The organism is Sphingomonas sp. Leaf208, assembly GCF_001421415.1.
Lineage (GTDB): Bacteria > Pseudomonadota > Alphaproteobacteria > Sphingomonadales > Sphingomonadaceae > Sphingomonas.
This window is the reverse complement of record NZ_LMKH01000004.1, coordinates 1-56617: the sequence shown is the minus strand read 5'-3', so window position 1 is coordinate 56617 and position 56617 is coordinate 1. Positions and strand designations below refer to the sequence as shown.

Annotated in this window: 55 protein-coding genes, 3 pseudogenes and 1 other annotated feature (1 of these 59 cut by a window edge); of the genes and pseudogenes, 29 read left to right on the top strand and 29 right to left on the bottom strand. The window is 60.0% G+C overall.

The window, feature by feature from the left end; genetic code table 11:
* Both ASE69_RS04450 and ASE69_RS04445 read left to right on the top strand, forming a co-directional pair.
* Positions 1-201: the 3' portion of a GAF domain-containing protein gene (locus ASE69_RS04450; RefSeq protein WP_056483591.1), read on the top strand. The gene continues 1764 nt to the left of window position 1, outside the view; the window shows 201 of its 1965 coding nt (coding positions 1765-1965); its start codon lies off the left edge, out of view; the stop codon is at positions 199-201.
* Complete coding sequence (locus ASE69_RS04445) at positions 198-611, top strand: response regulator (protein WP_235518094.1); 414 nt, start codon at positions 198-200, stop codon at positions 609-611. The genes ASE69_RS04450 and ASE69_RS04445 overlap by 4 nt, the downstream gene beginning before the upstream one ends.
* Positions 612-841: 230 nt before the next feature.
* Here ASE69_RS04445 and ASE69_RS04440 read toward each other — a convergent pair whose 3' ends face one another.
* The 3 genes from ASE69_RS04440 to ASE69_RS04430 are packed head-to-tail and all read right to left on the bottom strand — an operon-like array spanning position 842 to position 2714.
* Complete coding sequence (locus ASE69_RS04440; protein ID WP_162236833.1) at positions 842-2119, bottom strand: aspartyl protease family protein; 1278 nt, start codon at positions 2117-2119, stop codon at positions 842-844.
* 23 nt (positions 2120-2142) lie between these two features.
* Positions 2143-2334, bottom strand: a complete 192-nt coding sequence (locus tag ASE69_RS04435; RefSeq protein WP_056483585.1) for a helix-turn-helix transcriptional regulator — start codon at positions 2332-2334, stop codon at positions 2143-2145.
* Complete coding sequence (locus tag ASE69_RS04430) at positions 2331-2714, bottom strand: hypothetical protein (protein ID WP_056483583.1); 384 nt, start codon at positions 2712-2714, stop codon at positions 2331-2333. Before ASE69_RS04430 ends, ASE69_RS04435 begins: the two co-directional genes overlap by 4 nt.
* A 270-nt stretch (positions 2715-2984) precedes the next feature.
* On the opposite strand from ASE69_RS04430, the gene ASE69_RS04425 reads away from it, so the two are divergent.
* On the top strand, positions 2985-3404 hold the full coding sequence (locus ASE69_RS04425; RefSeq protein WP_056483615.1) for a GNAT family N-acetyltransferase: 420 nt from the start codon (positions 2985-2987) through the stop codon (positions 3402-3404).
* A 97-nt stretch (positions 3405-3501) separates the two neighbouring features.
* On the opposite strand, the gene ASE69_RS04420 is transcribed toward ASE69_RS04425, so the two are convergent.
* Positions 3502-4239: a pyridoxine 5'-phosphate synthase gene (locus ASE69_RS04420; RefSeq protein WP_056483581.1), complete on the bottom strand. Its 738-nt coding sequence runs from the start codon at positions 4237-4239 to the stop codon at positions 3502-3504.
* A 240-nt stretch (positions 4240-4479) separates the two neighbouring features.
* Between ASE69_RS04420 and ASE69_RS23180 the strand changes: the two genes are divergently transcribed.
* Entirely contained in the window at positions 4480-4836 is a 357-nt protein-coding gene (locus tag ASE69_RS23180; protein WP_082452863.1) for a nuclear transport factor 2 family protein, read from the top strand.
* Positions 4837-4916: 80 nt separating this feature from the next.
* Positions 4917-6017, top strand: a complete 1101-nt coding sequence (locus ASE69_RS04410; protein ID WP_056483577.1) for a serine hydrolase domain-containing protein — start codon at positions 4917-4919, stop codon at positions 6015-6017.
* Between the two features lie 246 nt (positions 6018-6263).
* Here the strand turns inward: ASE69_RS04410 and secF are convergent, their stop codons facing one another.
* Positions 6264-7238: a protein translocase subunit SecF gene (gene secF / locus ASE69_RS04405; RefSeq protein WP_056483575.1), complete on the bottom strand. Its 975-nt coding sequence runs from the start codon at positions 7236-7238 to the stop codon at positions 6264-6266.
* Positions 7239-7252: 14 nt separating this feature from the next.
* Positions 7253-8851 carry a protein translocase subunit SecD gene (secD, locus tag ASE69_RS04400; RefSeq protein WP_056483573.1) on the bottom strand — a complete coding sequence of 533 codons (1599 nt, stop codon included), beginning with the start codon at positions 8849-8851 and terminating at the stop codon, positions 7253-7255.
* Positions 8852-10288: 1437 nt separating this feature from the next.
* On the opposite strand from secD, the gene ASE69_RS04395 reads away from it, so the two are divergent.
* From ASE69_RS04395 to ASE69_RS21775, 3 genes are all read left to right on the top strand, one after another.
* Entirely contained in the window at positions 10289-11719 is a 1431-nt protein-coding gene (locus ASE69_RS04395) for an IS1182 family transposase (protein ID WP_056483571.1), read from the top strand.
* A 486-nt stretch (positions 11720-12205) separates the two neighbouring features.
* The gene (locus ASE69_RS21005; protein ID WP_162236832.1) at positions 12206-12943 is read left to right on the top strand and encodes a Crp/Fnr family transcriptional regulator; all 738 of its coding nucleotides are present in this window, start codon (positions 12206-12208) and stop codon (positions 12941-12943) included.
* A 386-nt stretch (positions 12944-13329) separates the two neighbouring features.
* The gene (locus ASE69_RS21775) at positions 13330-13470 is read left to right on the top strand and encodes a hypothetical protein (protein ID WP_156362132.1); all 141 of its coding nucleotides are present in this window, start codon (positions 13330-13332) and stop codon (positions 13468-13470) included.
* A 207-nt stretch (positions 13471-13677) separates the two neighbouring features.
* On the opposite strand, the gene ASE69_RS04390 is transcribed toward ASE69_RS21775, so the two are convergent.
* The 4 genes from ASE69_RS04390 to ASE69_RS04375 form a co-directional block, all read right to left on the bottom strand.
* Positions 13678-14142, bottom strand: coding sequence for a GAF domain-containing protein (locus tag ASE69_RS04390; RefSeq protein ID WP_056483569.1), 465 nt, complete (start codon positions 14140-14142; stop codon positions 13678-13680).
* Between the two features lie 632 nt (positions 14143-14774).
* Positions 14775-14960 carry a hypothetical protein gene (locus tag ASE69_RS21000; protein WP_082452860.1) on the bottom strand — a complete coding sequence of 62 codons (186 nt, stop codon included), beginning with the start codon at positions 14958-14960 and terminating at the stop codon, positions 14775-14777.
* Positions 14961-15160: 200 nt separating this feature from the next.
* Positions 15161-15352 (bottom strand): hypothetical protein, encoded by a 192-nt coding sequence (locus ASE69_RS04385; RefSeq protein WP_056483565.1) that lies wholly within the window; start codon positions 15350-15352, stop codon positions 15161-15163.
* A gap of 701 nt (positions 15353-16053) precedes the next feature.
* A complete protein-coding gene (locus tag ASE69_RS04375) occupies positions 16054-16278 on the bottom strand; it encodes a hypothetical protein (RefSeq protein WP_056483559.1) in 225 nt (74 codons plus the stop codon).
* Positions 16279-16413: 135 nt separating this feature from the next.
* On the opposite strand from ASE69_RS04375, the gene ASE69_RS04370 reads away from it, so the two are divergent.
* The 5 genes from ASE69_RS04370 (at position 16414) to ASE69_RS04350 (ending at position 19429) form a co-directional block, all read left to right on the top strand.
* Entirely contained in the window at positions 16414-16617 is a 204-nt protein-coding gene (locus tag ASE69_RS04370; RefSeq protein ID WP_056483556.1) for a hypothetical protein, read from the top strand.
* Between the two features lie 3 nt (positions 16618-16620).
* Positions 16621-17097, top strand: coding sequence for a LexA family protein (locus ASE69_RS04365; RefSeq protein ID WP_082452858.1), 477 nt, complete (start codon positions 16621-16623; stop codon positions 17095-17097).
* A complete protein-coding gene (locus tag ASE69_RS04360) occupies positions 17094-18362 on the top strand; it encodes a Y-family DNA polymerase (RefSeq protein WP_056483553.1) in 1269 nt (422 codons plus the stop codon). Before ASE69_RS04365 ends, ASE69_RS04360 begins: the two co-directional genes overlap by 4 nt.
* 106 nt (positions 18363-18468) lie before the next feature.
* On the top strand, positions 18469-18996 hold the full coding sequence (locus ASE69_RS04355; protein ID WP_082452857.1) for a potassium channel family protein: 528 nt from the start codon (positions 18469-18471) through the stop codon (positions 18994-18996).
* A gap of 88 nt (positions 18997-19084) precedes the next feature.
* Positions 19085-19429: a hypothetical protein gene (locus ASE69_RS04350; RefSeq protein ID WP_056483547.1), complete on the top strand. Its 345-nt coding sequence runs from the start codon at positions 19085-19087 to the stop codon at positions 19427-19429.
* A 21-nt stretch (positions 19430-19450) separates the two neighbouring features.
* Here the strand turns inward: ASE69_RS04350 and ASE69_RS04345 are convergent, their stop codons facing one another.
* Entirely contained in the window at positions 19451-20110 is a 660-nt protein-coding gene (locus ASE69_RS04345; protein WP_056483544.1) for an SOS response-associated peptidase family protein, read from the bottom strand.
* 375 nt (positions 20111-20485) lie between these two features.
* Positions 20486-21184: a hypothetical protein gene (locus ASE69_RS04340; RefSeq protein WP_200924115.1), complete on the bottom strand. Its 699-nt coding sequence runs from the start codon at positions 21182-21184 to the stop codon at positions 20486-20488.
* Between the two features lie 577 nt (positions 21185-21761).
* Between ASE69_RS04340 and ASE69_RS04335 the strand changes: the two genes are divergently transcribed.
* Positions 21762-22160 (top strand): hypothetical protein, encoded by a 399-nt coding sequence (locus ASE69_RS04335; protein ID WP_056483538.1) that lies wholly within the window; start codon positions 21762-21764, stop codon positions 22158-22160.
* A gap of 75 nt (positions 22161-22235) precedes the next feature.
* On the opposite strand, the gene ASE69_RS04330 is transcribed toward ASE69_RS04335, so the two are convergent.
* Positions 22236-22550, bottom strand: coding sequence for a PilZ domain-containing protein (locus ASE69_RS04330; protein WP_056483535.1), 315 nt, complete (start codon positions 22548-22550; stop codon positions 22236-22238).
* Between the two features lie 409 nt (positions 22551-22959).
* Positions 22960-23129, bottom strand: a pseudogene (locus tag ASE69_RS21770) (IS3 family transposase); the annotation flags it as partial.
* Positions 23020-23135: a sequence feature (AL1L pseudoknot), on the bottom strand. Its footprint overlaps the pseudogene before it by 110 nt.
* Positions 23136-23504: 369 nt before the next feature.
* Between ASE69_RS21770 and ASE69_RS04325 the strand changes: the two are divergent.
* From ASE69_RS04325 to ASE69_RS04315, 3 genes are all read left to right on the top strand, one after another.
* The gene (locus ASE69_RS04325) at positions 23505-24335 is read left to right on the top strand and encodes a YihY/virulence factor BrkB family protein (protein ID WP_056483532.1); all 831 of its coding nucleotides are present in this window, start codon (positions 23505-23507) and stop codon (positions 24333-24335) included.
* Entirely contained in the window at positions 24332-25345 is a 1014-nt protein-coding gene (locus ASE69_RS04320) for an AI-2E family transporter (RefSeq protein ID WP_056483529.1), read from the top strand. The genes ASE69_RS04325 and ASE69_RS04320 overlap by 4 nt, the downstream gene beginning before the upstream one ends.
* A 90-nt stretch (positions 25346-25435) precedes the next feature.
* On the top strand, positions 25436-25705 hold the full coding sequence (locus ASE69_RS04315) for a hypothetical protein (protein ID WP_056483526.1): 270 nt from the start codon (positions 25436-25438) through the stop codon (positions 25703-25705).
* Positions 25706-25931: 226 nt separating this feature from the next.
* Here the strand turns inward: ASE69_RS04315 and ASE69_RS04310 are convergent, their stop codons facing one another.
* The 4 genes from ASE69_RS04310 to ASE69_RS04295 form a co-directional block, all read right to left on the bottom strand.
* Positions 25932-27281: a sensor histidine kinase gene (locus ASE69_RS04310; RefSeq protein WP_056483522.1), complete on the bottom strand. Its 1350-nt coding sequence runs from the start codon at positions 27279-27281 to the stop codon at positions 25932-25934.
* Positions 27282-27283: 2 nt separating this feature from the next.
* Positions 27284-27967: a response regulator transcription factor gene (locus ASE69_RS04305; RefSeq protein WP_321163564.1), complete on the bottom strand. Its 684-nt coding sequence runs from the start codon at positions 27965-27967 to the stop codon at positions 27284-27286.
* A gap of 59 nt (positions 27968-28026) precedes the next feature.
* Positions 28027-29241, bottom strand: coding sequence for a trypsin-like peptidase domain-containing protein (locus ASE69_RS04300; RefSeq protein WP_056483517.1), 1215 nt, complete (start codon positions 29239-29241; stop codon positions 28027-28029).
* An 87-nt stretch (positions 29242-29328) separates the two neighbouring features.
* Entirely contained in the window at positions 29329-30816 is a 1488-nt protein-coding gene (locus ASE69_RS04295) for a DUF389 domain-containing protein (RefSeq protein ID WP_082452855.1), read from the bottom strand.
* 337 nt (positions 30817-31153) lie between these two features.
* On the opposite strand from ASE69_RS04295, the gene ASE69_RS04290 reads away from it, so the two are divergent.
* Complete coding sequence (locus tag ASE69_RS04290; protein ID WP_082452854.1) at positions 31154-32794, top strand: diguanylate cyclase domain-containing protein; 1641 nt, start codon at positions 31154-31156, stop codon at positions 32792-32794.
* A 162-nt stretch (positions 32795-32956) separates the two neighbouring features.
* On the opposite strand, the gene ASE69_RS04285 is transcribed toward ASE69_RS04290, so the two are convergent.
* Positions 32957-33418 (bottom strand): VOC family protein, encoded by a 462-nt coding sequence (locus ASE69_RS04285; protein WP_082452853.1) that lies wholly within the window; start codon positions 33416-33418, stop codon positions 32957-32959.
* 349 nt (positions 33419-33767) lie between these two features.
* The gene (locus ASE69_RS20990; protein WP_162236831.1) at positions 33768-34430 is read right to left on the bottom strand and encodes a J domain-containing protein; all 663 of its coding nucleotides are present in this window, start codon (positions 34428-34430) and stop codon (positions 33768-33770) included.
* A 566-nt stretch (positions 34431-34996) separates the two neighbouring features.
* Here ASE69_RS20990 and ASE69_RS04280 point away from each other — a divergent pair.
* Genes ASE69_RS04280 through ASE69_RS04260 form a run of 5 tightly spaced genes read left to right on the top strand, consistent with a single transcriptional unit; the run spans position 34997 to position 39630 of the window.
* Positions 34997-36247 carry an MFS transporter gene (locus ASE69_RS04280; RefSeq protein WP_056483508.1) on the top strand — a complete coding sequence of 417 codons (1251 nt, stop codon included), beginning with the start codon at positions 34997-34999 and terminating at the stop codon, positions 36245-36247.
* Positions 36244-37371, top strand: a complete 1128-nt coding sequence (locus ASE69_RS04275) for a metallophosphoesterase family protein (RefSeq protein ID WP_235518091.1) — start codon at positions 36244-36246, stop codon at positions 37369-37371. The genes ASE69_RS04280 and ASE69_RS04275 overlap by 4 nt, the downstream gene beginning before the upstream one ends.
* Positions 37368-38618, top strand: coding sequence for an arsenic transporter (locus tag ASE69_RS04270; protein ID WP_056483502.1), 1251 nt, complete (start codon positions 37368-37370; stop codon positions 38616-38618). The genes ASE69_RS04275 and ASE69_RS04270 overlap by 4 nt, the downstream gene beginning before the upstream one ends.
* Positions 38615-39022, top strand: a complete 408-nt coding sequence (locus ASE69_RS04265) for a hypothetical protein (RefSeq protein WP_235518089.1) — start codon at positions 38615-38617, stop codon at positions 39020-39022. Before ASE69_RS04270 ends, ASE69_RS04265 begins: the two co-directional genes overlap by 4 nt.
* Positions 39019-39630, top strand: coding sequence for a DedA family protein (locus ASE69_RS04260; protein ID WP_056483499.1), 612 nt, complete (start codon positions 39019-39021; stop codon positions 39628-39630). Before ASE69_RS04265 ends, ASE69_RS04260 begins: the two co-directional genes overlap by 4 nt.
* 339 nt (positions 39631-39969) lie before the next feature.
* On the opposite strand, the gene ASE69_RS04255 is transcribed toward ASE69_RS04260, so the two are convergent.
* Positions 39970-40992: an IS110 family transposase gene (locus tag ASE69_RS04255; protein WP_056483496.1), complete on the bottom strand. Its 1023-nt coding sequence runs from the start codon at positions 40990-40992 to the stop codon at positions 39970-39972.
* Positions 40993-41477: 485 nt separating this feature from the next.
* Here ASE69_RS04255 and ASE69_RS04250 point away from each other — a divergent pair, with 485 nt between their 5' ends.
* Entirely contained in the window at positions 41478-44117 is a 2640-nt protein-coding gene (locus ASE69_RS04250) for a TonB-dependent receptor (RefSeq protein ID WP_082452851.1), read from the top strand.
* 22 nt (positions 44118-44139) lie between these two features.
* The gene (locus ASE69_RS04245) at positions 44140-45732 is read left to right on the top strand and encodes an alkaline phosphatase D family protein (protein WP_056483489.1); all 1593 of its coding nucleotides are present in this window, start codon (positions 44140-44142) and stop codon (positions 45730-45732) included.
* Positions 45733-45828: 96 nt separating this feature from the next.
* On the opposite strand, the gene ASE69_RS22510 is transcribed toward ASE69_RS04245, so the two are convergent.
* The gene (locus ASE69_RS22510) at positions 45829-46386 is read right to left on the bottom strand and encodes a zinc-binding dehydrogenase (RefSeq protein WP_200924114.1); all 558 of its coding nucleotides are present in this window, start codon (positions 46384-46386) and stop codon (positions 45829-45831) included.
* Positions 46362-46865 (bottom strand): alcohol dehydrogenase catalytic domain-containing protein, encoded by a 504-nt coding sequence (locus ASE69_RS22505; protein WP_200924113.1) that lies wholly within the window; start codon positions 46863-46865, stop codon positions 46362-46364. The genes ASE69_RS22510 and ASE69_RS22505 overlap by 25 nt, the downstream gene beginning before the upstream one ends.
* Before the next feature lie 97 nt (positions 46866-46962).
* Between ASE69_RS22505 and ASE69_RS04235 the strand changes: the two genes are divergently transcribed.
* Positions 46963-47853, top strand: coding sequence for a LysR family transcriptional regulator (locus ASE69_RS04235; protein WP_056483486.1), 891 nt, complete (start codon positions 46963-46965; stop codon positions 47851-47853).
* Between the two features lie 370 nt (positions 47854-48223).
* Here the strand turns inward: ASE69_RS04235 and ASE69_RS04230 are convergent, their stop codons facing one another.
* The 5 genes from ASE69_RS04230 to ASE69_RS04210 all read right to left on the bottom strand — a co-directional run bounded on the left by ASE69_RS04230 (position 48224) and on the right by ASE69_RS04210 (position 52574).
* The gene (locus tag ASE69_RS04230) at positions 48224-49366 is read right to left on the bottom strand and encodes an alpha/beta fold hydrolase (protein ID WP_082452850.1); all 1143 of its coding nucleotides are present in this window, start codon (positions 49364-49366) and stop codon (positions 48224-48226) included.
* Positions 49367-49560: 194 nt separating this feature from the next.
* Positions 49561-49950, bottom strand: coding sequence for a hypothetical protein (locus ASE69_RS04225; protein ID WP_133021346.1), 390 nt, complete (start codon positions 49948-49950; stop codon positions 49561-49563).
* A gap of 187 nt (positions 49951-50137) precedes the next feature.
* Positions 50138-50695, bottom strand: coding sequence for a hypothetical protein (locus tag ASE69_RS04220; protein WP_156362131.1), 558 nt, complete (start codon positions 50693-50695; stop codon positions 50138-50140).
* Positions 50696-50772: 77 nt separating this feature from the next.
* Positions 50773-51045: a PadR family transcriptional regulator gene (locus ASE69_RS04215; RefSeq protein WP_082452849.1), complete on the bottom strand. Its 273-nt coding sequence runs from the start codon at positions 51043-51045 to the stop codon at positions 50773-50775.
* A gap of 470 nt (positions 51046-51515) precedes the next feature.
* Entirely contained in the window at positions 51516-52574 is a 1059-nt protein-coding gene (locus tag ASE69_RS04210; RefSeq protein ID WP_082452848.1) for an alpha/beta hydrolase, read from the bottom strand.
* 831 nt (positions 52575-53405) lie between these two features.
* Here ASE69_RS04210 and ASE69_RS04205 point away from each other — a divergent pair.
* From ASE69_RS04205 to ASE69_RS23330, 3 genes and pseudogenes are all read left to right on the top strand, one after another.
* Positions 53406-54381, top strand: a pseudogene (locus ASE69_RS04205) (glycoside hydrolase family 43 protein); the annotation flags it as partial.
* A gap of 715 nt (positions 54382-55096) precedes the next feature.
* Positions 55097-55941 (top strand): annotated as a pseudogene (locus tag ASE69_RS23335) (SGNH/GDSL hydrolase family protein); the annotation flags it as partial.
* 14 nt (positions 55942-55955) lie between these two features.
* Positions 55956-56156, top strand: coding sequence for an SGNH/GDSL hydrolase family protein (locus tag ASE69_RS23330; protein WP_056483465.1), 201 nt, complete (start codon positions 55956-55958; stop codon positions 56154-56156).
* Between the two features lie 144 nt (positions 56157-56300).
* Here the strand turns inward: ASE69_RS23330 and ASE69_RS22740 are convergent.
* Positions 56301-56617 (bottom strand): hypothetical protein (locus ASE69_RS22740; RefSeq protein WP_235518086.1); only part of this gene is annotated, 317 nt, incomplete at its 5' end.

Below are 56617 nucleotides of genomic sequence, written 5' to 3'. Positions count from 1 at the left end.
GGTGACGGCGACGAATGCCAACTGGCGCTGGACTGGGCCGAACGAGGCGGGCCTGCGGTCACGGCACCAACGCGTAAAGGCTTCGGTTCAAAGCTAATTCGGCTGGGGTTAGTCGGAACCGGCGGTTCCGACATACGCTATGAGAAGGAAGGTCTGCGAGCTGCCTTCACGGCACGGCTCGCAGAAGTGGAACAAGCGTGAGCACAACCGATCCCCAGATCGATGGACATACCGCCATCGTGCTGATCGTCGAGGACGAGCCGTTGCAACGGCTGGACATGATCGACATGGCCGAACGCGCCGGCTTTGAGGTCTTGGAGGCGCATGATGCCAGCCATGCAGTGGCGCTGCTAGAAACCAGGACTGACGTCCGCCTTGTCCTGACCGACATCGATATGCCGGGCGTAATGGACGGGATGAACCTTGCTGCCGCGGTCCGCAAGCGTTGGCCACCTATCGAAATTATCATTATCACTGCGGGGCCGGCTCCCGCGCGGGCGGACATGCCTGAGCGTGCCGTTTTCATGACCAAGCCACTGAATTACGAACGCGTGGTCGAGGCCATGCAGCGAATGACAGCAATCCAGGACGCCGAGAGCCGGCTAGATTAAGGGAACTGCGACGGCGGGATGGTCCTTGGTGTCTGGACGCGACAGGCCATTCGCTGACGTCCAAAGCGGTAAGGTGTCAGAACGACTGGTTTTGACACCCGTCACTGCAAGATCCTTTCTCGTTTCAGCGACATAGCTCAATTTTGGGAATAGATAACCTTTCCCGTTTCTCGATCGTATTTTGAGAAAACCCAAACCCGAGGCGAAGAAGTGATCGCAGCGCTTAGCGGTTACACCAGGTTTGCGAGCGTGACGATGATACGCAACAATTTACCATCGCGCTCGACCAGAAGTGCAACCTTTGCTCCTAGCACCATCAGGACACGCCCCATCTCCCACAATGGTTGCCGTCTGCCGTTCGATGAGATGATACGATCTCCGGCCTGCACGCCAGCCCGCGCGGCGGGGGAACCAGCAAGAACCCCATCGACATAAGTTCGAGCCAGACTCGGTCCTTTTGCGATCAAATGGAGACCGCTGGCATCCGCTTCGAAGGGAACATGGAGGCGCGCGTTCGGGACCAGCCACATTCGGCGACTGCGATAATCCCACGTCACGGTAAACCGACGTAATATCTCGCCGCCTAACAATCCGGCAACGCCCGGACTGGCCAAAATCCCAGCAGGCTGATCCGGGATCGCTGCAACCGGCCCGGCAAAATCGTGTCCGCCGATACGAATACGCGAGAGCCGAACCAGCTTGTACTCGATTTTTCCCCCCACCGCAGAAAAAGGAGGAGGGGCAACAAGTGAGTGTCCCGCCAACAACTCCGGATGTTCTTCAAGAAAGCGCTTACTCAAAATTGCTGCGCCAGTTGTACCGATGTCGACCACAAATTTGGCTTTCACGAGTGAGCCGTTGTTACCGCCAATCTCGGCTTCGACTACCGGCACGTTCCCTTCTATGTCGATAGGGATAGCCCCAACGCCCGGCGTGCATGTGTCTTGAAAGGAAATGAAGGAGACGCTTTTATGTGCATAATCAACCGTAACGCGGAAATGCTGAAACACGTTGCTGCCAAACAATGCATCGACTGGATGGCCTGTTTGCGCACCGATGTAATCAATGGGTAGAACTGCGATCCGTTCACTCGCTAGCCTTAGCCCGGCATGATCTAGACCCCACACCATATTGGCAGAGTCAATCAGGTGGAGAGTTTGGTCATCGCCTTGTCCAAAGCCGCCTGCTGCAACCGACGAGGTAGATTTAAGGCCTATCTCGGTAGCCACGTCCGGCGATACGATGCTCAGCGCTGCGCCTGTATCCAATATAACGTTTAACAGTCGCGATCCGTTTACGCGTCCGGGCATGATCGGAAGGTTAGATATCATTCGGACAGGGATAGTCACTGCCGTTGCAGGATGACATTGGGAGAGCGGAAAGATACGGCCATCGCCGTCTTTCATCGTCGCTCCAGAGGTTTGGCCTTCCACAACGCCTTTAGCGAAGCTTGATGTGTCCGAGGCAAAGGCCATCGCCAGCGCTAATAAGCACTTTGAGTATGTCATCATTCATCTCCAGGGATGGAAGATCAGCTTTTGAAGAACAACGCCTCAATCGGCATTTGGAATAGCGTTGCGATATCGAATGCCAGTGGAAGACTAGGGTCGTAGCGGCCGTTCTCGATCGCGTTAACCGTTTGGCGTGATACCTGAAGTCTTGCTGCCAGATCAATCTGGGACCAGCTACGTTCGGCACGCAATTCCTTGAGCCGGTTCTTCATCGGTAACGCAAAACCTGCGTCCAGATACACGTTATCCAAACACCTTGCATAACAATAAAGGTGATCCACATTGGAAGCCGGCTCCAGCCGACGACTTCAAGTAGACACCATGTAATCATTAAGAATTGAGTGATGCCAAAAGCCCAAGCGACCGCGACAAGCTGATTACGCCTCATCATCTCGTCGCTACGTTGAATCTGCGAGATAGTTGACTTGAGTATACCAAATGCGGGAATCAGAGGCAGCATCATCACTGCCGTTCGCCACTCGCCTAGGCTCGGGTAACCGAGGGCGACATATGCCGCTGCAATCAAGACGAGAACATAGGCGAGTGTCCACCTCCCCTGGCTTCGAAATGCGAGATACGTTTCCAGTTTCATGTCGGCATCCCTTGGCTCAGCTAATGGAAAGCTTGTTTTCCATACGCAGAAAGCTAGGCAATGGAAAGTATGTTTTACACAAGCTTCCTTTACATCGGTCGGGGTGAACCAGGCGACCGAGGAGCTTATGAGGGGGACCCTGTTTTCCCGATTAGGAACGGCCAGCGAGACGGCGCGGGCGTTCGCAATCGATCGATTGCGAGAAAGCCCTGCGTCGCGATCCCTGCCAGCTGCCATTGAAGTTCAAGGGCTGCACCGTATGATCACATGATGATCCTGAGCATCGTCATTCCCAACAACCCATCGGATGCCGACCGCGAAGCGGTTCTTAAACCGCTTCTCGCTTACAACACGGCGCGTGCAGGCGATCCCCGCTTCCACCCCGTCGCCATTTTGCTGGCCGATGAGGCCGGCCATCACGTCGGCGGTCTATGGGGCAAATGTGCGTATGACTGGCTTTTCGTGGACCTTCTTGCCGTTCCGGAAGAGCATCGGGGCGAGAACCATGGAAGGACACTTATGGAGCAGGCCGAGGAGATCGCGCGCGCCAACGGCTGCGTTGGAATTTGGCTCGACACCTACGAGTTTCAGGCGCGCGGTTTCTATGAGAAGTTAGGCTTTGAGGTATTCGGCACCCTCGACGACCATCCCGTTGGTCAGAAAAAGTTTTTCCTTCGGAAGCGATTCTAAAAATTGGCTTGGCTACGGTTCGAACCAATAGCGGATCGAGAACATCGCCAACCCTGCCATTCCCAAAACTACAGTTAAATCGAGAATGGGAAGACAACTAGCCGAGAGCCGACTTGTAGGCCGCAACTGCTGGCCCGAACCCCATCAGTAACGCGTCTGCCGTCAGTTCGTGGCCGATGGACGCTTCAGCGATCGGAGGCATAGCGCCGATCAAATCAGGTAGGTTGGCAAGGCTGAGGTCATGACCGACGTTCACCCTCAGGTCGGCAATATGCACCGCTCGCGCCGCCTGCGCTGCTGCTTGGAGAATACGACCGGGACCCTTGGCGCGATGCTCGGCCGCATAAGAACCGGTGTAGATTTCTGCGCCATCAGCTCCGCTTTCGATGAGGCTGCGTACTGCTGTTGGGTCCGGATCAATGAACAGGATTACGCGTCCGCTGACCGCCTGGAAGCGGGCGACATCATTATAAATCCGTTTTGCTGCATCTCGATCGTCAAACTTCCAGCCTTCCTCCGATGTGAACGCGGAGGCAGTATCAGGAACGAGTGTGCATTGCTCGGGCTGCACAGCAGACACAATGCGGAATAGCCGATCGTCGGGATAGCCCTCGATGTTTAGTTCAAAGGTCGGGCGGAGTGGCTTCATCCACTCCGCCAGTGCCGATACGTCGTCATCACGGATATGGCGTTGGTCGGGGCGCGGATGCACTGTAATTCCGTCCGCGCCAGCTTCATGAGCAATGCGGGCGAAGGCTAGTAAATCGGGTACGCCGGTTCGCCGGGAGTTTCGCAGCAGGGCAACCTTGTTCAGGTTAACACTTAGACGCACCATAAACACCGATCCCAAATCGCCTTCGATCCGGGAATTATGGCATGTAGCGGCCAATGGCGAGGGCGAGCCATGGGTTAAACGGCAAGGCAACCGCCGTCGCCTGCAATTCCCGTTTACGATCCCAATTGAGAACCCCCTGCCCTGCTCGTTGACCGTTCGTTTGCCAGAATTTAGCTCACGTCAACCTAGCCCATTGGCTTGCCTCACGGCACCAGTGGTGTATTATACGAATAATACGGCATGGACGAACCAAGCTGCCAATGGGAAGGATCGTCGATGCTTCATCTAATAGCGATTTTGGCAACTAGTCCCGTTAACACGTATCCCCCTGCACCCGCTCCAACCGAAGAACGCGGCAGAGCGGCGGACAATGCCTTCTGGGCGGCCTTAAACACGTGCGATCGCAAGCACATGGAAGCGACCCTCGCTCCTGATGTCGAGTTCTACCACGACAAGACCGGCGCTACGATCTCGCGCGATGCGGTCGCCACATCGTTCATGAACGGCCCTTGCGGCACGACGGGGTTTCATGTTCGCCGCGAACTGGTCGCGGGATCGCTGTCCTATGGTCCTGGAGGGGCGTCCGTTGACGTTTGAGTTCGTCGCGGCCAGCGATACGGTCGAGAAGGTGGTGGTCGAGGACAATGGCGCGATCGTCGCGGAAGGGATCCGGCAGGATGCGCGCTGAGGTCCGGCAGGCCGGCCGCATCGTCCCGTTCCTGCTGCTCTGCATGGGAAACGCAGGCATGGCGCGGGTGGAGCCGCCAAGGACGCTGTCACGAGGGATCGACCGTTTGCTTGCTGAAAGCTATCCGGAGGACGCACCGGGCGTGACCGTCATCGTCACCCGGCACGGCAAGACCGTCTATAGCGGCGCGCGCGGCCTCGCCGATGTCGACCGGCAGTCGCCCCTAAAGCCGGACAGCATCCTGCGCTATGCCTCGATCTCGAAGCAATTTACCGCCGCGACGATCCTGAAGCTGACGCAGGACGGAAAGCTGGCACTCGATGCGTCGGCTTCGCAATATCTGCCGCCCTGTCCGGCCGCGAAGGGCGTTACAGTCCGCCAGCTGCTAAACCATACATCGGGCATTCGGTCCTACACAGATATTCCGGGTGCAGTGTCGGTCGAGAGTACCGGCCGGGTTTGGACGACCGACTCTCTTATGGCGCTGTTCTGCAATCAGAAGCCCGTCTCACCTCCCGGTGCGCGCTATCAATACAACAATTCGGGCTATGTCTTACTCGGCGCGATCATCGAGCGTGCTACTGGAATCTCGTGGCACGACGCGGTGATGATGCGGACAACTCGACCGTTGGGCCTACAGTCGATCCGCTGGGGTGGTGGCGCGATCGGCAAGGATTGGGCGCGACCCTACACCCGCCTTGGAGGGGGCGTCGTGGGACTAGCGCAGCCGGTCGATATGAGCTTCCCCCACGCCGCAGGCGCGCTGGTCGGCACGGCGCGAGACCTAGCGCGCTGGTCCAGCGCCCTTCATCACGGCCGCGTTGTCAACCAAGCGCTCTACGATCAAATGATTTCGCCGACCAAGCTCACTGACAATACATCCAGCGACTATGGCTTCGGGCTGGAGAACGGAGTGGTCGATGGCGTACCGGTCATCGGGCACAGCGGTGGAATCATGGGCGGTCAGACCGACAGCCTCTATGTGCCGTCCCAAGATCTGTTCGTCGCGGTCCTGGCGAACACCGACGCGCCGGCCGTGGCGCCTAGCCTCACGGTTCGACGCATCGTTACGCTGGCGATGAAGCCGTAGTGCGCGGCGAAGGGGCGTAGTTCGACCTACTAACTCGCTACTTGCGTCAGTGGATCGACCACCAGCTAACGAGACGGACTTTCTCGAAATTCGATCGATTTTTGAGAAAGCCGAGCTATGTCGCTGGAGCGCGAAGCGCCTACCCCACCGTGTTGTGGGCATGCGCTTGCCCGAGAACGGTCTTACGAACGACATTCGAAGGGTTCTCGGGCTTCACGGCTCACAGAAGTGACGCGACCATTCGGATTAGCGCTCTACCTTGGGGCCGACGCGTTCTGCGCCGTCCTGCACACCACCCTTACCCGGTGGCGGATCAGCGCGTAGTCCTAGCGTGATCAGCAGTGATGACGACACGTAGATTGATGAGTACGTCCCCACAACGATACCGAGGATCATCGCGGCGGTGAAGCCGCGCAGCACATGCCCGCCAAGGACCAGCATCGCGACGAGCGCGAGTAGGATCGTCACCGAGGTCATCACCGTACGCGGTAGAGTTTCGTTCACCGATAGGTCGATAATCTCGCGAATGTCCATCTTCCGGTAGCGGCGCATGTTCTCGCGGATACGATCATCGATCACGATCTTGTCGTTGATCGAGTAGGAGATGATCGTCAGTACCGCCGCAACGATGTTGAGGTCGACCTCAAAATCATTCCGCGTGAGTGCGAAGAAGCCGAGTGTCATCAACAGATCATGGACGATCGCGACGACCGTCGAGACACCGAACTGCCACTCAAACCGCACTACTGTGAACAGTGCGATGCCAAGGATCGCCAAGCCGACAGCCAGAACACCTCTCGTAATCAACTCATCGGAAACCTTGCCTGTAATCGTGTCATATTTGGAGAAGGTCGCGCCGGGAAATTTGATCGCCAGATCGTCTGATACCTTCTTTACGAGCCGGTTTGTCGCTTCCTCGTCGCCGCCATTTGGTAGCGGCAGACGGATTGAAAGCGTCCTGGGGTTACTGAACGACTGGATCGATGCTTCGCCAACCCCAAGGCTGTCGACTTCGGATCGAACGGCCTCGATCGATGGTGCCGTCTTGAAGTTCTGCTCCATCAGGACGCCCCCGACAAAATCGACGCCCATGTTAAGCCCCCGAAAGGTAACGAGGCCGACAGCGATCAACGACAGCATGAGCGTTAATCCGAACGCCCATTTACGGAGCGAGACGAACTTCAGGTTGGTGTTGTCAGGTACGAGTTTCAGTAGGCGCATGATATTCTCCCGCCTCAAATATTGATTGTGGTGGGGCGGTTCTTCCGCAGCCACAGCGCGACCATCATCCGCGTGAACGTGACAGCAGTGAACACTGACGAGCAGATGCCGATCAGCAGCACGACTGCGAAGCCCTTCACCGGTCCCGAGCCGAGTAGCAGCATGATCACGCCGGTGATGGCATGCGTCACGTTCGCCTCGAAGATCGTCCGGCTCGCTTCCTTGTAACCCAGCTCGACCGACTGGATTATGCTACGTCCGCGGCGCCGCTCTTCGCGAATGCGTTCGTTGATCAGCACATTTGCATCAACGGCAGTGCCGATCGTCAGCACAAAGCCGGCAATGCCGGGCAAGGTCAGTGTGGCTTTTAAAAACGCCATTACCGCCAGGATAACGAATATGTTGATTACTACGGCAATGTTCGCGTACAAACCAAACCGACCGTACGTGACGATCATAAAGATAATTACGGCAATCGCGGCAACAACGCTCGCAATTATGCCTGCACGGACCGAGTCACGTCCAAGGTCCGGACTAACAGTGCTTTCGGCAACGACCTTCAAGTTCACCGCAAGTTTGCCAGATCGAAGCGCGATGGCGAGATCGTTTGCAGTTTGAACCGTGTAGTTGCCCGCGATCGACGCTCGGCCGCCAAGAATGGGCTCGTTGATGTTGGCAACCGAGATAACCTTGTTGTCGAGAATGATCGCGAACGGCCTGTTGACGTTTTCGGATGTTACTTTCGCAAATCGCCGGCCACCCTCAGCGTCGAACGTTATTGCAATGTTGGGGGCATTGGTCTGTGGATCGAACTCCTGCCGAGCATCCGCAACCTGCTCGCCCGAGATCACCACCGGGCGCTTTAAGGCTACGAAGGGCACACTTTGCGGATTATCAGGGTATGGCAAAATCTGGCTACCGGCCGGGGCGATGCCCTTAGCGAGATCGGCGGGGTTTGCAGTTTGGTCGACCAGCTTGAACTCAAGCTTGGCAGTTGTCCCGATAAGCTTCTTTAGCGCCTGTGGGTCCTTCGACCCCGGGACCTGGACGACAATTCGTGTTGCTCCTTGACGGACGATCGTCGGTTCCTTGGTCCCTAATTCATCGATGCGGCGACGAACGACTTCGGTCGCATCCTTCATGGCGGTGTCGACGGCTTGGGTTAGTCCTGCCTCGGTTGGCTTGAGCGAGAAGCGGTTCGTGCCGAGCAAATTGACGTCCCACTGACTTTGCCCAGTTATTCCGGCCCCAAGGCTGGTAATCGTGGATAGACGCTGGCGGGCGAGGGCAATCTGAGAGGGATTGCTAACGACGAAGGTTAGCTGTCCCCCACGCGTCGAAATGTCGCCGATTTCGATACGCGGGGTTCCGTTGCGCATTACGCCCGATACGCTGTCACGCATCGCCTCGACCCGCGTCTTCGCCAAATCAGCAGTATCGCCTTCGAGGAGTAGATAGCTTCCGCCATTGAGATCGAGCCCGAGGTTCACGTGGGATTGCGGATACCAAGCCGGTAGGTGGCTAGTTGGAATAAGGCTGGGGATGCCGAGCATGATGCCAATAAGGCACACGCACAGGACCGCCCCCGCCTTCAGACGGGAGAAATTAAGCATTTTAGATTCTCGTTCGTAGTCTTGAAGAGACAAGTGCGCCGGCAAGGGCACACCGTATCGGCCGCACGTCTCAGGCGCGGCCAGACATCTTCAAGCTCCGGGAGGACCAGTAGCGGGGTGGGCGCGGACTGAACGTTCGGCGAAGCCTAGTGCGGCGAGCTGAACGGGGGAAAGGCGCGATGGTGTTGGATTTGCGGCATTCGCCAGCTCAGCAGGGGGTAGGGCATTACCTCCGCTCTGCCGGGGGTCGTGCCGATCAGCTTCTTCGTGGAGAGCAATCGCGCGTTCACTGAGCGTGAACGGTCTCGCCGCGGCCTCGCGGACAGCCAGACCCTGCCCACGGCCGTGAACCGAGCCAGGCTCGCCGCACGAGCTCAAGCTCAACAACGCTGCGAATAGCGTTTGCAGAACAGCCAGGAAGACGGACGGCGAGATCAGATCGGGGCACCCCTGTATGTGCGCTAACGTTATTTACGGCGCACACCCGTCCGGAAAGATTTAAGCTATAGCTGCATTTTGGCGAAAACAAGAAGAAGGTGGCAGACTGCCCGATCGCGGGACATCCGGTTTAGCGTCTGGGGTCTCATGGGACGGAACCGTGTTTCTGGTAGAACCTGATTGTGAACGGCAGTCGGAACGGTCAGGGCGTTCCATTCCCGAAATCGATCGAATTTCGGGAATGTCCGGGATGGGAAGGAAAGCGGCCGGTCCGCTTCCGGTAAGGCGACGGCGATGCCCGACATTAGGCGGCTGCCGCCATTCCAGAGAAGATTGACTTGTGGGAAGGCGGCTACGCCGCTCCGATCGCGGCGCATCCCGCTTAGCGGCCTCCCCATCTATTTTATCTTGCTCACAATTGCCGCTTTAGACCGCTACTCAGACGGCTTAAATCGACCAACGCGGCTCACCTGAACCCCCTCCTTGGCCCATGAAGCCCTTGATTTGCAAATTTCTCTTGTTGGACCGGGCTGAGGCATTGCGGCCGGAAGGTCAGCAAAGAATTTGATACAATAGACGTCGCGGCGATCGTCATACCGCACCCTATAGTCGTCCGTTATTGTTGCGCTCCGATGTGGCGCAGCGGCGGCCCCGGTCGATAGCAATGCACTTAGCATTGCGGCTGCGAATACCTTGCTCGCCTTGGTCGATATCATATCCTGCTCCTTTAAACGCCGCCACCTGTCCGGGACGGCCCTGTTTCAAGTTCGCAAGATGTGTGCCAGTCCAGTAATACACCTTTCGCCTAGGAAGCACACGGACGTGTCTTAACGGCTGACGCCATTATGTAGTGAAAAGCACCAATTCCTAGGGGCAGATGCTCTTGAGCGGCTAGGATTGGGCGAAAGCAGCCGAAACGCGGTTCTCAAAAAGGATCCAGACCGTGCGAAAACTCGCTGGGTGATTCCACAAGGTTGCTGACGGGCGTATGCTGTAATCATGGCATATATCGAGGGTCATGCGCGCGACCAGGCGCTGCTGCTGCCGGCATCGGTAGAGGATTATGTGGCAGCGGATAGTCCGGTTCGGTTCATAGACGCGTTCGTTGATGACCTCGATCTGGGCGAGGCCGGTTTTCATCGGTCGCGGCCGAAGGCGACGGGGCGCCCAGGCTATGACCCGGGCGACATGCTCAAGCTGTACCTGTACGGCTATCTCAACCGGGTGCGGTCGAGCCGACGGCTGGAAGCCGAGGCGGCACGCAACCTCGAGCTGATCTGGCTGCTGCGTGGGCTTCGGCCAGACTACAAGACCATCGCTGACTTTCGCCGCGACAACCGGAGCGCCTTCAAGGCAGTGTTCCGCGCCTTCGTCGTCCTATGCCGCAAGCTCGACCTGTTCGGGCGCGAGCTGCTGGCGGTGGACGGCACGCGGCTGAAGGCGGTGAACAACCCGGCACGCAACTTCTCCCGTGACAAGCTGGCCAGGTATATTGCCGCGGCCGACGAGCGGCTTGAGGGGTATATTGCCGAGATGGACGCCATCGACCGCGGCGAGGATGGCCATGCGCCTGGCCGCAGCGGGGCACTGGCCGCGAAGATCGCCAGGGTGCGCGAGCGGCGTCAGGCCCAGGAGGCGATGCTGCACGAGCTGAACGCCAGCGGCGAGAGCCAGATATCGCTAACCGACCCCGATGCGCGCGCGATGGTCACGGGTCGAAAGACCACGGTCGGCTACAACGCGCAGGTAGCGGTGGATGCGAAACACAAGCTGATCGTCGAGCAGCACGTTACCAACGCCGGCACCGACATGGGTCTGCTGGCACCCACTGCTGGGGCGGCGAAAGACGCGCTAGACGTCGAGCAGATCGATGTGGTCGCCGACATGGGTTATTACAAAGGCGAGGACATCGAAGCATGCGAGGCGAATGGTATCACACCCTTCGTCGCCCGGCCGAGACGGGGCAGCGTCATCGCCAATGGCCGTTTCTCTAAGGATCTCTTTCGTTACGATGCCGAGGCGGACGCGTACCACTGCCCGGGTGGCCGGACCCTCGACATCAGCTATCGCGCGGTGACGCGCGGCCACGCCAACATCCAATATTCCAACCCCGCCGCCTGTTCGGACTGCGCAATCAAGTTGAACTGTACCAGCAGTCGCTGGCGGCGCATCAACCGTTGGGAAAACGAGGCGGTGCTGGACCGCATGGCGGCGCGCTTGGTTGCGCGCCCTGATATTCTTGCCGTTCGCCGCGAGACGGTCGAACACCCGTTCGGCTCGATCAAGCAATGGATGAACCAGAGCGCATTCCTGATGCGCGGGCTGGAGAAGGTTCGCGCCGAGTTCAATCTGACCGCGCTCGCCTACAATCTAAGAAGAGCCATTACCCTCATCGGCGTGCCGGGGTTGATCAGGGCCGTACAGGCCTGATCAAGCTCGCCAAATCTGCTGCGCAGCGCTCAATGGCTTCCCCTTGAAGCCACCATAGCGCCACCAGAGCGCCACCACGGCAGTAACTCAAAAATATTTGCGCCCAGCTCCACCGTTTAACAAAAGACGTCCGTGCTCATGTGACGGCGAGTTCTCGCACGGTCTGGCATCGGTTTCGAGAATGCCCGCGGCGTCTCGCTGGCCGTTCCCTTTTGGGAATGGCCAAAATGACCAAACCGCCCACATCCGGATACCCGGGCTGGCGATCAAAGCTCCCGGTAACGGCCATTCGTTCAGCGCATCGTTCCCGGTTTAAACTTGCCCATATGCCCCAAACTGCTGCTGTACCGTGATTGCCGACGTCAACTTTAATTTAAATCAAGGTTCATTCGGCAACCTATGGTATAAATCATAAATTGCTGACCGATCACGGCCCTTGGCAACTGAGAGACACAATGCTCCCGCCGATATAACGGGACCCTTGTTTTGATCTCGGAAATTGACCCTCGTGGTCTGATTGCAAAAAACCTATCGGCGCATTCGCAGATGCAGGTGTTCGACAGCGAAGGTTTGGGCCGTTTGAAAGCTCGAACAAGAACCTTTGAGTCAGGAAGCTACGTATTCAGGGAAGGATTATCATTTGCTGACTATGCATTTGTAATATCAGGACATCTATTCCGTCAAAAGCAGAATATAGACGGCCATCGACAAATTGTATCGTTAATAATCCCCGGAGACGTAGTTAATCCAGAAAATAGATTTGTGAATAATCTGGATTATAACGTGGTCTGTACGGAAAGATCTATCATCGCGTTTGTGCAAAAATCCGAGTTTGAATCGTTAATTGATTCCCACCCATCCATTAGGTTGGCTTTGGATATAATCACAACGGCGGAGTCGCGACAGTTACGGGAGTGGCTGCTAAATATAAGTGCGCGATCTGCACGGACTCGTGTAGCTCATTTCTTGAACGAATTTGCTGCCAGAACCAAGTTGCGCGGCTTGAGTGATGGGTTGCGCTTTTCCCTACCTATGTCGCAGGAGCAGATTGGCGAGAGCGTCGGAATCACACCTGTTCACGTTAATAGATCTATCAGGTCGCTAGTTGAAAGTGGCTTAATCAAGCACACTAATCGAAGATATGAAATAGTTGATCTCAACGCTTTTAGACAAGCTGGTCAATTCACGGAAAGGTTTCTCTTGGTCGATGACCTGCCTCATTGATTGCCATATCATGGATACCATGATGGCCGACGTTCGGTGTCTGGTCCAAATTCGGCGATCGTCACCCAACTCTAAAAAGCGGGGCCGGCCACTTTCCCAACCATTCCAGCCATGCCGCTTACGCCCCGACAAGGACGCTGAGGTCGATCATTTTGCCGTCAAATTCATCTGGAGATCCCTGCTTAACGTAGCCGAATGCGATCGACAAAAGCGCAAGCGATAGATCAACCGCGTTCGGTCGGCCCCTAGCCCCATCGACGAGGGCGCTATAGTCAGCCCACTTGATCCTAATTAATCCTATATTGGTAGGATCATTTACCTTTCTTGATCTAAGTTATCCCCGAAGCCTTACGGTGCACGTCGGAATGCTAGACAGGAGGCCGAGGATGACGTTCGACCAACAGGAAAAATTGAAAGCTCTTCTGCTGGAAGCGCTGGTAATAGCCGACAAAATGGAGGGGCGTGGTGTTCTCGCCCTCTACATTGTTCAGGCACTAGATACCCTCACGCCCAACGTTCGGCGTTAAGCGGTTCGATGTCTGGTATCGCCGCCTGTCTCACCATGAGAAGACGGTCCGCTTCGTTTCCCATTCCGGCCATTCCGCTTACCCCCACACCTGGACGTTTATGCGGGCGATCTGCGCTCCGCCATAATCGTCTGCCCCGGACGATGCGACCCGTCCGGACTAGAGATCGCGACGAAACACTGTTCGTTATCCTAACTCGCGTTCGGTTCAAGCGGCAGATAGTATCGAGGCGATCCTGTCCGCAAACCCCTTCAACATCGAAACTTTGCCGAGACCAGCTAGCTTCCGTGGTTCGGGATCGATGGCGCAAAGAGTGCCATAGAACGAGCCGTCGGTGAGAACGATGGGAAGTGAAACATAGCTCTTAAACCCGTATAGGGCCGGAGCGGGATGGCTTAGCCATTTCGGATTTCCCGCCACGTCGTCTATCACCACGGTATTACCGTGCTCGCGTATGTCGTTGCAGATAGTCGTTGAAACCCTCAGTTCCTCACCCGGTGACATCCCAAAGTCGATTTGATCGACGACTTGACAGGCAATCCAGCGTGTATCGGTAACACGAGCAAGGGCGACAAACCCCATTCCGGTTGAAGCGGCAACTTCGTCTAAAATCTGGCGGATACCGTCGTCATCACCGTCGCGAGCGGCGCCAGCTGCAAATCCATCGAGCATACTCGTCGTTACCCGGTCCTGCGGTAGGACGGCAACTGTTCCGAACCATCACGCATCAATTCGGTTTGCGTAGATGCCGCTTTACCGAACTGGAGGCGGCGAAACCCGGTGCCCTGCATTCCCAGCTCGCGTTTCCTTCGTTTGATGCAAACTCAGGACTCGTACTTTAACCTTCGTACAGCTTTTCCAACGCTGAAACCAGAAAGCCACGCGAAACGCTCTGACATTTTATCATGAACTTCAAAAGGGCATTGGTCTGGAACCCCTTCGCTTTGACCGCTTTTTAAGCCCGCTTCATACGCATCGCGTAACAATGGTTCTGGTTCCATTGTTTGGTAACGCTCGAAGGCAACAATCGGGTCGAGCGAGATCGATACAATCTTGGTGTTAGAAGGCGAAGCTTGTTTTACTCCTCAGTTGCAATGCGACCGGGGGATTGGGAAGATATACGCATTCCCGTTTCACCATCCTTTTCGAGATAGAAGGCAGCGTCGCGCGACGTGCGCTAACGCCATCTGCCTTCCCAATAGCGGACGGTCCGCTTTCCTTCCCAAGCCGGTCATTGGACTTAACGCGAACGGCACACAAAAGGATGACCATCGCCAACCGACCTTGTCGCAAAGTATGACGCCTCAGCGGTCAGCCTTGGCAGCAGCGTTGACAACGGCACGCGCGGCAGTTGCTTCAGTTGCGTCCGCCATCGCTTCCCATGTTGAAGCTGAGCGCTCGTGCATATCGCGACGGTTAGCGAGCGTCGTATTTTCCGCCGCGTGGCGTTGTGAGGCTGCGTTTGCACGGTAGGTTTCGGCAGGGGTCATTTCAATTTATCCAGTGCCAACATGCATTAGCGGAACCGCCAAACAGTTTGGTCGCGGGTCGCTATCCTGCCCGGCGCGTGCGAATGCAACCAGCGGCTGCACCATGACGTCATGATCGCTCGCAGCGTGCTTCAGTTACCGTATGCCGCCTGATTCAACGGTTAACGGTAATCATGGGGTTCCGGATATTGGACTGGGATTCAACCCTCGACTTGTACATATTTGATGGATGTCCACGGCACGAATGTCGTGGCGCACTTGAGGGTTGCGAGGACACCAAGCTCGTCTGCCATGTGCAGCGTCATCTTCACCGCACCGCCGATGTTGAGCGATAGCGTCACCGCCAGGTTACCTTCTGCGGCCATCGCGGCCTGCTGAAGTCGATCGAGCATTAGTTTCTCCCGGTTGTCCGTCTGAATTGAGCTGCAATGCGGTAAGGGGCAACCCCATCGCTGCGCCCACCGTACGCCCCTCCAAGATGTCAGCCCGCCTCACCATTGGGTCAGGGACACTCCCCCATGCGATACTGCCGCCAGTACCGATCCCACCGCACGGCCGCCCCTGAAGCAATTGCGGCGCAGGACAGCGACCGTCCGTCCGGCAGCGTGCACCTAGCAACCATACGGCTGTAGCTTTTACCAGTCACCTCACATCGCAACGTCTTCCGCAGCACCAGACGTTCGACGATCTGCTGGCTGCGTTTGGCAGCGGCGTTGTCACAGCGATAGTTTACCCGCCGCGGGTCTGCCGCGCGACAAGGCGACGCGCTTTCGAAGTCCGGCGCCTGGACGCCGGCAATCCGAACCTTGACGCCGTTCGAACACCATAAAGGCCCATCGCCGTCATGTACGCGGGTCACCGTGCATGAGAACGTCGTGGCTGGTGCGAGGGTGATCATCGAACCGCTCTCATCAGTGCTTCGTCCGGCAGGCGTCTGCTACAGCGTTCAGGCAGTCGGCTAAAACCTCCCACTGTCGGTACTGCTCCCGCTGCCCTGGTGGCGTCTTTTCCATACCCGACGCCACGATCTTGCATGCGCCCATCTGGCCATGATCGGCCATCAGCGCGAAGGCCTGCCGCCATGCGTCCTGCATCAAGCCGACAACCAGTCGGACTCGGCGTCGTCGACCCCGGCGAACATGTCGCCCTCAGCCTGCATGGCGCTGAGATGTTTGCGCACGGCCTCCGGATTTCCGTTCCGGGGAAAGCGCCGATCAACGACGGCGCCAGCCGCCAACTGGCCAACGAGATCGCTTCGGTCTTTCTGCGCCATAAGCCACTCGCCAAACGCTGGCTTCGGCTCGTCATGATCGATCATTCTTGCGTCCCTCGAATCGTTAGGCCGCCAATCGCATCAGATTGATGTTCTTGAAATGTTCTTGCGAATCAGCGGGGATCGCGCCTAGCTAGGGACTGGCCACGACCGGCGACTCGATACTGACGGAGCAACGAAATGCAGCACGATCTGCGGCTGAGAGCGGCTGCCCGCGCAATATACGGCAACGTCTATCCATCTGCTGATGCAGTGCAATTCAGCTTCGACGAGGCCGAACGGTTCGGAACTGTGGAGTACCGGCAGGCCGTGGGCGCTACCCAGGACGCACGGTCGGTTCTGGCTGACCAGCACGACCAACTCCTCTTCGCCGCGATCCTGTAGATCATGCGCTCGACCAACTCAGACCGGCCGGTCGTCGTTGCGCTGAACCGTCGTGACGAAGTGCTGCGGCTCCACGACGTCCCGTTCGAACTGGTGCCGTGCGAGGTGCCCTTCTTCCTCGTCCATACGCAAGCCGGGTTTCCGTCGCCCGCGCAGGACGACATGCAGGAACCGATCGACCTGGGTGCGTGGCTCGTCGAGCATCCGGCTGCGAGCTACATAATGCGCGTGGATGGCCGATCCATGTCCGGTGCCGGGATCAACGACGGTGATCTGATCGTCGTGAACCGAGCCAAAAAGCCGAAGGCCGGCGCGATTGTCGTGGCGCTGGTGCATGGCGACCGGACGCTGAAGCGTCTGCGCTACGTCGACGGCCGTCACTGGCTCGTTCCCGAGGCCGAAGGGTTCGCGGACATCCTGGTCGATGAGCATGTCGAGATATGGGGCACGGTCGTTGGCGTCGCGCGCAAGATGGTATGAGTACGCCCATCGCCCTGATCGACTGCAACAACTACTACGTCTCGTGCGAGCGGGCCTTTGACTCCAGCCTGGTCGGCGTGCCCGTCATCGTGCTGTCGAATAACGACGGGTGCGCCATTGCGCGATCGGCCGAGGCGAAAGCCCTGGGCATCAAGATGGGTGATCCGATCCACCACCTGCGCGACAAGGTGCGGCGGCATGGCATTCAGGTGCGATCGTCGAACTATGCGCTTTACGGCGATATGCAGCGCCGGGTGATCGCCGCCTGTGAGGCTTTCGCCCGCGACTTCGAGATTTACTCGATCGACGAGACGTTCCTGGACTTGGCGGGATTTGAGGACCGGGATCTCGTCGCTCACGCCAACGCCATGCGGACGCAGGTCCAGCAGTGGACGACGATCCCCACCTGCGTCGGCATCGCAGAAACCAAAACACTGGCGAAGCTGGCGAACGCCGCTGCTAAGAAGGACCAGCGGTTCGACGGCGTGGCCGATCTTCGCGACGACGACGTGCGGCGCGATGTGATGCACGCCTTCGCGGTTGGTGACGTGTGGGGCGTTGGCGGTGCCACTGCACGCAAGCTGACCGACCTGGGGATCAACACCGCTGGCGCGCTGCGAGACATGCCGATGAAGCAGGCGCGTGCCGTCGGGACAGTCGTTCTTGAGCGGCTGGTTGCCGAGCTACGCGGGGTCCCGTCCAATGCGGTCGAGTCGGTCCAGCCGCGGCGCAAGGGCATGGCTGTCACCCGGTCGTTCGGGACACCGATCTGCGACTTCGAGCGGATGATGGGCGCGCTGTCGCAATACGCGCTGCGAGCCGGCGAGAAGCTCCGATCGCACGGGCTCGTCGCGGCCCGGCTGACCGCGTTCTTCCATACGAACAAGCACAAGCCCGACCGGCCTCAGTACGGCGCATCGCGCATGGTGACGCTGCATCCGATGACAAATGACAGCCTCGAACTGATCGCGGCGGCCAGGCGTGGCGCTGAGAAGGCGTGGCGCGACGGATACGCCTACACGAAGGCCGGCATCATGCTCGACGATCTGCTTTACGAGGATGAGCGGCCGCGCACGCTGTTCGAAGAGGATACGGCCAAGCGCGATCGACTGATGGGAGCGCTCGACGCGATCAATGGCAGGTTTGGAACGTGGACTGCGGTGACGGCGTCACAGGGGTTCAAGCGCGAATGGAAGATGCGGTCCGAGATGCGGTCGCCGGCGTGGACGACGGACATCGGGCAGGTGCCGACGGTTCGGGCGTAGTCGCATTCCCTTCAAGCGCACGTTCACGACATTGGTGGATCAATGTCGTGAACAGCGATACGCTTCACCGCAGTGGTCCGGGGGCGGGCGCCAACGAGGGTGGGCTATGAAGAAACTCGCATCGCTAATGGGCCGATCGTTTCTCCTCGTCGCGGTAATCTACTTCGTCACCGTCACTACATCAGCGATCATTTTCGAGATTGCCGAGGGTAAATATGACGCGGTCGACTCATTCTGGTGGGCATTCATCACGGCGACCACGACCGGCTATGGCGACATCTACCCGGTCACGAAGACGGGTCGGGCGGTAGCGCTCTTCCTCATGCACTTCGGTCCAGGTTTTGCCTTCCCGATGATGACGGCAATCATGTCGGCCAAGCTGATCGTGGACAGTGATGCATTCACTCACAGCGAGCAGGAGCAGCTGAAGGAAGACATCGCGGCGATCCGGGGAATGATGACGCCGACCAAAGACGGGAGCTTTGCCGCTGCAGCCCGGCTCGAGGCCGACATGCGGCGCTTCCTGCACGATGAGGAGCCGACGCGTCGCGCCCAATGCCTGGACGAGTTCCGGCAGCGGCTGGCGCTGACACCCTGGGCGGAAGCTGAACAACATTCAGACGGCGGTAGATAAGACGAATTTTCCGGAGGGAGATGACAGCGTAACGGGATCTGCACGACGAAACCCGACGTTAGAGCACGAAACTTAGAATTGAGATCGCATGCCCCACGCCAGCAATATCGTTTACTGCGACGGACCTGACAGCCCGCATGCGTTCGACATCGTACCCCTCCAGCCCCGCAACGGCAGCCTCGATGCCATGTGCTCGGTCTGCAAGGGCCGCGGGCAGTGGAATACCGAGATCGATCTCGTCAGTTTCCGGTGCAAGCGAATGGCATGCGACCGGTGCCACGGTGCTGGCTGGGTCGAAACAGGTACCGATCCGATCGGCTTGCCTGACATTGAAGTTTCGCCGGAAGGGTATCCCCGTTGGACGATCCGCTTCGAACCCAGCGACACGGAGATAAAGGTCGACCCGGCCCAGTCTGGTCTGGCTAAAACCTGAGCCGGACGAAGCTGACCGTATTTAGATCAACCGAGACGTCGGCGTGCGCGTCGGAAACACTGGCCCGCGTACCGTCATTCGGTCGGCAGGATATGGCCGCTGCAACGACAGGACATCGTCATAGCTACCGGTCAGCCACCGCTCATGATCGTCCGGCCGCAGGATCGTGATCATCGCCTTGGGGTGGATCGGCGCCACCAGTTCGTTCGCGTCGCAAGTGACCATCGCGAAGTATCGCTGTTCGCTGACCTGCCGCCAGAAACCGGCGATCGCGAACACCGGCTGATCGGTCACTCCAAACCACATCTCCCCCTTGATAGGCTTCTTGCCGTCTCCAAGGTCGGTCGGCTCGCGGGCCCATTCGCAAAACTCTGTTAGCGGGATGAGGCAGCGGTTCGCCGGATCAGTGACCAACGACCGCCACTGCGGCAGATGCAGGGTGCGAACGTTGGTCTGCGCAATCTTGCGGCCTGATTGTTTCGCCTGCCCCGCCAGGACGTCCCATTCCATCACGTCGAGCCCGCGGCGATCGGCTTCGTTCCGCACGACGTACGCCCGCCCGAACGGGCGCAGCTCCTTGGGATCGAACCGGTTGTCCATCGGCTTGGCGGCAAGCCATTCGGCACTAAATCGTTCAGTGATGGTTTCCGGCTCGCCGTCGAACCGGGCGCGATTACACATTAGAGGTTCACCCGACCGACAAGCGCGCCGACCGCGATCACGGAGACAATGATCGCCCAACCCTCCCAGGTTCGAGGGGACCAACCGATCCCTACTACTTTCGGCTGAAACCATTCGCGCGGGTTATTCATGATGGTTCCGATATCGCTGAGAATGGTCAAGGTCTATGATTGCCGGGCTACTCAAAGGGCGGGCCGGCAGTCACTTTCCGGGGATACTTGGCACTGAATCAACGCGGAAAACTCGAACCGGTTTCGCGGTAACGGCCCGCCTCGATAGCCAAGAGAACACGAGGCGGGCCGGCCCAGGCCGGAGGACGACCTTGGCTGGCAAATCATGGGGAGGGTTAAGCCGCTTAGCAACCGCGACGGTAGTTCACCTGGGCATCTCGGCAGTCAGAGCGACGGGAGCAAGACTGGCAAGATAAGCCTTGCCGTGAAGGCCAAGCGGCGTGATGCGGCCGGCATTCCCAGCCTGTACGGCCTTCAGATACGATCTAGGTTTCTTCATCAGCTTCGGCTGGTCGAGCCCTGTAAGCCCAACGATCCGCGCCGCTTCCTTCACGAAGGTCACACAGTTGTGATCTGATAGGCGATACACGCTGTCGGGCTTCCCCTCGCTCCACGCATCGACCAACCGCAGCACCGCTCCATACTGTGCATCGCTCATCACAACTGAGAATTGTGCATCACTGCCAGCAATGTACCCTGGCTTGGCAATGTCGAGCTTTCCCGCAACGGGCCCCATCAAGAGTGCTGGCGAGACTGATTTAGCAGTGAACCCGACATTCGTATCAACCGGCGCGCCACCAACATCGGGTATTCCGCGCAACGTGAAAAATGCATGGGGGAAGCTGTTGCCAAGCTCGTGGCTCCAGAACGTAATCGTCACTGCGGCCTGCGCAGGAACCGCGGTGAAACTCCATGCGAGGAAAGCGGCAGCCAGCTTTAAAAAGGTTCCCATACAGGGAGTTACCGCTATCGAGCGCCGTCTGGCAAATAGAATCGCTTCATGCGGCAGTCCTGCATAGAAACCGGAAGCACCGCAGCGGGGAGGCGTCTTGGGAATGCTCAACCCGCTGCGATGTCACAATACTGACACTTACCTATACGGTAGGCAATACCCGCTGATTCTCAAAATGAAACAATGCCGCGACGAACGCGTGTGACGAGCACGGTGTAAGATGCCCGCCGCGACGGTCCATAGTAGCGGCAGCGCCTGTTGCGCCGCAACAACCATTCGCGAGACGCCGTCTTCCATGTCGCACCTGCTGCCGCCCACGGCGTAGAGGCTTTAAAGGTCGGTGTCGGATATCGACTTACCTGCCGTCGTGCGTGTCGACCCATTTGATCATGCCCATGGCCCCTTCTTTATGACTGGCACGGATAGCCTACCGTAGCGGTCCTCGGCCGCATTCCCGGTAGCGGTCTTGCTTGGGGCGTATTCTCGCGTCGCATAAAGGCGGCGTAGAATCATCGCTAGGTCGCGCTCTGTCAGGCCAGACGCAGGATCGATCACTTGCCCTTCGGGCAACGGCCCAACCCAAGCAGCAAGGCGGTTGCACGCCACACTCAGTTCGAGATCTAGGGAACCATCAAAGTCAGTCATTGCGGGAACCTACGCCTTCCGTTTCCGTCCGCGAGTTCATAGAATGATCGGCATGGGAGCAAGGATAGCGACGATCACTGAAGATGCCCTGAGAGGCGAATGGTTTTATCTCGAGGAAGAACAGTCGCTCGATCGAACGGCCATGAACTTTTTCGTTCTACGCGCTGGGGAAATAAGAGTCGGTGAGGCGGCCGAGGTGGTGGGCACGTACAATATCGAGGGCGATCGGGTGGTCATCACCTTCCATCGTACAATTCCGTTTAAGACGACGATCACGCTGAGCAATGGGCAGTCTGTTTTCGACCCGGCGACGGACGTTCTGTCATCGTCCACGATCTACACGCTACCCGACGGCAGTGACCCGCTTAGGATGTACGGATCGTTCGTTCGTCGCATTGCCGACTTCCCTAGCGCTGACGACGTGCGGGGGCGCCTGAGATAAGCAGAGACGAACTTATCGCCCGTCGTTTTCAACGAGGCAAATGACATACTGGCACCTGACCTGTCAGCACGACACCTACTTCCGCCCCGCTTCCACCAGCAAAGCCTCGATCATCGCAGGCTCCAGCGGTTCGGCAAACTGGCAGCCCGAATTGTACTCATCTGCCCATTTCACGGTTGCCGACACTTGTCCTACCAACGGGAGGGTCAACCAGATGACAGAACCGACCTTAAGTGCGGAGTACGTCCTGAGCCGTGCACCACTGACTGAAATATCCGAAACTCGGCACAACGTGCGATGCAAGCCATCAAGCTCGGCATCTAAGCCGATCGCTGATCGGGCCGCGCCACGCTGACCTGTCTTCGCGGCTTCGAAATCTGCGCTGAACATAACACTTGTTAGGCCAGCGTATCTGACATTTCTATATCATAAAGCAGGATGGAATGTTTTAGCGATTGGAGAGGGGCAATGTCGGGTTGGAGCCCCCAACCCCGCCATTACGCCTTCGAACCGCGTCCTCCTGTTATTCCTCCACTTATTGAGGTGGCGAAGTCATTGTCCTCGCCTGGGTTCCCGCCACCTGCACTCGAACCGCGACCGCGACCGCGACCGATGCACCAGTCCCCCGTAAGTCATTGAATCTTATTGAATTAACAATGAGGGCCAATCGGGAAACCGGCGTTGATAACAAAGAGTTTTACGGGTCCACGGCTGAAGCACGGGTTCGATTCCGCAGGGATCACCATTTGTGTGATTTCAAGCCACGCGACCAGTCTCGGGCTTGAGGATCAGATCCTCACGCGCGTGCCGGCAGACGCGATGGGTCCTGTCGCTGCGCGACGTGCTCGTAATAGGTGGATGGGGCGATCAGCAGGACACGGCAGATCGGCCCGACCCAAAGGCATCGCGGTGAGCATCAATAAAAGCGATCATCTCCGGAACGGGCGGTCGAGTTCCGCCTGCGCGAAATATGCCGACGCCCCTTCGGCCCATCAACCGCGGGATGATTCTGCGAGCGCTGCCTTCCGACGCGCGACCGCTGGTTGAAGGGCGCTCGTTGCACCCCGAGAACGACTTTGGCCCTCCTCACAAATGGACTGCGGTAGGTGACGACGATGCTAACGATTGCGCGGAACCCCGTCCCCATCTCGAACGGTATGCCGGAGCAACGTGGAGCTGACCGTGATCGATCTTTCCTGCCGCGGCTTCACGGCTGATCCCTGGACCGGAAATACTGACCCATGATGGCTACGGACTTGAAGGGTAGCCAAATCCTTCGTGCCGGCTTTCGTTTGCTGCGTGTCAAGATGTCTACCCAAGCTTGGTCGGATCGGGCTGTGGACTGTGCTATCGGTCCGAACGGTCCGTAGCGCGCTGCGTGACGATTTCGGCATCGCGGCGAGTTCGATCGCGTTTGCCGCCTTCCTGGCGATGATCCCGCTCGCCGGCGAAATTGCGGGCGTTTATGGCATGGTGGTTCCACCAACCGCAGTCGCCGACAATATGGACAGGATCGTCGCCATCCTGCCGGTCAGCGCACAGCATTTGGTGGCCGCGAACCTGAACCGCGGACTTGCCAGCGGTGGCGACGGGATCGTCACGCTGATCGTGTCGCTCGGGATCGCGCTGTTCGGTGCGCGTCGTGCGGGACGGTCGCTGCTTCACGGAATCAACCTAGCCTATCGGATCGAACGCGAGCGTAGCGGACTGCGCCGACAACTGGTGTCGACGATCGTAGTCCTGAGCTGCGCCGCGCTCGTACTGACAGCGCTTATCTCACTGTCCGTCCTCACTTTCCTCCAGAGCTATGTTCCCGACGGACTGCCGGGTGCCCGGCTGGCGTCGGCGATCACGCTGTTCGGTTCGTTGACGCTCGGCGCAGGTGGCGGCCTGATCATCCTGTATCGCTATGCCCCGGCGTCGGAGGCTATCGTGTGGCGCAGCGCCCTGCCCGGCACGATCGCCGGCGTTGCCCTTTGGCTGACCGCGACGATGATGTTTCGCGCCTATGTCGCGCGGTTCGCGCGCTTCGACGACACCTATGGCTCGCTGTCCGCGGTCGTGGTGCTGATGCTCTGGCTGATGGTGTCGGCCTGGGCCCTTCTGCTGGGCGCGCGCCTCAATGCCGAAGCCATGTGCCATGCCGGCGAACACATAAAGGAACGTGACGAATGACCGACATCCCCGTGCAGGACCGCTACCGCAACCGCCTGCTCGGCATCATCACCGCGATCCTGTTGATCGCCGCGCTGCGCATCGGCTTTGCGGTCATCATGCCGATCGCCTTTGCCGCAATCATCGTCGCCGCGCTCTGGCCCCTGAAACGCTGGCTTGCGCGGTTCATGCCCTCCTGGGTCGCCTATACGCTGACCCTCCTGTCGCTGGTCACGATCCTCGGAGCGTTCGCCGCTGCGGTGTACCTGTCGGTCGGTCAGGTGATCGGCGCGGTTGCCTCGCAATGGGCAGGTCTCGAGCGCGGTTATAACCACCTCGCCACTTGGGCGGCGGATCGCGGCGTGCCGATCGCCGGGACGATCAACCGGCAGCGGATCACGATGCTGGTCCAGATGCTGGCGAGCGGCGTCTACGCCTTCGTCACCTATGTCGGCTTCATCGGCATCGTGGTGATGCTCGGCCTGCCCGAAGTGCCACGGCTTCGGCGCAAGCTGTACGAGATGTTCGAGGGCGGTGCGCGACGCGACATGCTCGAGGTCGGCGAAAAGATTTCCGGCCAGATCCGCCGCTATCTCGGCACCACGCTCGCGACCAGCATCCTGACCGGCGTCGCGTCATCTTTGTGGTCGTGGATGACGGGGCTCGAGCTGGTGCTGGTCTGGGGCATCCTCAACTTCCTGCTCAATTTCGTCCCCGTCATCGGCAACATCGTCGGCATCGTCCCGCCTGTGCTCTTCGCGTTCATCCAGTTCGGCGGGTGGCAGATGCCGTTGCTGGTGTTCGCAGGATTCGTGGTCCTGCAGATGACGATCAGCAACGTCGTCTACCCGATCCTGCAGGGCAAGCAGCTGTCGCTGTCGCCGCTGGCTATCATCGTCGCGATGACGTTCTGGAGCTGGGTATGGGGCATCGCCGGCGCACTGATCGCGGTGCCGCTGACCGCGGCGATCGTCATGATCTGCGCCCAGTTCGATCGCAGCCGCTGGATCGCCAAGCTGTTGTCGTCGTAACGACGAGGTGAAGTGCCTGATGAACAGGAACAAAGCCTCCGGTCAGCGATTACGCCACAAGAACACGCAGTCAAAAACAGGGGATCGAAAATGAAGAAGACATTCGTAATCGCGATTGCAGCAGGACTCGCTTCGCTTTCGGCCTGCAACTCCAGCCCACGCGAACAGGCCGCAGACAAGATCGAATCCAACACCGAAGCGGTTGCAGATAACCTCGAGGATGCCGCGGACCGGGTCGATAACGAAGCAGTTGAGGATCGTCTGGAGAACAAAGCCGATGCCGTTCGCGCAACCGGTCAAAATCAGGCTGAAGACATGCGAACGAATGATCCCGACACGAACCTGTCGAACGGCATGTAATTTTATGAGACAGGACGAGCCGCTCCCAAGCACAGCTCGCTCTGGAGGGGCGTCCAAGTAATATTGGGCGCCCTTTTCCGTTTCCTGCCGCTCTTGAGCTGACCTCAAGAGAGACACGGGAAAGCCCGGACTTTCGATCTTAGAATCTGACTTCACAGAATGTAGGTGCCGTTCGGGGGCATTTGCGCACCGACGCGGAAACTTATTTGCCTTACAGGCGGCAATTTTATATTGCATTTGGGAAGTGAACTTCCGCCCTTAGTCCCGGGGTGTTGTCGGCTAAAGCAAGGCGGGCGCCGTGAACCCTTGCGGCAACGAGCGCGATATTGAGTCCAAGGCCACTGCCTTCGGAATTACGGCTAGCGTCGAGCCTGACAAAACGTGACAAGGCATGCTCGCGTTGATCCGGATGTATCCCCAGCCCGGTATCGGACACGATCAACCACAGCCCGTCACGACGGTGGCCGAGGCTGACTGACACGAGACCGCCTGGGGGCGTATATTTGATCGCATTGTCGATTAAGTTCGTGACGAGTTGTCCGAGTAGCGATCGCACACCGCTGACTATTGCAGGCGATACTTTGGCATTCAGTAAGAGCCCCCGATCGTCGGCTACGGGTTCGAACAGTTCAACGGCCTCGCCGACGATTGCCGCCAGATCGACAGGAACGAATTCGCTGGCCATCGTCGTTTCCGCTCTAGCCAGTCGTAGCGTGTCGTCGATCGTCCGGAGCAGGGCATCGAGATCACTGCGCATATCCGACATCGCATCATTTTGATCCCCGCCAAGGGCCGCAAGTTCGAGCCGGGACCGGATACGCGTCAGCGGCGTCTTCAGATCATGAGCAAGCGCATCGGTCGCGGTTCGCAGCGAATCCACCAGGCGTTCGATCTCCGCAAAGCTATGGTTCAGTGTCGCTGCAAGGCGGTCATATTCATCGCCTCGCCCCGTCACGGGCAAGCGCTCGTCCAGATGCCCGGCTCGAAAACGATCGCCGGCGGTGCTGGCAGCATCGAGAAAGGCGAGCCCGCGCCGGCTGTACCAGAAGCCGAACAGCAGGCCGATCACGCCGGTAGCCATCAGCGACCAGGCCAGTGCGGAGATATAGCGGTCATGCAGCAGGCGGCGATCGTCCGAGAGGCTGCCGACGAGCAGCCGATAGTCGTTGCCGAGAAGCACCGTACGCGCGGCGACCTGTCGCTCGATCACCAAGCCCCGCGTCGTCGCGACCTGCGTATCGAAACTACGATACCCGGTACGGTCGATCTCGCCGGGCCATTTTGCCAGGTTTCCCGCGATCGGCTCGCCCGAAGCGTCGGTCATGAGATAGATGAAGTCTGTAACGCGCGGGCGCCCGACCGCACGGGACACGGCCTGCGCCACGGCAAATGGCCCCTCGCTCTGATACCGCTCGATAAGCCCTGCCGTCTCGTCGTCGACCGCTGCCTGCGCGCGGGCGTCGAGCAGGCGTACCGTCTGGACATATTGTACGCTCAGGGCGATCCCGGTCGCGATCAACGCGATCAGCGTGATCCAAAGCGCACCGCGCAGCGCGGCTGTCGACGGCCAGCGCATCGTCAGACAGCATCCAGCCTATAGCCCGAGCCGCGGACGGTTCGGATCATCGGACTATCGTCTGGACCGTCGATCTTGGCACGCAGGCGGCTGACATGGACGTCGACGACGTTCGTCCCCGGATCGAAATTGTAATCCCAGATCGCCTCGATCAGCATCGTCCGCGTCACCACCTGCCCGGCATGGCGGGTCAGATAGTCGAGCAGCTGATACTCCTTGTTGAGCAGTTCTATACGCCGGCCGTTGCGCATGGCCGTGCGGCCGAGCAGGTCGAGCGTCAAGGAGCCCGTCTGGCGGGTACCTTGCGTCGTGTCGGTGTCGCTGTGCCGACGGACTATCGCCTCCAGGCGTGCAACGAGTTCGCCAAACGAGAAGGGCTTGGCCAGATAATCGTCGCTACCGGCCTGAAGGCCCGCGATCTTGTCGTCCACCTGCCCCAGGGCCGATAGAAGCAGTACCGGCGTCCGATCTCCTTTCGCACGCAATGCCTTCAGCACTGACAGTCCATCGAGCTCGGGCAGGTTCCGGTCGAGAATGATCGCGTCATATCGGCCGACGATTGCGGCAGTGAGGCCATCGATGCCGGTGGCGGCGTGATCGGACACATGGCCAAGCTCCACCAGCCCGCGGCGAACATAGTCTGCGGTCTGTGCGTCGTCTTCGATCAGGAGCAGCTTCAAGGTCAGACCGTTCCATTCGAGGTGTCAGGGAGCGGACGCGTGTACCGCCCCCCGGTTCCATGGGCTCAGGACTGGCCTATTGCTTCGCCTGCGATGCGCAGGTTCAGGGAAATCTGGCGGCCGTCACGCAGCACCTGTGTCGGAACGATCGAACCAATCCGAGCCTCCGCTACGGCGCGGGCAAGGTCGCGCCCATTATCGACCGGCTTGGATCCGAAGCGCCGAACGACGTCGCCGCGTTGCAGGCCGGACCGCGCGGCTGCTCCGCCATCTTCAACCTCGGCGATCAACGCGCCCTTGGTGACGTTCGAACCCATCGCGCTGGCGATCTCCGGTGTCAGGTCCTGCAACGAGACGCCGATCCTGCCACGCGATACATGGCCGGTTTGCGCAATCTGAAGCGCGACCTTCCGCGCCATGGCGGCAGGTATCGCAAACCCGATCCCAACATTACCGCCAGTCGGCGAGAAGATCGCGGTGTTCACACCGACGACCCGGCCCGCGCTATCGAACAGCGGACCACCCGAGTTGCCGCTGTTGATCGCAGCATCGACCTGCAGAAAATCGTCGTAAGGCCCTGCTCCGATCTCGCGGCCGCGTGCGGAAACGATGCCGGAAGTAACGGTATTGCCAAGGCCGAACGGACTGCCAACGGCAAACACGCTATCTCCGACGCGAATATGGTCGCTGTCGCCCCATTTGATCGGGGTGAACTTACCCTGCCCTTCAATCTTCACCACGGCGACATCGATCTTGGGATCACGCCCCAGGACGCGACCGGCGAACTCGCGGCCGTCCGACATCTGGACGGTGACGCGGTCGGCGCCGTTGACGACATGGTTGTTCGTGATGACGATCCCGGATGCATCGACGATGAACCCCGAGCCTAGCGATCCGCGCTGCGGGCCTTGCTGTTGTGGCGCCTCGGATTGCCCACCGCGATCCTGCATGCCGAACCCGAACAGCTGACCCAGTCGATCGGCCAGTTCGCTGTCATCCGACCCGAACTGCGTCGGTTCGAATTGCTGCTCCTGCGCAGACGCGGGCTTGACCTGGATTTGAACGACGCTCGGTCCGACGGCCTCGACCATGTCCGATAGCGAGGCATGCACCCCTGTCGACGCGACGGCAGCGGGCCCGGGTGCCGTGAACCGCTCGGCGATGCTGGTGCGACCGTTATCCGCGGCAATCGCCCCGCCTGCGACACCGACGAGTGCCGTGGTTCCTAGCGCGACGGCCGCGATCAGCGGGCGTACGGTCAGTCGACGGTTGAGTATCACGGTCTTTGTCCTTGTCCTGTGAGCCTATGCTCCTTTTGGAACCGGACGATGAGCGCCGCCTGTTGCGAACATTACATCGCTGTAATCTTACGGCGCAGCCTGCTTGCCCGGTGCTACGCGGCCGCTCTGGACGCCGGGCGCAGCTTGATCGGTATCGACAGACCACCTCAGGCGAAGGCGGCCGCCCGCCCGCCCGGGTTCCGCCCTCCCCCCTCGCGCAACGATGCCCTCTGCGATTGCCGTGCGCTGCCGCAGGCTGCCGCCCGATACGGCGAGCGTGCGCGCGAGCCGCGCCGATGCCCAGCCTGCTTCACCGAGCGTCTGATCGTCGATGACCCCTGAGTCGATCATGACGTCCGGCAAGGCGATGTCGTTCGGCGGATCGAGAACGACGTGCCAGTCGGCTATCACAGCGTCGGCACGACGTTCCAGATCGCGGTAGCCGGCAATGCCGAGGCCGGTCAGCGGCGCCGCAGCGGCGCGGATCGTTCGCGCGGCTGGATCAAATTGCACGGATGATAGGGGAACGCCTGCGATAAGGGCGACGTCCGCGATCGCACGATCACGCTCGCGAGCGGCGCGCAGCGCATCACCATTGCCCGCCCGCGCAATCTGCGCGGCCTCGACCGCGCCGGTTTCGGGAGAGATGCGCACCTGGTCGACATGGACATCAACTGGTCGCGAGAGCCGTTGGCGGAGGTCCGCTGCAAGTTTGCGATCCGCCCCCGGCTCTATCCGTGGTGTTAGCATCACGGCGCGGACGCGTACCGGGTTCGTACCATGGTCGATCTCGACCTGGCTCAGACGCGCACCGGGTGGAAAGTCCTCCCCGAGCGCGTCGCGCACCTGCCGCTGGGCTACCGCTTCGAAAGCGATCCGACGCAGGCCGGCGCCGAGAGGAATGGACAGGACCCCGATCGCGACGGCGAACAGGACGAGTTGCCATCCGGTATGGTGCGGCGAAAGATGGCTGCCGAAGCCGTAACACCTCGCGACGAGGGCCGCCGTCAGCGCAATCGTGATGGCGTTGGTCAGGAACAGCAACAACGCGCCTGAGAAGACCACCCAGTTCCATGTCGCGATGCCGAACCCGACTACCACCAGTGGCGGCATGAGGGCGATCGCGATCGCGACCCCGACGACCGTACCCCCGCGCCCGCGGATCAGCGCATAGCCCCCTGCGATGGCCGACAGCAGTGCGACAAGCAGGTCGAACAGCGTCGGCTGCGTCCGCCCGGCAATTTCGCTGGTGATAGTCTGTACCGGCGACAGCAGGATCAGGACGACGGACAGTGCCACCGCGATCGCCGCGCCCAAGACCAACGCCGTTGCGGCGCGGCGTATCTCACGAAAGTCGAGCGTGGCGATGCCAAAGCCCAAGCCGATGATCGGCATCATCAGGGGCGACAGCAGCATGGCGCCGATCAGCACCGCGACCGACGGCATCAGCAGCCCAAGCAAGGAGATCGCAGCCGAGATGACGATCAGGAAGGCATAGCGTCCCGACCACCCCGCTTCTTCGGCGATCTGTCGCAGGACGCCGTCATGATCGACGCCTTCGGTAGCCTTGGCCATCCACGCCCGGGGGAGCGTAACGAATTTCGATGGGCTTAGATGGATTGGTTCGTCTCCGTCATAGCGAAGGTCTTAGATAGACCGTTGTACAGATTTTCGCGAAATGCCCACAGGGTGGCGATACGAGCAATATGCGCAATCGCAGACATTGCCGTCCTATATCGTGTCAACCCTGGCGCGGAGACGGGAAGAGCCGATCAAGCAGCAGAAAGTGCCCCTGCCCCGACATCTTTAGAAGTCGCCCACGATAGGCGGTGGGCCTCCCATCTGCGGCCGCTAAATCTAGGTCCCCGTTACCCAAACCCCACCCGCGTTCTCGAGCGCGCGTTCAGATAGGATGCTTTCACCTTTTGCCTTTAATCAGAGGCATGTGAAAGCCACTGAAAGCCCAATCGTTCGCGATATTCCGGACGGAACGTACGTCGAGTTTGTTGCCAGTCTGTGCGGCACGCGCATGCCCGCAGTGATCATGACGCTGTTGTTCCTTATGGTTGGTGCGCTCAGCGTCCGTGCCTCACAGGATATCGCTCTGGCCAGCTTGGTTGCGACGGGAGGCTGCGCGAGCGTGGCCCGCCTTGTCGTTCTTGTCCGCGGTAGACGGTTGTACGACAACACCGAAACGCCCTTGGTCGACGCCCAGCGCTTTGAACGTCAGTTTGCGCTCACCTATTGGGCCTTCGCGACAGTTTTTGGTCTGTTTGCCGCACGATCGTACATGCTGCCACCTGCAGAATGGCAGATGCCCATCGGCATTCTCGTCGTGGGCTACGCTGCCGGAGCAGCGTCTACCGTTGCGATGCGTCCTTACATTGTCGTTCCGAGCCTGATTTTCGCAGTGACACCACCGGCTGCCATTCTTTTGTTCCGGGGAGATGCGAATGCCAGTGTATCGTCTCTATGCCTGTTTGCGCTGCTCGCTGGTGGCCTTCGTAGCGCCCGCCAACGATATCGATCGCAGTCGGCCAAGGCGACTACGCGACACGCCTTTGCTCGTCAGGTCAAAACGGATCATCTGACTGGGCTTGGCAACCGTCTCGCTCTTGCCGAGGCATTTGAGACAAACGCCCGGCCAGAACGACACGGGCGTATCGCTTTTCATTATGTTGACCTTGACGACTTCAAACCAGTCAACGACCGCCTTGGTCATCAGGTAGGCGATAGCCTGCTATGTTTGGTCGCCGATAGGTTGCGGGCATGTAGTAATCCTGGCGACGTGGTTGTTCGGCTCGGTGGCGACGAATTTGTCGTTGTGCAAATCAACTCCGATTCCGACCTCGACGTTGAGCGACACAGATTACGCATTGAGCAGGCCTTAAACGGTTCATACGTGTTGGACAGCCATTCGGTGAACTGCGCCGCTAGCGTCGGATCAAGCCGCTACACTGGTAACAATCAGAGTATGAACTGCCTTCTGGTGGCTGCAGACGAAGTGCTGAGACGGAGAAAGGCGGAGCGGAAAAGTCGCATTGGAAGTCCGCCTGTCGATACCGGCAGTCTCAAACAACGTGATGCAATCGATTACGCCTCGGTCGCGGAAGGGCGCACAGACAGCTACTCGGTCACGCACGAAATGTTGAGTGATGGCGAAGTGTATGAACGATTAGCCGTCACCGGCATCGCCGCAACGACGTGGGAAAGTGCGCCCGATGGTCTTATCGAGACCGACAGTCCCAGCTGGCGGGCCTATACCGGTCAAAGCTATGACGATTGGAAAGGCTATGGTTGGCTAACTGCAATCCATCCCGACGACCGAGTAGCTACGATGCAGAAGTGGCGTGAAACCGTACACGATCAGCAAGCCGTTGATGCGGAGTACCGTTTAAGAGGAAAGAACGGGATGTACCGTTGGATGAGCGTCCATGCCGTTCCGTTGCGCACTAAGGATGGACGGATTGTCAGGTGGTTGGGTATTAACATTGATATTGACGATCGAAGGAAGCTACAACTAACGCAAAATACCAAAAGTCTTCTGGACTAAAATCAAAAAGACCCACTTGCGGTCATTCGCGGTCTCTTTCTGGCTCCCCAACTTCTGTCATCCATCCAGTATTGCAGCAAAGAAGGTGCTGAGCCTCGGCCCTGTCCGCTGCCTAGCCGGCTTTCAAAAGAATGATGGGCCGGCAAAGCTTTTGCCCGCTCATCAACGGGCTGTCGGCTGCATAAGCTCTATCGTGATATGATCGGGGCCTGAAACGTAGGCCACCAACGTTCCCTTCCGTGGACCACCCGGGATCGGCAGCGGATTGCCTTTCGCCTTCCATCCTGCTGCCTCGACGCGGGCAATGGCGACACGAATATCCTTTACGGTCAGAGCCAGGTGGGCCGCTCCGATCGATCCCGCGCCGCTAGGCACCGTCCCGTTCTGGCGCCCGTTTGAATATTCCAACAGTTCGACCACGTAGCCGTCTTGTGCCTTGACGATCGCCGTTCTCACTTTCGGATCATCGACACCTGTCACCTGATGCAGGAAGTCGCCCTCCATCTCCGATTGCCGCTCAAGTGTAAAACCGAGCGCTCCCGTCCAGAACCGAACGGCTTCGTCCAAAGACGACACAACAAAGCCTGTGTGGTCCACGGCAATTACGTTTGCGGCGTCCGTCATTACTGCCCTCTCACTGGTATGCCGGCCGTGCTTACCACGCGACCGTTCACCATCGTAAACCGCTTTCCCTAAACCCTTCCCCGCATACACTTTCCAATATGGGCTGATGGGCACGGAGAAACGGAAAGGCTTTGAGCCTCTTAAAGCAGCGAGTTCCAGGATGCGAAAGACCTTGGGAGCAGACGAGCTTGGTCATGCAGCTATCAGGCGATCAGCGGCCGCGGAGACCCATAATCAGACGTCCCCGCCCCCTTCCCAGCTTCCAACTTCGGCCGCTCGTCCATCTCCGTGTTACGACTGCTTTTGGCGCCTGATCCTGCGAACTCGAATGTCGCGACGAGGCGATAGTTTAGGAAGCAGACTGTCCAAATCTGAGTTTTGTGCCCGATGAGCTGCGGACGGCTTTTGCGGGGGGCTCAGGCACGTAATTAGCGGCGACGTTACGTCGAACCGTCGGTGCCAATCCGGATTCCTCATTCCACAGAACCAGGATTGTAGCGATCGGTGCGGCGGTGAGGATCAGCAGGAAAAGACCCATCAGCCATTCGTTGGTTTCTAGCGGCTGCGAGAAGCTACCGCTGGGCTGCATCGACGGGCTAGGTCGCATCGGACGCCTGCCGGCTTTCCTGGGGTGAAACGCGCGGTTCGCGGTCGCTCGGTGGGCAGACGGCCTGATCTGCGACCGATCATAGGTCGCGCGTGCTTCCTTCTTTCCCAAAACGGAATACGCCTCGTTGATCTCTTTCGCACGAGCAGAAACATCCACACCATGATTTGCATCGGGGTGATATTGACGGAGCAGCGCTTTCCAGGCGGCGTGGATAGTTTCGCGACTTGCCGTCGAGGGCACCCCTAAAACAGAATAATAATTGGGTGAGAGAGCCATCTGGCCATTACTTGCGGCTAAAACGCGAAAAAGAAAAGTCCGCCTGGCGCGTGATCTAAACCTGGCCTCCTGGGTGATCCAAAGGGCAGCTTTAGGCGCCAACAGCCAGATGGCTACCATTCCCATCCGCAACATCCTGCTTTCGATGACACGACGCCGCCCCCCGGGCGCTAACCTACATCCGGATGCCTAGGCGGCCTCGCCCGCTCCAAACTTCGGACATCTATTCATCTCGGCACCATGACCGCCTTGCGTGCCCCCGGCATCATGCGCACCGCGCCGGGTCCGTTCGTCGGCTGCAAACTGTCGCTTTCCTCAACAACAGATCACTTCGACACCTTGCCCATACTCGTCAGACTCGGGACATTCCTTCGGATGTCTCTCGATTTATAGCTTGCCGATCCAAAGGCACGCCAATCAACGCTTCGTGGAACGCGCCCCATAGTCAACGCACTCTACCAGACTGTGAAATCCGATTCATAGAAGCTTTAACATACTGTCATGTATGGTTATTTCTTACGAATATCGGTCCACTTCGGAACTTGTATGAGCTCCGAAACGATATTGCGCAGCTAATCCGGCATGTTTCAAGCCATTGCAAATCGAACCTGAACGGCATCGTTCAGGCTACCGCCTCTGAAGCGCTTTACTGCGCGGTTCACCTTTCTTTACGCGAAATCTGGAGACACCCGATGGCCTCTGCGGCAGCCATGCCCGAGACGAAAGACCCGGCGCAGCGCAGCGTGCCTACCGGTACGCTAGACGCGCTCAACTTCTTCTTGGCGGACGTCCGCGACGGGCTCGGGCCGTATCTCGCAATCTACCTGCTGGTCGTACGTGGGCCTTCGCATGGCTGGAACGAGGCGACGGTCGGCCTCGTGCTGACCATCGCCGGGATCGTCGGCCTGTTGTCGCAGACGCCGGCGGGCGGGTTGATCGACCGGGCGAAGAACAAGCCGCGCATCGTCATCGCCGGCGCCCTGCTGGTGACGCTGAGCAGCCTGTCACTGCCGATCGTCTCGGGCTTCACGATGGTAACGATTACCCAGTCGATCGCGGCTGCGGCGGGCGCGATCTTTGCGCCGGCCATCTCGGCGATCACGCTGGGGCTGGTCGGGCCGAAGCTGTTCGCCAAGCGGGTCGGTCGCAACGAGGCGTTCAACCACGCCGGCAATGCCGTGTCGGCAGCGCTTGCCGGCGTCCTTGCCTGGTCGTTCGGTCCGGTCGTCGTCTTCTGGCTGATGGCGGGGCTAACGGTCGCCAGCGTCATCGTCGCGGGGCGGCTGAAGAACGACGACATCGACAATGCGGTCGCGCGCGGCCTCGACTGCGAGCCGGGGGAAGGCTGCGAGGAGCCGAGCGGCTGGAAGACGTTGATCGAGAACCGTCCGCTGATGATCTTCGCGGCAGCCGCGTTCACTTTCCATCTCGCCAACGCGGCAATGCTGACCTCGGTCAGCCAGCTGCTCGGTCGCACCGTCGGCACCGACAAGGCGACGTCGCTAACTGCCGCGTGCATCGTCGCGGCGCAGCTCGTGATGGTGCCGGTCGCGATCGTCGTCGGGCGCAACACCGAACGCTGGGGCACCAAGCCGATCTTCCTGGTCGCGTTCGGCTTCCTGGCGGCGCGCGGCGCTCTCTACACCGTGTCGAACGATCCGTGGTGGCTGGTCGGCGTACAGGCGCTCGACGGGATCGGCGCGGGGATATTCGGCGCCTTGTTCCCGGTGATCGTTGCCGACCTGACCAAGGGATCCGGCCGGTTCAACGTCAGCCAAGGCGTCGTCTCGAGCGTGTTCGGCCTGGGGGCGGCATTGTCGGCGACGCTGGCCGGGTCAATCATCGTCTGGGCCGGATACAGCGCGAGCTTCCTGACACTCGCCGGGATCGCAGCAGCTGGGTTCGTGTTGTACCTCACCGCCATGCCGGAGACGCACAAGTGACCCACCCTTCCTCCATCACATGGGTGCACATCGGCGATCTGCACATGGACGAGGCGAACGACTGGCAAAGCCGCGACCGGCTCGCCGCGATCGTCGCGGAAATCAACGCGCATATCGGCGACGCCGCAGACTTCGTCTACCTGCCCGGCGACAATGCCAATCACGCGACGGCCGAACAATACCGGGTCATCGCCGATACGCTCGCTTCCCTGCGCCTGCCCTACCGGGTCATCCCCGGCGATCACGATTTCGAACTCGGCGATCTCGCGCATTACGACGCCGCTTTTGCCGAAGCGAACCGGCCCGAGGTCGAGGTCATCGCCGGGCATCGCTGCATCTTCCTCGATATCGTTTCGGCGGGTGCGGGCGGCCCCGATTTTCGACTGACGATGCACCACCGCAACCGCCTGCTGGAGGAACTCGCGCGCGCCGAGGCGGAGCGGCAGACGCCGGTCGTGTTCATGCATGCCTATCCCGGCGACCTCGCCGCGGATGGCGAGGATATTGCCCGCATCTTCGCCGACGCCCGTGTCGCCTTCGTCGATACCGGGCATACGCATTACAACGAACTGCTCAACGACGGACGGGTCGTCTACGGCGCGACGCGTTCGACCGGCGAGATCGAGGAAGGCGGCGGCAAGCCCGGTTTTTCGATCGTCACGCTCCACGGTCGCGTGCCGAGCTGGCGGTTCAAGGAAACAGGCAGCGACTGGCCGTTCGTCCAGATCGTCGCGCCTGCCGACATCCGGCTGGTAACGCGCCCCGCCGATGCCACGCAGGTCCCGCGGCCGGGCGAGGTCGAGATTGTCGCCAAGCTGTTCGGCGGCACGACACAGCCGGTGATGCTATCGGTCGACGACGGCATCGCCCAGCCGATGCTCGCCGTCTCTGGCACGACGCTTTGGTCGTTGCGCATCACGCTCGACGCCGGGCTCCACCGCGTTGCGGCCAGCGTCGACACCGACCGCGATATGGTCGAAATCCTGGTCCGCGGCGAAGCGGATATCCCGCGGCGCGGCGTGCCGATCGCACCGGGTCGCGATCTACACAGCATCGGCGCGTGGCCCGAGCACGGCATCGCCGGCACGCAGCTCGGCCCGAACAAGAATGGGAAGCACTGGTGATCCTCGCGACCGGCGCTACCTGGGGTATCTGCGCCGCCTCGACCGCTGCGGTGATCGCACGACCGTTCCGCTGGCCGGAGGCGATCTGGGCGGTGGCAGGGGCAGCGTTGCTGCTGCTGTTCGGGCTGATGCCCCTGCCTGCGGCGATCGGCGCGGTCGCCAAGGGCATGGATGTCTATCTGTTCCTGATCGGCATGATGCTGCTCAGCGAGGTCGCGCGCGCGCAAGGGTTGTTCGATTGGGTCGCGGCGACCGCGGCGATCCACGCAAAGGGATCGACCGCACGGCTGTTCGCGCTGGTCTACGTCACCGGCATCGTCACGACGACCTTCCTGTCGAACGACGCGACTGCGGTGGTGCTGACCCCGGCAGTCTATGCCGCGGCAAAGAAGGCGAAGGCTGACCCCCTGCCGCTGCTGTTCGCGTGCGCGCTGATCGCCAATGCGGCAAGCTTCGTCCTGCCGATCTCCAACCCCGCCAACCTCGTCCTCTACGGTGGCAAGATGCCGCCGCTTGGCCAATGGTTCGCCTCGTTCGCGCTGCCATCGCTGGCGTCGATCGTCGTCACGTTCGCCGTGCTACGCTGGCTCGAGCGCACGCGACTGGCAGGCAGCTGCACCAGCGCGGTCGAGCGCACCCCGCTCACCGCGGGCGGCAAGGCCGCGTTCGTCGGGATCGTCGCCACCGCAATCGTACTGCTAACCGTATCCGCGCTCGATATCGAACTCGGCCTGCCGACCGCGATCGCCGGTATCGTCACGACGCTGGCGGTCTGCACGATCGCGCGGTCGTCGCCGGTCGCGCTGCTGCGCGATATCTCGTGGAGCGTGCTGCCGCTCGTCGCTGGACTGTTCGTCCTGGTCGAGGCGCTCGACCTGACCGGCGTGATCGCGTGGGTCGCGCACGCGATCCGCACCGCGTCGGCCGATCCGGCGCAGGCGTCGGCGGTATCGGGGACGATCCTGGCGTTCGGATCGAACCTGATGAACAACCTGCCCGCAGGCCTGGTTGCCAGCACCGCGGTTGCCCAGGCCCAGCCGCCCAAGCTGGTCGTTGATGGCTTGCTGATCGGCGTCGACCTTGGCCCCAATCTGTCCATCACCGGCAGCCTAGCGACGATATTGTGGTTGCAGGCGATCCGGCGGGAGGGGCGGCATATCGGGTTCTGGCGGTTCCTCAAAGTCGGCGCGGTGGCGATGCCGCTGGCATTGATCGCTGCTTTGGGTGTCAGGATTGCCCTAGGATGACACGGGATGAAATGACGCCGGATGGGATGACGCGCGACGGGATGTGGCGGCGCCTGCTGATCGCTCTGTTCGTGGCCGCGGTGGCATTTACCGGCTACCACGCCGCGCGCACCGTCAGCGACGCGATCTACTGGAACGCTCACCGCGACGAACCGATCGAGCGCTGGATGACGATCGGGTACGTCGCGCATTCGTATCATGTGCCACCCCACGTCCTGCACCGCGCGCTGAACCTGCCCCCGGCACCCGATCGCCGTCCGCTCGGCCGCATCGCGCAGGACACTGGGCAAACAATGACGCAGATCGAAGCCAAGCTCACTTACGCGATCGTCCACGCCCGACCGCCCTACCCACCACCCGCCCCGCCATTGCAGTCTTCCTCGCCGACGAGATCGAAGTCGTGACTGAACAGCTCCTTGAACTGCTGACGACCTACGGATTGCCTGCCCTATTTGGAGCAATGGTGCTGGCGGCTGCGGGGCTTCCTTTCCCCAGTTCGTTGACGCTCATCGCAATGGGATCGTTCGTTGCGCAAGGTGAACTAAGCTTCTGGCCGGTAGTGCTCTCAGGTGCGGCCGGCGCTGTGCTTGGCGACCAAATCGGCTATGCATTTGGTCGTTTTGGGGGCCGCCCGCTTCTTACAACCGTGACCAAGCGCATCGGTGGCGCTGACAAAGTGGCCCAAGCGGAAACCTATTCACGGAAATGGGCAGGTTGGGGCATCTTTTTCAGCCGCTGGTTGATCGGCCCGCTTGGACCTTGGATAAATGTAACGAGCGGGCTTACGGAATACCCCTGGAGATGGTTCATCCTGCTCGACGTTGCCGGCGAACTGCTTTGGCTTCTCATATACGTCTCGCTCGGACGCCAATTTAGTGATCAGGTTCAGACCGTGGCCAGCTTACTCGGCAATCTCACCTGGGTCGTACTAGGTCTTCTTGTCACAGGATTTCTGGGATGGAAGCTGTTCGGGAAAAGAAAAGCAGAAGTACCTTCGGAAGGAACTGTTTGAAGACTGATTATCCCCGGTCGGTCTAAACGGCACGGCGGAAAACGTCAGACGACCCATAAGTCGCCGTTCGGGCGACGTTCCCCGCGTGTCAACCTCCGCCGTCGTCTAATAGCGGTGTTTGCAAGCGCTTTGTGTAACGGGACGATGTTTGCCGGGGCACGGTCGTCTTCGCGGTCGGCATGTGCCGCCGCATCATGGGGCTTCGCGGGTCGGTCCTTCCAATGTTCATTACGCACGCCTCGAACCAAGTTCGCGGTGCAACGGCCGAAGCGGAATGGACCAGCCTACGTCCCGGCAGGGACGCCTCGTCACGCCATCTGGCGCTGTCGAGCTCGTGGATCAGGCGGCAGCAGCCGTCCTGGTGAATAGTTCGCCGGAACGCAGCATCGCATGCATGATGACCGCGAGTTTGCGGGCGACGGCGACGGCGGCGCGCTTGAAGCCGACCTTCTCGCGAAGCTTCATGCCCCAGCTGCGCAGATCACTATCGGCGTGGCTGCGGGTCAGAATCACGACAGCTGCCTCGTACAGCAGAGAGCGAACGTGAGTGTCGCCACGTCGGGAGATGTGGCCATCATAGTCAACTTCGCCCGACTGATATCGCCTGGTGGTTAACCCGAGCCAAGCACCAACAGAGCGCGATCGGCTAAAGTTAGCGGGATCCTCCACCGCGGTCAGATAAGCCGTAGCGGTGATTGCACCAACGCCGGGGATCGACATCAGTAGCTGACACGGCTGACTTTTACGTGCCTCGGCAAGAAGCTGGCGACCCAGCTCGGTCGCCTGGATGCGAAGGCTCCGCCACGCCTCCAGTAGCGACAGGATGATCCGGGCGAGTTCAGCATGATCGGCCAGAAGCGCGCGAACGTTCGCCTCGAACTTGGCGCCTATACCGCGCGGCACGATGAGCCCGAACGTCTTCATCAACCCACGGATCTGGCCTGCTATATCGAGGGTTGCCCGAACGAGCTTCGTGCGCGCCGCGATCAGCGTACGCGAAAGCATGCTGTCGAAGCCCTTCACCCGCACCTCGCGAAAGAAGCCGACCTCAGCCAAGTGCGCCAAGCCATCCGCATCATTGGCGTCCGTCTTGTTGGCTGCCATGTCGAGTGCCGCCTTCGCGTGCCGCGCATCGATGCAAATTGCCGGTAATCCTTCCGCGCTCAGGGCGTGGTAGAACCACACTGAGAGCGGTCCCGTCTCGAACACAACTCGCTCCGCCGCAGGGGCATGCTTGCGGATCAGAGCGGCAATAGCCGCTGGGTCTGACAGGCATTTGCCACGCCACACCCGCTTACCGCCGCGTCGGATCGAAACGGCTGTCTCTTTCAACGATACGTCGAGCCCAATATACTCACACATGGCTGTTCTCCGTCCGATGTATGGGCCCGGCTGCTAGTCGTGAGCCCGCACCTTCATCTACCGGGGAACAGCCACCCTCGAAACCATTGCTGACCGAAGTAGCTGCTTCCCGCGATTACCCCATGTTCATTCATCGAGTTCCAAGGCAGCGCTTGCCTTCGGTTGAAGCGGTTGGTCGAAATGACTGCTTAGGTATCGGTGGCTTCCGAAAGTCATCCCGACCGCTGCGAAAAGGGCCGCCTTACCTAGTAGTCGCGGTGCCGAGTACCGGCCTAGCTCAGTACCAAACAGCTTTGATACGCGGCCGAACAGTTCGACTGATTAATACGGACTGTCATAAAAGGTCAGTATAACTGACTCGGTTATGTCGCGTCGATATCATAGGCGAGGCGCTCGAGGCCGCAGATTGGTCTCACAATGGGTAGGACCAGCTCTTCCATCCTCGGGAGGCCTATCTGCCCGCCCCTCTCGGAGATGCTGGCCCAATGTTATTCCTTTCGCCTGCCAGACGCGTCCGGTGGATCGCGTCCGCGGCCTGTGCGCTTCCACTGTTGTTCGTAGCTAGTGCCGCAAACGCCGAAGACCCGACCGCTGATCCCGAGCAGACCAAGTCCGAGATCATCGTCATGGGCGATCGCACGATCCGCTCGGACAAGGAGCAATCGACGTCGGTACGTGACTCGATCGTATTCGACGATCTCGAGACGCTGTCGGCCGACGGCAGCGTCGCAGGCCAGTTGATCCTACTGCCCGGTATCAGCGCGATCGAGGACGGCGATGCGCCGCGGTTCGTCAGCATCCGCGGCATCTCGCCCGATCTCAACCAGACCACCATCGACGGGATCACGCTCGCTACGATCGGCAACGACGGCGAAGGATCGCGCAAGGTCAATCTCCAGCAGATTCCGTCGGAACTTGCCTTCCACAATGACGTCTACAAGACCTTCACTGCCGAACAGGACGGCGCGGCGATCGGCGGGATCGTCGACATCGTCACGCGCAGCGCGTTCGGGCTAAAGCGCCGGTACGTTATGGTCGACGGCTATGGCATCTATTCATCGTTCAAGGGCGATGGCGGCAGCAATGCCGGCAACGGCAGCACGCCGCATTTCGGCGGTGGCGGCAAGATGGTGTTTGCCGACAAGTTCGGCGCGGGCGACCAGTTCGGCGTAGTCCTGTCGGCGCGCTACGAGAACCGTATCCGCAACTCGCGTAAATGGTGGCAGGACACCAAATATTACTTCAGCGACGCCGGCAAGAAGCTGGCCGGCCCCGACGATCCCGCGTGGAACGGCATCGCCGTGCCGTACAACCACAGCTATGGCAGCTACACCAACCGCCTTCAAACTGCGGGCAGTTCGGCGAAGTTCGAATGGCGTCCGCTTGGCACCGACATCTATGCGTCGCTGCTGGGGTTCAATTACCGTCAGTGGGAATCCTCGACGATGAACAAGAACGATTACTACACCAAGAACAGCGTCAGCGACCTGACCGCGGAGGGCGGCGGATCGGACATCAACAGCCTCTATTCACGCTATCGCTACGATACCTGGAACAAGGCGACGGTCGGCGCGATCGGCAATGTCGAATGGCATGACGACCGCTCGTCGTTGCGCGTTCGCGGTGGCTATACGCGCGCCCGGTACGACAATACGCAGCCCTATATCGGCGTCCGCGCCTATCCGACGGGGCTTTCGCTGGACTGGGCGGCGGGCAATGACGGCACCGGCGGGCTGCCCTATGTCACCGGGATCAACAAGCCCGGCCTTGTGCTCGGATCTCCCTACAAGCTCAGCACAGCGCAGACGACCTACCGCATGGCCAACGAGGGGCTAGCCAATGCGCGCGTCGACTATGGCTGGAATGCCGAGCCGGAGGATCGCGGCTTCGGGTTTGTCACCGGTATCGAGTTCCGAAACCTGGAACTGGCGCGCAACGTCGACATGACCGAATACAAGCTCGGTCAGGCGATGAACGCCTATCTCTATGATCCCGGCTACGTCCCGGTCGGCGCGCCCCAATCGTTCCCGTGGGTCGACTGGGCCCGCGTGAAGAAGGAGTTGTGGCCCAAGTTCGTCAAGGACGTCCCCAATTCCACCTATGACAGCATTACCGGCGACTATCGCTACACCGAGCGGCTGGTAACGCCGTTTCTGTCGCTACATTACGCCACTGACGACACGACGTTGGTTGCGGGCGTCCGCTACGACCACACGCGCTTTTCCGCGTTCCAGCCCACGATCACCGGCGGCACCGCATCGTCGGTCATGACGCGGAACAAAGGCGGGTACCAGTACCTGCTGCCGTCGTTCACCGGCATCCAGGACTTCGCCGGCGGAAAGAAGCTTCGTTTCTCGTACAGCCGCACGCTCGGCCGTCCGACGCCCGGCAACATCGCGCAGCCGGAATCGCTTAATTGCGGCGACGAGGACTCGGGCGGGGCGGATTGCTCGATCAGCCGCGGCAACCCCGATCTGCGCCCGCGTCGGTCGGACAATCTCGATGTCCAGCTCGAGCAGTATTTTCACAAGGACGGCATCATCTCGCTCGGCGCGTTCGCCAAGTGGATCAAGGACGACATCTTCACGCTGACCACGACGCAGCTGATCGACGACGTCAACTACCGGGTTCGCCAGCCGCTCAACGCGGACAATTCGCGCCTCTACGGTATCGAGTTCCAGGCGGCCGATCACGATGTGAACCTGTTCGGCCAGCGGATCGATCCGTTCTTCAACGCGACCTGGCTGAAGGGGCGGATGTCGATCACCAGCGATGCCGGATCGCGTACGCTCGACCGGCTAATCTACCAGCCGAAATGGATCATCAACGGCGGCGCGACGCTTCGCCTGCCCGCGATCGACGGCGCGTTCCGCACTACCGTCACGCACCGCGGCAGTTACATGGAGGGCATAGGCGAGACCGCGCAGGACGACAACGGCCGCGCGGAGCTGACCACCGTCAACCTCGGCCTGTGGCACCGCGTGACGAAACACGTGACGTTCAAATACGAGATCACCAACCTGCTGAACGACCAGCCGAAATTCCTGGTCGGCAACGGCCTTCGCTACGTCAGCGAAGTCGACGACTATGGCCAGGGTGCCTTTTTCCACATCATGCTGCGCTAATACGCCGAACGGAGTTACGACCATGTACGAAGTCGATCGCCGCTATCTTCTGTCCGCCCTGGGGAGCCTGATCGCCGCTGGTGTCCTGCCTTGGCGGGCCTCCGCCGCCGAGGTGCGGCCCCGCAACCTGATCGAGGCCCCGCGCTTCCCCACCCCGCCGTTCACGTTGGGCGTCGCGGCCGGCGATCCGGACGCGACCGGCTTCGTCATCTGGACCCGGCTTGCCCCGCTGCCGCTTCAACCGGATGGCGGGATGATGATGGCTCCGGTGCTGGTCGCATGGGAGGTCGCCGCCGATCCCGACTTCCGTCAGGTGCTTCAGCGCGGCGAGGCGATCGCACACCCTGAGCTGGCGCATTCGGTCCATGTCGAGGTCGCCGGACTCGCCCCCGCGCGGCCCTATTGGTACCGCTTCACCTGCGGCGGCGAGCGTAGCGGCACCGGCCGCGGGGCGACCCTGCCCCCGCCAGGCGCACCGCTCGATCGCGTGCGCTTTGCCGTCGCCGGGTGCCAGCATTACGAGGAGGGCTATTACACCGCATGGCGTCACATCGCCGCCGAACCGATCGACTTCGTGTTCCATTACGGCGACTATATCTACGAGGGGCCGGACCGCGGCGAACAGGCGCGCGGCGCGAAGAAGCCGCTGGTGCGTCGCCACCTCGGCCACGAAATCTATTCGATCGGCGATTACCGCCAGCGCTACGCGCAGTATAAGAGTGATCCCGATCTCCAGGCCGCGCACGCCGCCGCACCGTGGTTCGTCAGCTTCGACGATCACGAGGTCGACAACAACTGGGCCGGCGACACCGATCAGGACAACACCGCGCCGGAGGTGTTCCGGACGCGGCGTGCGATGGCGATGCAGGCGTATTACGAGCATATGCCGCTACGCCGCTCGTCGATGCCCGACGGATCGCACATGCAAATGTACCGCGGCGCACGCTTCGGCGATCTGATGGACGCGTTCTTCCTCGATACGCGGCAGTATCGTTCCGACCAGGTCTACGGCGACCGTGATGCGCCGCAAGGACCGGACGCCTTCGCCACCGACCGATCTATCACCGGCGCCCCGCAGGAAGCATGGCTGTTCAAGGGGCTGGATCGCTCGAAGGCACGCTGGAACCTGATCGCGCAGCAGGTCTGCCTGATGAACCTTGGCTATCACAAGGTGGGCCAGACCGAGCAGCTGGTCTCGATGGACCAATGGTCGGGCTACATGAACAGCCGCCGTCGCCTGCTTGCGCACATCGACGCGCATTGCCCCGGCAACGTCATGACCGTCAGCGGTGACGCGCACCGCCATTACGCTGGCGACCTGATCCAGGATCACGGCAACGGCAAGATCATCAGCAGCGAATACCTCGCGACCTCGATTAGCTCGGGGGCGGACGGAGTAGGCGAGAACGACGTCTACACTCGTTCGTCCCGCGCCGAAAATGCGAACCTGAAGGCCCTGACTGACCGGCGTGGCTATGTCTTATGCGACGTCGGTCGCGATCTATGGCGCGGCGACCTGAAAGTCCTGAACACGATCGCGACGCGGAACGGGACGCTCTCGACGCACGCCAGCTTCGTTACCGAGCGCGGCAAGCCGGGCTTGCATCACGCCTGACCGGTGCGCGAGACTACTTAGCGAAATCTGCTCGCATGTTTGAATGGGCCAGATCCAGCCGTTCACGCGCTGATTCAACACCCCAACTTTAGGCACTCATGCATGTTCGTGGTGAGGAAATGTTGTGTTATCGATTACGATCTTGCCGAACGGGCCGGTGTCGAAGCGGTCGAGCGCATCTGGTAGCTCGGCAATCATAAAGCGGCTGTCAATTACCGGGGTCATGTTGGTCCGTTCTACCGCGCGCACCATGTCCTCAAACGCACGGCGATGACCGGTGCCAATGCCGTGGATCGTCACGTCCTTCATCATGAGCGGCATAACGGGCGAGGAGATGTCAAAACCATCGAGCGCGCCGATCTGATAGATGCGTCCGCCGACAGCGGCGGCCTGTACCGACTGGCCGAGAAAAGTCCCGCCGACGGTCTCTAAAATGTGATCCGCACCTCGGTCGTCAGTCAACGCATATAGAGCTTCGAGCCAATCCGCTTGGCGTCGATCCATTGCATGGTCGGCTCCCAGCGCCAGGACACGATCGATCTTCTCCGAGCTACAAGAGACGAGCACTTTCGCCCCATGCAACTTCGCGAACTGGAGCCCGAAAAGCGCCACTCCGCCAGTCCCCCGGATCAATACGGTGTCGCCGGCGCGCACTCCGCCGCGCTCGACCAGTGCGAACCAGGCGGTGAGCGCAGCGTACTTGCTTGGGCGTCGTCCAACGCCGCTGGTGCCGTGACCAGCCAGTCTTCAGGCAGTACAACATACTCTGCCAGTACGCCGGCGAAATAGCCGCCGAGGGTGCGATAGGCTGGGGTGCGGGCCGTGCCTGCGCGGGCACCATCGATCCACTCGGGCGTGAAGCAGGAGATCACGCGATCGCCAACCGCGAACCGTTCGGCATCGTCGCCCATCGCCACGATGCGGCCAGCTAGATCCGAGCCCGGCGTGAATGGAAAGTCGAGCGTAAGCCCGCGCCCGCTATCGATAACCATCTTGTCGCGGTGGTTGAGGGAAACCGCGCCGACCTTGACGAGCACCTCGTGCCGCCCAGGTGTCGGAATGGGCCGCTCCCGCAAGGTCAGGCGATCACGACCGATCCCGTCCATCTCCCAGCGCTGCATCATGTCCGTCATTGTCGATCCTCTTCGTGCCTCGAGAGGATATCGGTCATCTCCGATAAGAGTATAATGCGCTAGGATCGGCACGGGCCGGTGAGCAGGATTCATCAGTATGCGTGGCGCAGAGTTTGCTGAACTGATGGCCTTCATGGCCATCGCGGATGAGCGAAGTTTTCGAGGTGCTGCCCTGAGGCTGAACATTTCGCCCTCAGCGCTGAGTCACAACATGCGATCGCTCGAGCAGCGTCTGGGCGCCCGTCTCCTCCACCGTACGACCCGCAGTGTCGCGCCAACCGAGGCGGGGCAAGCCTTGTTGGAGCGTCTAAAACCGTCGGTCGCCGAGGTCGAAGATGCGGTGCGTGATGTCGGCGCTTTTCAGCAGCATCCACGCGGACTCGTGCGGATCAACATGCCGCGAATTGCGGCACAATTGATCGTCATGCCAAAACTGGCGGCCTTTCGCGCCGCCTATCCCGACATCCGGCTCGATCTCGTGATCGACGATAGCATCATTGATGTGATTGGGAGAGGCTTCGATTTCGGGATCCGGTCGGGCTCGATCGTTCAGCAGGACATGATCTCGGTGCCCCTCACCCCGGACCTCCGCATGGCTGTCGTGGCGTCGCCGGTCTATTTTGCTGAGCGGCCGCCACCGCAGTCGCCCACCGAGCTAAACGGTCACGCCTGCCTAACGTACCGTTGGTACGAAACCGGTGCCCTGCATCCTTGGCACTTCGATGGCCCCAAGGGGCCAGTGGACGTGATTGTCGACAGCGTCATGACCGCAAACGATACCGACCTCCTGCTCGACGGCGCCTTGCGGGGTTGCGGCATCGCACTTTTAGTCGAAAGCAGGGTCGAGAAGCATATTGCAGACGGATCGCTTCAACGCGTGTTGATGAACTGGTGCAAGCCTTTCCCGGGCTTCCAACTTTACTACCCCAGCAGACGCCACCTACCTGCCGCCATGCGGACCTTCATTGAGTGGATAAAGCTGCGGTGATGATGGACAGCGAGACCGCGCCCGGTAACAAAAGCGGGCTCTTAGTCGCCGATCATCAATTGTCGCGCAACGTCTCAACTACGGCAGAGACCCACCTCCGGACGCTCAAGCCCATTCCCTCGTTTCCCAACTTCGGACGTTGGTTCATATTTAAGAACGATCGATTTCGAAGCCCAGTTATCCGCTCGCGAATGTCGTAATGGGAGAGAAGTGCGGAATGCCTGCTTCTGCAGTTGGAACAGGCGCAGGGCCGATGATCGTGCATGTGGAGCGGACGGCGACTTAGCGCCGTCAAACGCCGGTTAGAGTTTAAGAACCGACGCCAGAAGTAGCAGCGGATTAATTAGTCGTCGAGCGGCGAAAATGTACGTTACCGCACTTGTCCCATCCCCCTGCCAATTTTCGACGACAGCGTGTTTCGAAGCCAGTCGCCAACGATTGCCACAAGGCGAGGCGATCCGAGGTACGGGCCCAACTTCGACGCCTCATCCGACGTGCCAGTGACTGCGCCTTCCTGGAACGAGTGGCCGAGCCCGTCCAGCATCACAACTCGAGCGTGAGGGTTGCTCGCCAAGGCGGCACGTGCTGCGGATGCGTCATCCACCACCGTATCCTTGGTCCCGTAGACCGCTAGAACGGGTATGTGCAGGGCCTTGAGATCGGAGGCCGAGCGTAATTTGCTTCCTTTCCAGGCATCTGGAACGTCGATCATCGCGAGCGCTTGTTCCGCCTGTGGTCGTGGGAATCCCGCTGCCTCGAACCGGTCGACAGCGTTTGCACTAAGGCGTGAGATCGTTGCCGCATCTCTGCTGTCCACGCGAGCCTGGAGCAAAGTCATAGTCGCATCCGCCGCCGGACCGACGAGGGTGTCACGGCCGCCAACAACCATCTTCATCATCTGCCTGTAAAGCCCCTTCCTGACGTAAGGCAGCCCGTCGCCAACATTGCCCGCCAGCGTCACCACGGCGGCAATGTCGGGATCGGCAGCCGCTGCCGCAGGCGCGATTACACCGCCCCCGCTATGGCCGACCAACGCAATGCGGCTGCCGGCGATATCCGAGCGATGGCGCATCGTCGCAATAGCGGCGGCAGCGTCCGCGGTTAGCCGCTCGGGATCCTCCTCATAGGTGCCGGTCGACTGCCCGACCCCGCGCTTGTCATATTCTAGAGCAGCGATGCCGTCGGCGGACAGTTGTTTGATTAGCTCGGCAAAGCCACCACGTTTATTGGGTCCACTCCCCTGAATCATCACGGCCAAGGGATAAGGACCCTTACCGTGGCCTGCCGGCAGGTAAAGCGTTCCCGCAAGAGTAACACCCGGCTCGGATGAAATGCGAACCTCGGTGGCGATCGGCCCGGGTACGGCCATGCCAGCACGGTTCGGCGACGGTTTGCCGACCTTTGCCTGTGATTGCGCCTCTACGCGGCCGGCGATGCCTGTCGCGAGAAGCGGGAGAAGGGCCGTTAATAGCCGTATGGGGGGCCCCCGGAACGTATTGGTCATGGCTTTCATTATTGCTCCATCTCCTCACCGTGCAGCACGGCAGGTATGCTGTGCCAAAATCTTCCCACCGTTCGCTGCCGAACAACCGCTCGTGGCATTCTGCAGCCTCCCCCCCCCCCGCTATAAAAACATATATAGATTTAGTGGCAAGGCGAAGCTGGCGCGGGCCAATTCATTCGAACTGATTTACAGATCCTTCGAGATTATTTGCGAAGGTGTGGCGTCAGCCTTTTAAAGACGTAGGGCGTCAAACCCTCATGAAGCGTAAGCTTTGTCGCTGAAGGTAGCCTGTCGAGCCGTAGCTTCCGCACCGAGCGCGTTCCGTCCACGTCGAGCCCTTGATCGGATACGACGCCAACATCAAAGCGCGGCAAGATGTACGGCCCATCTGCATCTCTACCGACAATGTAGGATATGGTTTGCTGATCGTTGAGCAGCATCTCGCCGTCGGTAAGCTTTATCGTGCCGCAGAAGTCATTTGCGAACAGGCCGTTCGCGCTGGCATCAACGACAGGCTTACGGAGGAAGACAAATAAAGCGATGAGTAAGACAGTGCCGGCTGCAACGCCGCCTATACTAATCCCACGTCGCATCGTCGCTCCCTTTCGCACGTCGGACGCTGTTCCTCTCAGCGCGTACACGGCTTCTGCGTTTCATCGACCCTCAGGGTCGAACCTCGCCACCCTCGCGTTAGCCACAGAACAACATATGTAGATTTAAGGGTCAAGTAGGTCCGCGAAGGTCCAGCCAGTCGCATGGATCGTAAAGGCTGCCTACAAGCTACCGAGTAGGCCAATCGCGCGAAGCACCTGCAAGAACTCGAATGTGCCACCGCGACATGGATACCACCGCCACAAACTCGATCGCCAGCTCCGCGACTTGCGCCCTCAATGACGACAAATCGAGCATCAAGACGCCCATGAACAGCGAGAGCGTGATCATTGCCGCCGCTATCAGCGTGCCGCACTTCACGATGCGCGGCCAGTCCCCCTCCACGAGCATCCACGCAAGGCAAAGGTGCGCCATGCCAAGCAGAAGCCACGTGATCAGCAAGACCGGGATGGCGCTGTTCTGGGACCAGATCAAATACAGGTTCGGCCCGTCGCTGGCGCTTGGGTCGCCGAAAGGCGGACCTTCCGCCGAGGACAGGAAGCCGACCGCCTGCTGGAACTGCAGAGCTGCCATCGGGATGAGTACTCCCAAGGCGAGCGCGTAGGTCGCAACAATCAGTCGCCCTTCGCTGTGCTTCCCGATTTCGCGCCATGCTGCGAACAGGCAACCGAGAGCGAACAGGAATGGACGCCGATCGTCGACCGCGGCTTCGAACTCCGCTTCCATGGCCATCGCCCACGTTCGGCGATCCGAGCCGAGAGACCGACTGGCCAATGACAGCAAAGCCCGCGACACTGCTAATGTCATGCGAAGGAGCCCTTGGTGAAGGTGACCGGACCGGCAGGTGTCGCCGTCCGCGCAAATGCCACGCCGGCATTCGTTAAACGGTACGCATGGCGAGCAGGACGGCCAGGGTGTTCCGGCTCCCGCCACTCGGCCTCGACGAGCCCCTGGTCGGTCATGCGGATCAGTAGCGGGTACAGCGTTCCAGACAGAAGCCCTGTTTCTTTCATTAGATCGTAGCCGTGGCGCCACAGTTGCGTGTGCGCCGACAGCGCCTCCAACAAGAGCAGCATTTGCTTCGATGGTCGACGATTACGGCCCATGTTCCTACTCAACCTAAGTAGAGTTATCTGTCAATCGCCCAGTAGGTAGTATCGACCCGTATCCACCTTTTCGACTTTGGTAAGTGCCTCTTAGCAGTCAGCCAGGGGATCTGTGGACCGTATGTCACGCAGCGCCCAGCTTCGCGAGATGCGGTAATGACGTGAATCGACCAATTTGACCCGTTTAAATGGCTGAACTGGTCGCGGTCGGCCATCAAAAAGCGAAATGAACAAGTGGCCGAAGTTTGGACACCGAAGTGCCCAATGAATAATCGATCGGGCGTTTTGTCCGATCCGACTATCTCGCGAGGGATGGTCGATCGAGGATGCGGACCCGTCCTCGAAACCTAGGGCTGGTGATAACAGTTGATAGCGTTCAAATCTCGGACTCGCTGGGCCTTCCTGTCGGAGACATTGCCGACGAGGCGCATGGTGCGCGGTCATTTTACCGCGGGGAGCAGATGTCGAGGAAGCCACCCATCGATTAGGCTTAAGGTGGCAGGATCGGAAATGGGCCATCCTTGGTAGTCCTTCTTGCCTTCTGTCGTGGACACCAAGGGTTTGAAACCATGTTCGACGTCAGGCATCTCGACGATTTTAGCATCGCCGTTTTTGATCAGCGCACGTCGCGCTTCCGGTATGCTGAGTGCACTGGAAACGACCGTGTCATCAGCCGCGTAAATCGCGAGTACCGGCGCACGAACTCGCGAAAGGACATCTGAGGCGGCAACGGTGTACAGCGATGTCGTCGCAGGCTCCGACAAGGTCTTCACCGCGCCTTCGGCCAAAGTTTGCTTCCATCCGCCAGCAACGAACGCCCGGACCACCCCCGCACGATCAGCCGCGATCATTTCCTGCGACCCTCCGTTTGTCAGCGCGTCGAGATATCTTCCGGTCGCGCGGATGACGCGTTCGGTTGCTTTGACCTCCATCCCGGCCGCGGTCATTTTGACGCGCATGGCGTCAAGGAACATCACACCTCGTTGCCCAGCCGGAGCTGCGAGCATGACGATAGCAGCGACGGCTGGATCGTCGGCCGCCAAAGCGGGGGCAATGACCCCTCCCTGGCTCAAACCCAAGATGGCAATGCGGTTCGTATTGATGATGTCGTGCCGGGATTTGAGATAGGCGAGAGCTGCACGCGCATCACGCGTCATTGGCTCCATCGCATCAATGAAAGTGCCGGTGGATTTTCCAACGCCACGTTTATCGAAGCTAAGCGTAGCAATGCCCTTCGCGTGGAACTTCGCCTCCAACAGCGGATAGATACCGTGTGGCGATGCACCACCCCCACCCAGTAACAATACCGCAGGAGCAGGCGCCTTGGCGGCGGGAGGAATAAACAGCTCACCGGCCAGAACAACGCCAAGTTCGGATTTGATCCAAACCGACTGTGAAGCGCTTGTCGATGCGGGGGCATGGCCTGCCCGGACGGGCCCCACCAGTAGAACACATAGCGCGGACGCTGCAAATGCTAGCGGACGTCTTTTGGCGATCATCACAAGTCCCTCCCATTCGATTGGATAGAAGAAGTGGTTTCTCGAATACCGTACGGGATAGATGCGCCGAATGCGGTCGTCGCAGAACTGCGTCAGCGCATCCTAGTTGCTCACGACAGTTCCACAAACCATACAATTGGGAACGTCCGGAATGTAAAGGTAAGCAGTGCTACTGCTTTCAGTGGTCATGCCGGGTGGAGCAGGTCTGCGTGGACCACCTACTTGCGAGATCCACGGAAGATCAGCCAATTTCCAGCAACCAAGATGGAAAATCCGAACGCTAGGCTAAGCATCATCCCTTGACTTTTAGCTGCGTGACAAGGGTTGCCCGGTACAGGGCCGATTACATCTTCGGCACAGTCGCCGATGACGCTGAAGCCCACAAGCACTAGAGTGACAGCCGAGGCAATAACGGTCCATGCTTCTGCGGCTAAAGTTCGCACTATGCTAGCTCGCCACCAGCCGAACAGCGCTACAGGCACGCATGGCGCAAGCCAGACTAGTAAGACCCAAATTTCACTTCGCATCAGTGCTACTCGCTAAGGATCATGACAAAATTCTTAGGCCGCATAGTGAGGAAGCTGAACGAACAACGGATCTCAGGCAAGCGCTCAGCCAAGAGGATCGCACAATGAGGGCGCACGTTCTTCAGGCCAACGGCTTTCGGACAGCCCCACACTCCGACATTCACGGCGTCATCGCCGCTTCCACAAACCGAACGCGTGTTCAGGTTAGGGGACCGGCTTGATATCCGGCAAGTAATCGTTCGTGTCGACACGGGGGCATTGACGACGCCGGTCGCCGAAGTACGCTTACGACAAAGATAGGGAGATGATGGTGAAACATTGGCTCGGCATGATAGCGCTAACGCTTGGTCCCGCGTTGGCTGCAATCCCGGCCGTGGCGACCGACGCCCCCGGCTCCAATCCGATCATCCGCGATACCTTCATCGCCGATCCGGCACCCCTCGTTGTGGGCAACACGCTTTACCTTTACGTCGATCACGACGAGGCCAAGGACGGCGAGATGTTCAATATGAGCGAGTGGCTGGTCTACTCGACGACGGACATGAAGCATTGGAGGCCTCATCCTTCGATCCTGAAGATCAGTGACCTTAAATGGGCAAAAAAGGACGCGTGGGCACCGCAGGCCATCGCCAAGAACGGGAAATTCTATCTGTACGTACCCGCCGAGCATGACGATACCCACCCTGGCAAAGCCATTGGTGTTGCGGTGTCGGACACGCCGACCGGCCCCTTCAAGGACGCGCGCGGCTCGGCGCTGATCACGAACGAGATGACGCCCAAGGGCCAGCATAGCTGGGAAGACATCGATCCCACCGTGCTGACCGACACCGACGGCACGACCTGGATCGCGTGGGGCAACCGCGAATGCTATATCGCAAAACTTAAGCCGAACATGATCGAGCTCGACGGACCGATCCGGGAGATTACCCCGCCCTTCTACGTAGAAGGCCCGTGGCTGCACCGACGCGGTAAYCTCTACTACCTCACCTATGCCTCCATGGACCCAGCGGCAAAGCTGGGGGCCAAACCCGGGGACGAACACGTGTCCTACGCAACGGCGCCGGCAATCRCCGGCCCGTGGACGTTCCGTGGCGAGCTGACCGGACCGGCGAAGARCAGCTTCACCATCCATCCCGGTATCGCCGASTTCAAAGGCAGCTGGTATCTGTTCCTGCACAATGCTGCGCTGACGATCGGCGCTCAGAAGGGCGCGCTTGGACGTCGCGCAGTTACCGTAGAACGTCTCTATTATAATCCGGATGGCACGATGAAACCGGTCGNTGCGCTGACGATCGGCGCTCAGAAGGGCGCGCTTGGACGTCGCGCAGTTACCGTAGAACGTCTCTATTATAATCCGGATGGCACGATGAAACCGGTCGTTCAGACCGAAGCCGGGGTGTCTGGCCCGCAGCTCAAGCGTAAGCGGTGAAGTGTCGCGGAGTTTACTGGCTGCACGCTGCCGATCCTGCGTTAATTAAGCGAATGGGGTAGTCTAAGATGACGCGATCTGGTTTGACCTTGCTTTGTGCCATGGCTGCGATGTCGGTCCCGGCCGCAGGCGCGCCACCGCGCCCTACGTCTGCTCGGGCCGCCTCGGATCGCACGTGGGTTGCAGCGTGGGGGTATGTCGTCTCGCCACCACCGCCCGGTCAGCAGCCGGCCCCTTTCACGCCTCCCNCTGCTCGGGCCGCCTCGGATCGCACGTGGGTTGCAGCGTGGGGGTATGTCGTCTCGCCACCACCGCCCGGTCAGCAGCCGGCCCCTTTCACGCCTCCCGCMGGAACGGTCGTSCCACTTGGKCCTGCTTCGGCACCGGCCAGCCCGCCCACCCCGCCCCGGCTGCTTGAGAACCCGGGCSAGGTGCCGGTCGACACCGGCACTGGCGATCTCGTCAACGCGACCATCCGGCAGGTGGTCCGCGTCTCCGTCGCAGGAAGCGCAGTTCGGCTGCGGTTGTCGAACGAAGGCGGCGTGGACGTGCTTGCGATTGGAGCGATGCACGTMGGCCTTGCGGGGCCGGACGGATCGGTTCTGCCCGRCACCGATCACATCGTCACCTTCGCCGGTCTGCCTGGCACCAACATCCCGGCAGGAGCGCCGTTGCTGAGTGATCCCATCATGCTCCCTGTGAAGGCGCTCGATAGGCTGGCAATATCGCTGTACGCGCCGGGTCGGCTGCCGGTTCGTAACGTGCGAGCGCTGTGGCAGTATGTCGCCGGCCCGAGCGGCGACAGCGGCGCGATGCCGGTCTTGTCTAAGGTCCGCTTGGTGAACGCACCGGTCATCCTCACGCAAGTCGAGGTCGCACCTACTCAGCCGACGAGTGTAGTCGTTGCACTCGGTGACTCGATCACTGAAGGCTATGGCTCAACCAACAATGCCTTCCGCGGCTGGACCGATCGACTAGCCGAGCGATTGGCGGCGCGGCCGGGCCGACAACGCTGGGCGGTGTTGAATGCGGGGATCGGCGGCAATCGCCTGCTCGGCTATGGTGCAGGTCCTAATGCACTCGCGCGGTTCGACCGCGACGTGCTGAGCGTGCCTGGCGTGAAGGCCGTCATCTTGCTCGAGGGAATCAACGATATTGGACGCAGCTTCAGCCCCCGCGGAGCAAGCGATCCTGTAACGGCGGACGCCCTGATCGCGGCGGACAAACAGATCATCGAGCGGGCGCATGAGCAGGGTATCCGCGTAATTGGCGCTACGCTCACYCCGTACAAGAACGCTGGTTAYGCCAGCGAACAAGGCGAGGCGGTGCGACAGGCGCTTAACAATTGGATCCGAAGTTCAGGGGCCTTCGATGGCGTAATCGATTTTGCGTCGTCGGTCGCTGACAAGACNACAAGGCGAGGCGGTGCGACAGGCGCTTAACAATTGGATCCGAAGTTCAGGGGCCTTCGATGGCGTAATCGATTTTGCGTCGTCGGTCGCTGACAAGACCGATCCCCTAGCCATCGCCTCTGCGTTCAACGACGGTGACAAGCTGCACCCCAACGACGCTGGCTACAAAGCGATGGCAGATGCGGCTGACCTGCAAGTTATTACCGGTATGTGATCGGCTAGCTCGTGTCCCGTACGCCCATATCGAATGGTGCGTAGTTCAGCGCTTTGTCCCCCTCGAGCATCGGACAAGACGTCGGCCGCTACCATTCACAATCGCAGATCACCTGACCCAGTTTCGGCCATTAGCGACCACTTTTCATGTTTCCAACTTCGGCCATTCGTTCATCTCGTTCGTACGGCCGCACTCAGTACGCTGAACAATCTTTTTGGCGGATTCGGGCGAGAAAACGGGGAGTCCGATCAGGGAACGTCGCAACGCGCAACCAGACCTCAAATCAAGGCGGCGTGGTCTGTTCCGTATCATCAAGAAGATGGCATGCGCTTTCTGGTTCGCGCCGAAATTTAGCGTGCCAACGGTAAGCGTGGCCGGCAGACCGCAGATTATGCGGCTTGCGCCACTGGCTCTACGGTTTGTGCAGCCCAGTTCCAGGGCATGAGTTCGTCCCATCGCGC

What these genes read in the sequence shown, in the direction of transcription:
- ASE69_RS04250 (WP_082452851.1), top strand. Translation starts at nt 41,478, where the DNA reads ATGTTATTCCTTTCGCCTGCCAGACGCGTCCGGTGGATCGCGTCCGCG.
- ASE69_RS04375 (WP_056483559.1), bottom strand. Translation starts at nt 16,278, where the DNA reads ATGATCGATCATGACGAGCCGAAGCCAGCGTTTGGCGAGTGGCTTATG.
- ASE69_RS04220 (WP_156362131.1), bottom strand. Translation starts at nt 50,695, where the DNA reads ATGGAAGCGGAGTTCGAAGCCGCGGTCGACGATCGGCGTCCATTCCTG.
- ASE69_RS04335 (WP_056483538.1), top strand. Translation starts at nt 21,762, where the DNA reads ATGATCGGCATGGGAGCAAGGATAGCGACGATCACTGAAGATGCCCTG.
- ASE69_RS04435 (WP_056483585.1), bottom strand. Translation starts at nt 2,334, where the DNA reads ATGAAGAACCGGCTCAAGGAATTGCGTGCCGAACGTAGCTGGTCCCAG.
- ASE69_RS04285 (WP_082452853.1), bottom strand. Translation starts at nt 33,418, where the DNA reads ATGACGGACGCCGCAAACGTAATTGCCGTGGACCACACAGGCTTTGTT.
- ASE69_RS04280 (WP_056483508.1), top strand. Translation starts at nt 34,997, where the DNA reads ATGGCCTCTGCGGCAGCCATGCCCGAGACGAAAGACCCGGCGCAGCGC.
- ASE69_RS04425 (WP_056483615.1), top strand. Translation starts at nt 2,985, where the DNA reads ATGATCCTGAGCATCGTCATTCCCAACAACCCATCGGATGCCGACCGC.
- ASE69_RS04315 (WP_056483526.1), top strand. Translation starts at nt 25,436, where the DNA reads ATGAAGAAGACATTCGTAATCGCGATTGCAGCAGGACTCGCTTCGCTT.
- ASE69_RS04390 (WP_056483569.1), bottom strand. Translation starts at nt 14,142, where the DNA reads ATGCTCGATGGATTTGCAGCTGGCGCCGCTCGCGACGGTGATGACGAC.
- ASE69_RS04370 (WP_056483556.1), top strand. Translation starts at nt 16,414, where the DNA reads ATGCAGCACGATCTGCGGCTGAGAGCGGCTGCCCGCGCAATATACGGC.
- ASE69_RS04215 (WP_082452849.1), bottom strand. Translation starts at nt 51,045, where the DNA reads ATGCTGCTCTTGTTGGAGGCGCTGTCGGCGCACACGCAACTGTGGCGC.
- ASE69_RS04310 (WP_056483522.1), bottom strand. Translation starts at nt 27,281, where the DNA reads ATGCGCTGGCCGTCGACAGCCGCGCTGCGCGGTGCGCTTTGGATCACG.
- secF (WP_056483575.1), bottom strand. Translation starts at nt 7,238, where the DNA reads ATGCGCCTACTGAAACTCGTACCTGACAACACCAACCTGAAGTTCGTC.
- ASE69_RS04230 (WP_082452850.1), bottom strand. Translation starts at nt 49,366, where the DNA reads ATGAAAGCCATGACCAATACGTTCCGGGGGCCCCCCATACGGCTATTA.
- ASE69_RS04420 (WP_056483581.1), bottom strand. Translation starts at nt 4,239, where the DNA reads ATGGTGCGTCTAAGTGTTAACCTGAACAAGGTTGCCCTGCTGCGAAAC.
- ASE69_RS21775 (WP_156362132.1), top strand. Translation starts at nt 13,330, where the DNA reads ATGACGTTCGACCAACAGGAAAAATTGAAAGCTCTTCTGCTGGAAGCG.
- ASE69_RS04235 (WP_056483486.1), top strand. Translation starts at nt 46,963, where the DNA reads ATGCGTGGCGCAGAGTTTGCTGAACTGATGGCCTTCATGGCCATCGCG.
- ASE69_RS04385 (WP_056483565.1), bottom strand. Translation starts at nt 15,352, where the DNA reads ATGCTCGATCGACTTCAGCAGGCCGCGATGGCCGCAGAAGGTAACCTG.
- ASE69_RS04290 (WP_082452854.1), top strand. Translation starts at nt 31,154, where the DNA reads ATGCTTTCACCTTTTGCCTTTAATCAGAGGCATGTGAAAGCCACTGAA.
- ASE69_RS04320 (WP_056483529.1), top strand. Translation starts at nt 24,332, where the DNA reads ATGACCGACATCCCCGTGCAGGACCGCTACCGCAACCGCCTGCTCGGC.
- ASE69_RS04345 (WP_056483544.1), bottom strand. Translation starts at nt 20,110, where the DNA reads ATGTGTAATCGCGCCCGGTTCGACGGCGAGCCGGAAACCATCACTGAA.
- ASE69_RS04430 (WP_056483583.1), bottom strand. Translation starts at nt 2,714, where the DNA reads ATGAAACTGGAAACGTATCTCGCATTTCGAAGCCAGGGGAGGTGGACA.
- ASE69_RS04265 (WP_235518089.1), top strand. Translation starts at nt 38,615, where the DNA reads ATGACACGGGATGAAATGACGCCGGATGGGATGACGCGCGACGGGATG.
- ASE69_RS22505 (WP_200924113.1), bottom strand. Translation starts at nt 46,865, where the DNA reads ATGACGGACATGATGCAGCGCTGGGAGATGGACGGGATCGGTCGTGAT.
- ASE69_RS04255 (WP_056483496.1), bottom strand. Translation starts at nt 40,992, where the DNA reads ATGTGTGAGTATATTGGGCTCGACGTATCGTTGAAAGAGACAGCCGTT.
- ASE69_RS04440 (WP_162236833.1), bottom strand. Translation starts at nt 2,119, where the DNA reads ATGACATACTCAAAGTGCTTATTAGCGCTGGCGATGGCCTTTGCCTCG.
- ASE69_RS04210 (WP_082452848.1), bottom strand. Translation starts at nt 52,574, where the DNA reads ATGATCGCCAAAAGACGTCCGCTAGCATTTGCAGCGTCCGCGCTATGT.
- ASE69_RS04350 (WP_056483547.1), top strand. Translation starts at nt 19,085, where the DNA reads ATGCCCCACGCCAGCAATATCGTTTACTGCGACGGACCTGACAGCCCG.
- ASE69_RS04360 (WP_056483553.1), top strand. Translation starts at nt 17,094, where the DNA reads ATGAGTACGCCCATCGCCCTGATCGACTGCAACAACTACTACGTCTCG.
- ASE69_RS04245 (WP_056483489.1), top strand. Translation starts at nt 44,140, where the DNA reads ATGTACGAAGTCGATCGCCGCTATCTTCTGTCCGCCCTGGGGAGCCTG.
- ASE69_RS20990 (WP_162236831.1), bottom strand. Translation starts at nt 34,430, where the DNA reads ATGGGAATGGTAGCCATCTGGCTGTTGGCGCCTAAAGCTGCCCTTTGG.
- ASE69_RS04330 (WP_056483535.1), bottom strand. Translation starts at nt 22,550, where the DNA reads ATGTTCAGCGCAGATTTCGAAGCCGCGAAGACAGGTCAGCGTGGCGCG.
- secD (WP_056483573.1), bottom strand. Translation starts at nt 8,851, where the DNA reads ATGCTTAATTTCTCCCGTCTGAAGGCGGGGGCGGTCCTGTGCGTGTGC.
- ASE69_RS04410 (WP_056483577.1), top strand. Translation starts at nt 4,917, where the DNA reads ATGCGCGCTGAGGTCCGGCAGGCCGGCCGCATCGTCCCGTTCCTGCTG.
- ASE69_RS04395 (WP_056483571.1), top strand. Translation starts at nt 10,289, where the DNA reads ATGGCATATATCGAGGGTCATGCGCGCGACCAGGCGCTGCTGCTGCCG.
- ASE69_RS04355 (WP_082452857.1), top strand. Translation starts at nt 18,469, where the DNA reads ATGAAGAAACTCGCATCGCTAATGGGCCGATCGTTTCTCCTCGTCGCG.
- ASE69_RS04225 (WP_133021346.1), bottom strand. Translation starts at nt 49,950, where the DNA reads ATGCGACGTGGGATTAGTATAGGCGGCGTTGCAGCCGGCACTGTCTTA.
- ASE69_RS04295 (WP_082452855.1), bottom strand. Translation starts at nt 30,816, where the DNA reads ATGGCCAAGGCTACCGAAGGCGTCGATCATGACGGCGTCCTGCGACAG.
- ASE69_RS23180 (WP_082452863.1), top strand. Translation starts at nt 4,480, where the DNA reads ATGGACGAACCAAGCTGCCAATGGGAAGGATCGTCGATGCTTCATCTA.
- ASE69_RS04365 (WP_082452858.1), top strand. Translation starts at nt 16,621, where the DNA reads ATGCGCTCGACCAACTCAGACCGGCCGGTCGTCGTTGCGCTGAACCGT.
- ASE69_RS21000 (WP_082452860.1), bottom strand. Translation starts at nt 14,960, where the DNA reads ATGACCCCTGCCGAAACCTACCGTGCAAACGCAGCCTCACAACGCCAC.